Annotated in this window: 58 protein-coding genes and 1 pseudogene (1 of these 59 only partly in view); 35 read left to right on the top strand and 24 right to left on the bottom strand. The window is 71.5% G+C overall.

Annotation, left to right across the window (positions count from 1 at the left end; all coding sequences use genetic code 11):
• Positions 1–153: the end of a hypothetical protein gene (locus EV186_RS35215; protein ID WP_243754477.1), read on the top strand. 384 nt of this gene lie to the left of the window's left edge; only the last 153 of its 537 coding nucleotides appear in the window; its start codon lies off the left edge, out of view; it ends in the stop codon at positions 151–153.
• Positions 154–210: 57 nt separating this feature from the next.
• On the opposite strand, the gene EV186_RS35210 is transcribed toward EV186_RS35215, so the two are convergent.
• Both EV186_RS35210 and EV186_RS35205 read right to left on the bottom strand, forming a co-directional pair.
• Positions 211–1,158 (bottom strand): pirin family protein, encoded by a 948-nt coding sequence (locus tag EV186_RS35210; RefSeq protein WP_133853862.1) that lies wholly within the window; start codon positions 1,156–1,158, stop codon positions 211–213.
• Positions 1,159–1,188: 30 nt separating this feature from the next.
• On the bottom strand, positions 1,189–2,121 hold the full coding sequence (locus tag EV186_RS35205) for a hypothetical protein (protein WP_133853861.1): 933 nt from the start codon (positions 2,119–2,121) through the stop codon (positions 1,189–1,191).
• Between the two features lie 62 nt (positions 2,122–2,183).
• Between EV186_RS35205 and EV186_RS35200 the strand changes: the two genes are divergently transcribed.
• Entirely contained in the window at positions 2,184–2,543 is a 360-nt protein-coding gene (locus EV186_RS35200) for a VOC family protein (RefSeq protein ID WP_133853860.1), read from the top strand.
• A gap of 46 nt (positions 2,544–2,589) precedes the next feature.
• Here EV186_RS35200 and EV186_RS35195 read toward each other — a convergent pair whose 3' ends face one another.
• Positions 2,590–3,429: an SDR family oxidoreductase gene (locus EV186_RS35195; protein WP_133853859.1), complete on the bottom strand. Its 840-nt coding sequence runs from the start codon at positions 3,427–3,429 to the stop codon at positions 2,590–2,592.
• Positions 3,426–3,614, bottom strand: coding sequence for a hypothetical protein (locus tag EV186_RS35190; RefSeq protein WP_133853858.1), 189 nt, complete (start codon positions 3,612–3,614; stop codon positions 3,426–3,428). Before EV186_RS35190 ends, EV186_RS35195 begins: the two co-directional genes overlap by 4 nt.
• A 145-nt stretch (positions 3,615–3,759) precedes the next feature.
• Here EV186_RS35190 and EV186_RS35185 point away from each other — a divergent pair, with 145 nt between their 5' ends.
• The 3 genes from EV186_RS35185 (at position 3,760) to EV186_RS35175 (ending at position 5,806) form a co-directional block, all read left to right on the top strand.
• Complete coding sequence (locus tag EV186_RS35185) at positions 3,760–4,086, top strand: putative quinol monooxygenase (protein WP_133853857.1); 327 nt, start codon at positions 3,760–3,762, stop codon at positions 4,084–4,086.
• Positions 4,087–4,156: 70 nt separating this feature from the next.
• On the top strand, positions 4,157–5,170 hold the full coding sequence (ligD, locus tag EV186_RS35180; RefSeq protein ID WP_133853856.1) for a non-homologous end-joining DNA ligase: 1,014 nt from the start codon (positions 4,157–4,159) through the stop codon (positions 5,168–5,170).
• Between the two features lie 321 nt (positions 5,171–5,491).
• The gene (locus EV186_RS35175; RefSeq protein WP_133853855.1) at positions 5,492–5,806 is read left to right on the top strand and encodes a hypothetical protein; all 315 of its coding nucleotides are present in this window, start codon (positions 5,492–5,494) and stop codon (positions 5,804–5,806) included.
• On the opposite strand, the gene EV186_RS35170 is transcribed toward EV186_RS35175, so the two are convergent.
• Entirely contained in the window at positions 5,798–6,589 is a 792-nt protein-coding gene (locus EV186_RS35170; RefSeq protein ID WP_166659480.1) for an FHA domain-containing protein, read from the bottom strand. The genes EV186_RS35175 and EV186_RS35170 overlap by 9 nt on opposite strands.
• 83 nt (positions 6,590–6,672) lie before the next feature.
• Between EV186_RS35170 and EV186_RS35165 the strand changes: the two genes are divergently transcribed.
• The 14 genes and pseudogenes from EV186_RS35165 (at position 6,673) to EV186_RS35105 (ending at position 19,799) form a co-directional block, all read left to right on the top strand.
• Entirely contained in the window at positions 6,673–7,152 is a 480-nt protein-coding gene (locus EV186_RS35165) for a DUF3291 domain-containing protein (protein WP_133853854.1), read from the top strand.
• Between the two features lie 38 nt (positions 7,153–7,190).
• Positions 7,191–8,315: a winged helix DNA-binding domain-containing protein gene (locus EV186_RS35160; protein ID WP_133853853.1), complete on the top strand. Its 1,125-nt coding sequence runs from the start codon at positions 7,191–7,193 to the stop codon at positions 8,313–8,315.
• 108 nt (positions 8,316–8,423) lie between these two features.
• Positions 8,424–9,185, top strand: a complete 762-nt coding sequence (locus EV186_RS35155; protein ID WP_133853852.1) for a DeoR/GlpR family DNA-binding transcription regulator — start codon at positions 8,424–8,426, stop codon at positions 9,183–9,185.
• Positions 9,182–10,126 (top strand): 1-phosphofructokinase family hexose kinase, encoded by a 945-nt coding sequence (locus EV186_RS35150; RefSeq protein WP_133853851.1) that lies wholly within the window; start codon positions 9,182–9,184, stop codon positions 10,124–10,126. Before EV186_RS35155 ends, EV186_RS35150 begins: the two co-directional genes overlap by 4 nt.
• 40 nt (positions 10,127–10,166) lie before the next feature.
• Positions 10,167–11,264: a mannitol-specific PTS transporter subunit IIC gene (mtlA, locus tag EV186_RS35145; protein ID WP_133853850.1), complete on the top strand. Its 1,098-nt coding sequence runs from the start codon at positions 10,167–10,169 to the stop codon at positions 11,262–11,264.
• On the top strand, positions 11,261–11,569 hold the full coding sequence (locus tag EV186_RS35140) for a PTS lactose transporter subunit IIB (RefSeq protein ID WP_133853849.1): 309 nt from the start codon (positions 11,261–11,263) through the stop codon (positions 11,567–11,569). Before mtlA ends, EV186_RS35140 begins: the two co-directional genes overlap by 4 nt.
• Positions 11,550–11,762: pseudogene (locus EV186_RS40355) on the top strand (PTS sugar transporter subunit IIA); the annotation flags it as partial. The gene EV186_RS35140 and the pseudogene EV186_RS40355, both read left to right, overlap by 20 nt.
• Before the next feature lie 56 nt (positions 11,763–11,818).
• The gene (locus tag EV186_RS40350; protein WP_243754475.1) at positions 11,819–11,995 is read left to right on the top strand and encodes a PTS sugar transporter subunit IIA; all 177 of its coding nucleotides are present in this window, start codon (positions 11,819–11,821) and stop codon (positions 11,993–11,995) included.
• A 23-nt stretch (positions 11,996–12,018) separates the two neighbouring features.
• Positions 12,019–13,059: a zinc-dependent dehydrogenase gene (locus EV186_RS35130; protein WP_133853848.1), complete on the top strand. Its 1,041-nt coding sequence runs from the start codon at positions 12,019–12,021 to the stop codon at positions 13,057–13,059.
• Between the two features lie 13 nt (positions 13,060–13,072).
• The gene (locus EV186_RS35125; RefSeq protein WP_133853847.1) at positions 13,073–13,387 is read left to right on the top strand and encodes an HPr family phosphocarrier protein; all 315 of its coding nucleotides are present in this window, start codon (positions 13,073–13,075) and stop codon (positions 13,385–13,387) included.
• Positions 13,380–15,026: a phosphoenolpyruvate--protein phosphotransferase gene (gene ptsP, locus EV186_RS35120; protein WP_133853846.1), complete on the top strand. Its 1,647-nt coding sequence runs from the start codon at positions 13,380–13,382 to the stop codon at positions 15,024–15,026. Before EV186_RS35125 ends, ptsP begins: the two co-directional genes overlap by 8 nt.
• 39 nt (positions 15,027–15,065) lie before the next feature.
• Entirely contained in the window at positions 15,066–16,583 is a 1,518-nt protein-coding gene (locus EV186_RS35115) for a carboxylesterase/lipase family protein (protein ID WP_208115942.1), read from the top strand.
• A gap of 97 nt (positions 16,584–16,680) precedes the next feature.
• The gene (locus EV186_RS35110) at positions 16,681–17,415 is read left to right on the top strand and encodes an HAD family hydrolase (RefSeq protein ID WP_133853845.1); all 735 of its coding nucleotides are present in this window, start codon (positions 16,681–16,683) and stop codon (positions 17,413–17,415) included.
• Complete coding sequence (locus tag EV186_RS35105) at positions 17,412–19,799, top strand: glycoside hydrolase family 65 protein (RefSeq protein WP_133853844.1); 2,388 nt, start codon at positions 17,412–17,414, stop codon at positions 19,797–19,799. The genes EV186_RS35110 and EV186_RS35105 overlap by 4 nt, the downstream gene beginning before the upstream one ends.
• 74 nt (positions 19,800–19,873) lie before the next feature.
• Here the strand turns inward: EV186_RS35105 and EV186_RS35100 are convergent, their stop codons facing one another.
• Genes EV186_RS35100 through EV186_RS35065 form a run of 8 tightly spaced genes read right to left on the bottom strand, consistent with a single transcriptional unit; the run spans position 19,874 to position 27,682 of the window.
• On the bottom strand, positions 19,874–20,752 hold the full coding sequence (locus EV186_RS35100; protein ID WP_133853843.1) for an ornithine cyclodeaminase family protein: 879 nt from the start codon (positions 20,750–20,752) through the stop codon (positions 19,874–19,876).
• Complete coding sequence (locus tag EV186_RS35095; RefSeq protein WP_133853842.1) at positions 20,749–21,108, bottom strand: aconitase X swivel domain-containing protein; 360 nt, start codon at positions 21,106–21,108, stop codon at positions 20,749–20,751. Before EV186_RS35095 ends, EV186_RS35100 begins: the two co-directional genes overlap by 4 nt.
• A complete protein-coding gene (locus EV186_RS35090; protein ID WP_133853841.1) occupies positions 21,105–22,319 on the bottom strand; it encodes an aconitase X in 1,215 nt (404 codons plus the stop codon). The genes EV186_RS35095 and EV186_RS35090 overlap by 4 nt, the downstream gene beginning before the upstream one ends.
• A complete protein-coding gene (locus EV186_RS40630) occupies positions 22,316–23,662 on the bottom strand; it encodes an FAD/NAD(P)-dependent oxidoreductase (protein ID WP_133853840.1) in 1,347 nt (448 codons plus the stop codon). Before EV186_RS40630 ends, EV186_RS35090 begins: the two co-directional genes overlap by 4 nt.
• Complete coding sequence (locus EV186_RS35080; protein ID WP_208115941.1) at positions 23,643–23,909, bottom strand: (2Fe-2S)-binding protein; 267 nt, start codon at positions 23,907–23,909, stop codon at positions 23,643–23,645. The genes EV186_RS40630 and EV186_RS35080 overlap by 20 nt, the downstream gene beginning before the upstream one ends.
• Positions 23,906–25,051, bottom strand: coding sequence for an NAD(P)/FAD-dependent oxidoreductase (locus EV186_RS35075; RefSeq protein ID WP_279538354.1), 1,146 nt, complete (start codon positions 25,049–25,051; stop codon positions 23,906–23,908). The genes EV186_RS35080 and EV186_RS35075 overlap by 4 nt, the downstream gene beginning before the upstream one ends.
• Complete coding sequence (locus EV186_RS35070; RefSeq protein WP_243754474.1) at positions 25,048–26,262, bottom strand: metal-dependent hydrolase family protein; 1,215 nt, start codon at positions 26,260–26,262, stop codon at positions 25,048–25,050. Before EV186_RS35070 ends, EV186_RS35075 begins: the two co-directional genes overlap by 4 nt.
• Positions 26,255–27,682 carry an MFS transporter gene (locus EV186_RS35065; protein WP_133853838.1) on the bottom strand — a complete coding sequence of 476 codons (1,428 nt, stop codon included), beginning with the start codon at positions 27,680–27,682 and terminating at the stop codon, positions 26,255–26,257. Before EV186_RS35065 ends, EV186_RS35070 begins: the two co-directional genes overlap by 8 nt.
• Positions 27,683–27,768: 86 nt before the next feature.
• On the opposite strand from EV186_RS35065, the gene EV186_RS35060 reads away from it, so the two are divergent.
• The 3 genes from EV186_RS35060 to EV186_RS35050 are packed head-to-tail and all read left to right on the top strand — an operon-like array spanning position 27,769 to position 30,378.
• Positions 27,769–28,674, top strand: a complete 906-nt coding sequence (locus EV186_RS35060) for a dihydrodipicolinate synthase family protein (protein ID WP_133853837.1) — start codon at positions 27,769–27,771, stop codon at positions 28,672–28,674.
• Positions 28,674–29,675, top strand: a complete 1,002-nt coding sequence (locus EV186_RS35055) for a proline racemase family protein (RefSeq protein WP_133853836.1) — start codon at positions 28,674–28,676, stop codon at positions 29,673–29,675. The genes EV186_RS35060 and EV186_RS35055 overlap by 1 nt, the downstream gene beginning before the upstream one ends.
• Before the next feature lie 28 nt (positions 29,676–29,703).
• Positions 29,704–30,378 carry a GntR family transcriptional regulator gene (locus EV186_RS35050; protein ID WP_133853835.1) on the top strand — a complete coding sequence of 225 codons (675 nt, stop codon included), beginning with the start codon at positions 29,704–29,706 and terminating at the stop codon, positions 30,376–30,378.
• An 89-nt stretch (positions 30,379–30,467) separates the two neighbouring features.
• Here the strand turns inward: EV186_RS35050 and EV186_RS35045 are convergent, their stop codons facing one another.
• Positions 30,468–31,088: a maleylpyruvate isomerase N-terminal domain-containing protein gene (locus EV186_RS35045; protein WP_133853834.1), complete on the bottom strand. Its 621-nt coding sequence runs from the start codon at positions 31,086–31,088 to the stop codon at positions 30,468–30,470.
• Between the two features lie 88 nt (positions 31,089–31,176).
• Between EV186_RS35045 and EV186_RS35040 the strand changes: the two genes are divergently transcribed.
• From EV186_RS35040 to EV186_RS39235, 6 genes are all read left to right on the top strand, one after another.
• On the top strand, positions 31,177–32,382 hold the full coding sequence (locus EV186_RS35040) for a glycoside hydrolase family 88 protein (protein WP_133853833.1): 1,206 nt from the start codon (positions 31,177–31,179) through the stop codon (positions 32,380–32,382).
• 128 nt (positions 32,383–32,510) lie between these two features.
• On the top strand, positions 32,511–34,199 hold the full coding sequence (locus EV186_RS35035) for a hypothetical protein (RefSeq protein ID WP_133853832.1): 1,689 nt from the start codon (positions 32,511–32,513) through the stop codon (positions 34,197–34,199).
• Positions 34,200–34,218: 19 nt separating this feature from the next.
• Entirely contained in the window at positions 34,219–35,067 is an 849-nt protein-coding gene (locus EV186_RS35030; RefSeq protein WP_133853831.1) for a DUF4397 domain-containing protein, read from the top strand.
• Complete coding sequence (locus EV186_RS35025) at positions 35,060–35,680, top strand: class F sortase (RefSeq protein WP_243754473.1); 621 nt, start codon at positions 35,060–35,062, stop codon at positions 35,678–35,680. Before EV186_RS35030 ends, EV186_RS35025 begins: the two co-directional genes overlap by 8 nt.
• An 87-nt stretch (positions 35,681–35,767) precedes the next feature.
• Positions 35,768–36,286: an NUDIX domain-containing protein gene (locus tag EV186_RS35020; RefSeq protein WP_166659479.1), complete on the top strand. Its 519-nt coding sequence runs from the start codon at positions 35,768–35,770 to the stop codon at positions 36,284–36,286.
• 42 nt (positions 36,287–36,328) lie between these two features.
• A complete protein-coding gene (locus tag EV186_RS39235; RefSeq protein WP_166659478.1) occupies positions 36,329–36,466 on the top strand; it encodes a hypothetical protein in 138 nt (45 codons plus the stop codon).
• On the opposite strand, the gene EV186_RS35015 is transcribed toward EV186_RS39235, so the two are convergent.
• On the bottom strand, positions 36,467–38,869 hold the full coding sequence (locus tag EV186_RS35015; protein WP_243754472.1) for a Tex family protein: 2,403 nt from the start codon (positions 38,867–38,869) through the stop codon (positions 36,467–36,469).
• A gap of 315 nt (positions 38,870–39,184) precedes the next feature.
• Between EV186_RS35015 and EV186_RS35010 the strand changes: the two genes are divergently transcribed.
• Positions 39,185–40,636: an amidase gene (locus EV186_RS35010; RefSeq protein WP_133853829.1), complete on the top strand. Its 1,452-nt coding sequence runs from the start codon at positions 39,185–39,187 to the stop codon at positions 40,634–40,636.
• A gap of 196 nt (positions 40,637–40,832) precedes the next feature.
• Here the strand turns inward: EV186_RS35010 and EV186_RS35005 are convergent, their stop codons facing one another.
• Genes EV186_RS35005 through EV186_RS34990 form a run of 4 tightly spaced genes read right to left on the bottom strand, consistent with a single transcriptional unit; the run spans position 40,833 to position 45,290 of the window.
• Entirely contained in the window at positions 40,833–41,189 is a 357-nt protein-coding gene (locus EV186_RS35005; RefSeq protein ID WP_133853976.1) for a DUF3037 domain-containing protein, read from the bottom strand.
• On the bottom strand, positions 41,189–41,965 hold the full coding sequence (locus EV186_RS35000; protein WP_133853828.1) for a HipA family kinase: 777 nt from the start codon (positions 41,963–41,965) through the stop codon (positions 41,189–41,191). The genes EV186_RS35005 and EV186_RS35000 overlap by 1 nt, the downstream gene beginning before the upstream one ends.
• 5 nt (positions 41,966–41,970) lie before the next feature.
• Entirely contained in the window at positions 41,971–44,532 is a 2,562-nt protein-coding gene (locus EV186_RS34995) for an ABC transporter permease (protein ID WP_133853827.1), read from the bottom strand.
• Positions 44,529–45,290: an ABC transporter ATP-binding protein gene (locus tag EV186_RS34990; protein WP_133853975.1), complete on the bottom strand. Its 762-nt coding sequence runs from the start codon at positions 45,288–45,290 to the stop codon at positions 44,529–44,531. The genes EV186_RS34995 and EV186_RS34990 overlap by 4 nt, the downstream gene beginning before the upstream one ends.
• Before the next feature lie 100 nt (positions 45,291–45,390).
• Here EV186_RS34990 and EV186_RS34985 point away from each other — a divergent pair, with 100 nt between their 5' ends.
• From EV186_RS34985 to ribA, 5 genes are read left to right on the top strand one after another with little or no spacing between them, the layout of a single operon-like run.
• Positions 45,391–46,347, top strand: coding sequence for a zinc-dependent alcohol dehydrogenase (locus EV186_RS34985; protein ID WP_243754471.1), 957 nt, complete (start codon positions 45,391–45,393; stop codon positions 46,345–46,347).
• Positions 46,348–46,362: 15 nt separating this feature from the next.
• Positions 46,363–46,761, top strand: coding sequence for a 6-pyruvoyl trahydropterin synthase family protein (locus tag EV186_RS34980; RefSeq protein WP_133853825.1), 399 nt, complete (start codon positions 46,363–46,365; stop codon positions 46,759–46,761).
• A gap of 14 nt (positions 46,762–46,775) precedes the next feature.
• Positions 46,776–47,753, top strand: a complete 978-nt coding sequence (locus tag EV186_RS34975) for a glycosyltransferase family 4 protein (RefSeq protein WP_341816014.1) — start codon at positions 46,776–46,778, stop codon at positions 47,751–47,753.
• A complete protein-coding gene (locus tag EV186_RS34970; protein ID WP_133853823.1) occupies positions 47,741–48,631 on the top strand; it encodes a lysylphosphatidylglycerol synthase transmembrane domain-containing protein in 891 nt (296 codons plus the stop codon). The genes EV186_RS34975 and EV186_RS34970 overlap by 13 nt, the downstream gene beginning before the upstream one ends.
• A complete protein-coding gene (ribA, locus tag EV186_RS34965) occupies positions 48,628–49,218 on the top strand; it encodes a GTP cyclohydrolase II (RefSeq protein ID WP_133853822.1) in 591 nt (196 codons plus the stop codon). The genes EV186_RS34970 and ribA overlap by 4 nt, the downstream gene beginning before the upstream one ends.
• Here ribA and EV186_RS34960 read toward each other — a convergent pair.
• The 5 genes from EV186_RS34960 to EV186_RS34940 are packed head-to-tail and all read right to left on the bottom strand — an operon-like array spanning position 49,209 to position 55,165.
• The gene (locus EV186_RS34960) at positions 49,209–49,904 is read right to left on the bottom strand and encodes a creatininase family protein (protein WP_133853821.1); all 696 of its coding nucleotides are present in this window, start codon (positions 49,902–49,904) and stop codon (positions 49,209–49,211) included. The two genes, ribA and EV186_RS34960, sit on opposite strands and share 10 nt — an antisense overlap.
• Entirely contained in the window at positions 49,901–51,529 is a 1,629-nt protein-coding gene (locus EV186_RS34955; RefSeq protein ID WP_243754469.1) for a class I adenylate-forming enzyme family protein, read from the bottom strand. Before EV186_RS34955 ends, EV186_RS34960 begins: the two co-directional genes overlap by 4 nt.
• On the bottom strand, positions 51,526–52,464 hold the full coding sequence (locus EV186_RS34950) for a winged helix-turn-helix transcriptional regulator (protein WP_208115939.1): 939 nt from the start codon (positions 52,462–52,464) through the stop codon (positions 51,526–51,528). Before EV186_RS34950 ends, EV186_RS34955 begins: the two co-directional genes overlap by 4 nt.
• Positions 52,465–52,468: 4 nt before the next feature.
• Entirely contained in the window at positions 52,469–53,941 is a 1,473-nt protein-coding gene (locus EV186_RS34945) for a carotenoid oxygenase family protein (protein WP_133853820.1), read from the bottom strand.
• A gap of 3 nt (positions 53,942–53,944) precedes the next feature.
• On the bottom strand, positions 53,945–55,165 hold the full coding sequence (locus EV186_RS34940) for an acetyl-CoA acetyltransferase (RefSeq protein ID WP_243754468.1): 1,221 nt from the start codon (positions 55,163–55,165) through the stop codon (positions 53,945–53,947).
• Between the two features lie 268 nt (positions 55,166–55,433).
• Here EV186_RS34940 and EV186_RS34935 point away from each other — a divergent pair, with 268 nt between their 5' ends.
• Positions 55,434–56,480, top strand: a complete 1,047-nt coding sequence (locus tag EV186_RS34935; protein WP_133853819.1) for a hypothetical protein — start codon at positions 55,434–55,436, stop codon at positions 56,478–56,480.
• Positions 56,481–56,568: the final 88 nt, after the last annotated feature.

Raw genomic sequence — 56,568 nt, 5'->3', positions numbered from 1 at the left:
CTACGCCGCATGCTCGATGCCGGGGTGGACAACTACCTCGCCGCCACCGCGGTCCCGCGACTGGCGCGGCAGCTCCACCACGCCGTCGCCCACCACGCGCAACTCACCAGTGGTGCCACACCGGTCGAAATAGCGCCGGCCGAGGAGACCTAGGCGCTGTCCTGTGGATCTCGGCGCGAAGACCGCGACCACGGATCCGCAGGACAGTGCCTAGTCGTGGATCCGGCCGCGGGCACGCAGCCGGGCGTTGGGCAGGGCGGGCGCGGGCAGCGCGGCACCGCCCTCGGCGGCGTCGTAGTGGGCGACGGCGCCGAACCGCTCCCCCGGCGACTCGCGTTCGGCCTCCCACGCCGCGCGGGCCTCGACGATCTCGTCATGCGTGCGGGCCACGAAGTTCCACCACATGACCAGCCGCTCCTCGAACGGCACGCCGCCGATCAGCAACGCCTTGGCCGCGGCCCCGGCCCCCAGCGTCACCGACTTCGTGCCCGGATCGAGGTAGCGCAGGGCGCCGGTGGGCACCTCGATGCCGTCGACTCGCACCGGCTCGCCGAGGGAGAGCACCGCGTGTTCGAAGTCTGGTTCCAGCGGCACCACCGCCGTGCCGCGGGCGGGAATGGCGAACTCGGCGCCGACGAGCGGGGTGTAGACGCGTGCCGGGGACGTGTGCCCGGCCACCGAGCCGGCGAGCACCGTGGTCGTGGCGTCGTCGACGTCGAAGGTCGGCAGGTCCTCGTGGTGCTCGAAGTGCGGTTTCGTCTCGCGGGCTGAGTCGGGCAGCGCGATCCACAGCTGGACGCCGTGCAGCACCGGGCCGTGCCGGCCGGGCGAGTGCTCGGCGTGGGCGATGCCGTGCCCCGCGGTCATGAGGTTGAGCTGGCCCGGCCGGATCAGCACGTCGTTGCCCAGGCTGTCGCGGTGGCGGACCTGACCGTCGACCAGCCAGGTCGCCGTCTGCAACCCGATGTGCGGGTGCGGCGGGACCTGCATGCCCGGCGCCGCGGCCAGCTCGGTCGGGCCGTAGGCATCGGAGAAGCACCACGCGCCGACGGTGCGGCGTTGCTTCCCAGGCAGGCTGCGCCGCACGAGCATGGCCCGCGGCCCGCCCAGCGGGACCTCGCGCGGCAGCATCATCGGGTCGGGTTCGAAGACGCTCATCGACCTCGATGCTAGTACTTCACTGCGCAACTATCCGACTGGAAGCAACCTGCGTGGTCCGATCAGCGCACCGATGCCGATGAGCAGGTAGCCCACCGACGGCCCGTAGGCCCCGAAGTCCAGTTCGGCGACGTTGGTGTCCTTGACCAGGTCCGTCATGGCCCACAGGTGCACGCCGCTCAGCACGATCAGGATCACGCCCGCGATCCGCCGGAACATGGCGATCGCGGTTTTGAGCGTGAACGCGATGAGGACGATCGCGGCCAGCGCGACCACCGCGACGACGATCTCCACGGTGCTGAAGTGCATGGCGGACTTGCTGCCGAAGATCCCCGCCAGCGGCCCGACCCCGTAGCGCACCACCAGGAACACCAACCCGGCGAGCGCCAGCGCGGCCCACAACACCTTGGCGGCAACGGATTCCAGCACGGCGGCGAACGCCAGCAGGATGCCGAGGATGACCGTCGGGTAGCTGAAGAGCACGACGTACCAGTCGCCGAAGGTCTTCGCGCCGCCGGTGTCGCGGTTGGACAACGCCTTCCACAGGTCGTAGAGCTTCGCGGTGCCGCCGGTGCCGCCGGTCGCGGCGATCCACGGCAGCAAGGTGAAGCTGACGATCTGGACGATCGCGCCGAGCACGGAGAGCAGCAGCCCGATTCCGGGCAGCTTGATCCCGCCACCGGACGGTGCCGCCGGCCGGCGGGGCGCCTGCTGGGGCGGTCGCGGTGGCTGCCGCTGGGGTGATTGGCGCTGGGGCTGCTGACGCTGGGGCGGGTAGGGCCGCTGCGGCTGCTGGTACTTCGGGACCTGCTCGTGCGGCGGTCTGGGCGCGTCGTAGCCGTACTGGTCGTCCTGGTATCCGTCCTGGTAGCCGCCCTGCTGGGGCTGCTGGTACGGATCCTGGTAGGGCTGCCGCGGTGGCCGTGCTTGGCGGCGGTACGGGTCGTACGGCGGCTCAGACATGCCCGAAACCGTACAGTCCGGCGCAAGGTTTGCCGTGCAAGCGGCGGCGGTATCCGGTGCGCATGCCGAGCAAGATCATCGCCGTGGCCCTGGACTGCGTGGACACCGACGAGCTCAGCCGCTTCTGGTCCGCGGTGTTCGGCACCGGCGAAGTCAGCCGCTGGGCCGACGCCGACGGCACCGAATACGTGGAGATCGGCACCGGCCTCGGGGCGACGTTGCTCCTGCAGCCGGTGCCAGAGGCCAAGAGGGGCAAGAACCGCCTGCACCTGGACCTGGCTCCGGCCACCGGCGACCAGGACGACGAGGTGCGCCGGCTGGTCGCCCTCGGGGCGACGGTGGTCAGCGACGAGGAACGCCACCGCTGGGTCGTCATGGCCGACCCCGAAGGCAACGAGTTCTGCGTGCTCCCGCCACGATGACGCCACCGATCGAGTGCCGACCGTCCGCACCCAAGCAGTTTGCGTGCTACCGCTCCGTCAGGGCGTGCGCCACGCGCCGTCGGGGCAGGCGCTCGGCGGCTTGCGCGGCCATCAGCATCAGACCACCGTCGACCACGTAGGACGATCCCGTGACGTAACCGGCGGCGGGGCTGGCCAGGAACGCCACGACGGCGGCGACTTCCTTGGCGTGGCCCGGACGCCCGAGCGGGAACCCCGGGCGGTCGCTGTCCTTGGGGTTCGTCTCGTGCTGGCCGGTCATGGGTGTGGCGATCTCGCCCGGCGCGACCGCGTTCACGGTGATGTCGTGCTCGGCGAGTTCCATCGCGAGCACCTTGGTGAACATGCCGAGCCCGGCCTTGGCCGCGCAGTAGGGCGCCGCGCCGACGCGCGGGATGTGCTCGTGCACGCTGGTGATGTTGATGATCCGGCCGCCGCGCCCGCCGGCGATCATGTGCTTGGCAGCGCGCTGCGCGCACAGGAACGCGCCGTCGAGGTCGACCGACAGCACGCCGCGCCAGTCGTCGAAGTCCATGTCCAGCACCGTGGTCGACGAGCCCGTGCCCGCGCAGTTGACCAGCACGTCCAGCCCGCCCAGCTCGTCGGCCAACTCGTCGATGACCGCGGCGCCGGCGGGCAGGTCGGTCAGGTCCAGCTGCCGGACGACGGCCGTGGCACCTGCCTCACGCACCTGCTTGGCGGTGTCCTCGGCGCCGTCCGCGTCGCGGTGGTAGGTGATCCCCACGTCGGCGCCACCGCCGGCGAGGGCCACCGCCGTCGCTGCGCCGATGCCCGAGTCCGAGCCGGTGACGATCGCGCGCAACGGCGCCCCCGCACGCTCCTCGGGCAGCGGCGTGGCGGCACTCACCGCGGTTCCTGGTCGAACGGCTGCTCCGGGGCGAACGGCCGCACGGCGGGGTCGTCGTCGGCGGGCGGCTCGGGGTCGTGCCACTCCTCGGCCCGCGTGGGCCGGTTGGCCTGCATCATCCCTCGCAGCTCGTTCTTGAGGGCGTCATCCTTGCGCGGGCCGTGCTGGTCGCTTTCCCTTGGCATGTCCGGCCTCCTCCCAGGTCGGGTTCCTTTCCGCCGGACGGGCTACCCGACGCCCGGCGTGGCAAACACCGCCGGTGCCCGGAATGCGTCAAAGTGAGACAGTGCAGAGGGGCGCGAGCAGGGCCGATCGGGCTAGGGTCAGCGCATGATCTTCATCGTCGTCAAGTTCACCGCGAAGCCGGAGCACGCCGACCAGTGGCTCGCGCGGGTCGACGAGTTCACGCAGGCCACGCGGGCCGAGCCCGGCAACCTCTTCTTCGAGTGGTCGCGCAGCGTCGACGACCCCAACACATTCGTGCTCGTGGAGGCGTTCGCCGACGGCGACGCCGGTGCCGCCCACGTCCAGTCCGACCACTTCAAGGCGGGCATCGCCACCTTGTCGTCGCTGGTCGCCAGCACCCCGCAGATCGTGAACGTCGAGGCGCCGGGCGACGGCTGGTCGGTCATGGCGGAGGTCCAGCCCACCGCATGAGCGAGCTTGCGAGCGAATCATCGGACACTGCGCCTCTGCGTATGCGGACTCCGAGCTTGCGAGGTGTCGCATGAGCGAGACAGCCGAGCCGGTCACGGTGGACGTGGCGGGCAGACAGATCACCGTGTCCAGCCCGGACAAGGTGTTCTTCACCGAGCGCGGCGAGACCAAGCTCGACCTGGTGCGCTACTACGAGGCGGTCGCCGGGCCGTTGTTGTCGGTGCTCGGCAACCGCCCGCTCATGCTCGAGCGCTACCCGCACGGCGCCGGTGAGAAATCCTTCTTCCAGAAGCGCGTGCCCAAGAACGCGCCGTCGTGGCTGCACACCGCCACGGTCAGCACACCCAACGGCACGTCGTCGGATGCGTTGGTGGCGGCCGACATCGCGCACATCGTGTGGGGTGTGAACCTCGGCTGCCTGGGCTTCCACGCGTGGCCCTACCGCGCCGACAACCTGGAGATCGCCGACGAGCTGCGCATCGACCTCGACCCGTCGCCCGGCATCGGGCTGCCCGAGGTGAAGCAGGCGGCGAAGCTCACCAAGGAACTGCTGGACGAGCTGGGCATCGAGGTCAACGTGAAGACCTCCGGCTCGCGCGGCCTGCACCTGTACGTCTTCCTCGAGCCGCGCTGGGACAGCTACCAGGTGCGCGCGGCCGCGGTGGCGCTCGCGCGGGAACTGGAACGCAGGCACGAGGACCTGATCACCGCGAAGTGGTGGAAGGAGGAACGCGGCGCCCGGGTGTTCGTGGACTTCAACCAGAACGCCCCGCACAAGACCGTTTTCGGCGCGTGGTGCGTGCGCCCGCGGGTGGGTGCGCAGGTGTCGACGCCGATCAGGTGGGACGAGGTCGACGACGTCGAGCCGGACCAGCTGACCATCGCGACCGTGCCCGGGTTGCTCGCCGAGCGCGGCGATCCGTGGGCCGAGGCGGTGGGGCGGCTGCAGACGATCGAGCCGCTGCTGGCGTGGTCGGAGCGCGACATGGCCGCCGGGCTGATGGACGCGCCCTGGCCGCCGGTCTACCCGAAACAGCCCAACGAGCCACCGCGGGTCGCGCCGAGCCGGGCCAAGAAGGCTTGAGCCACATCACACTGCGTAGGGAACACCGGGCCCGAGTTGCACGTTGAGTTGTGTGGTTGCTCCGGCAAGTACCCCGCCGCCGCGTCGATCCGGTCGGATCTTCTCCCCTCGGCCGACGCTGGGTCCGCGGGCGGGTTGGGGGCAATCAACCGTCGGCCGGGTCGATCCTCCCCCAAGTCCGGCCCGGCCGACGGCCTCTTTCGCCGTTCCCCGTTGGCGACAGCGAGTTTCTGAGACCGTGGTGTGGTGGTACGGCTCGCTGTCCTCATCCTGGTACTGGCGGCGCTTCCGGCGGCCGCCTGCGCCCCAATCACGTGCCACATGCCTGCGGATCAAGGCCCTTACGCGCGATTGGACGTGACGGCTTGGCGGGCCGCACACCCGAAGGCGCAGCTCACCGTGTGCCTGGACGCGCACTGCGCCGACCCGACCACCCGGCAGACCGTCGTCGACATCCAGGCCGGCCCGTTCACCCGCCACCCCGAACTGCCGATGACCCTTCACGTGACGGGGCCCGCGCTCGACGTGTCCGCCGTTGTCTGGTTGGCGCAGGTCAAACACGACGGCCCTTGCCCCTACACGGAATGGACCCGTGCGGTGACGCTCGACAAGCAGGGTCGCCTCAGCTCACGCTGACGGTTCGTCGAGCAGCCTCAGGTCCGGTGGCACCAGCGACGTCGAGAGCAGCAGTTCCTTCAACAGGTTGTCGTTCAACGCGTTGCCCACCGGCTCGCCCACCTCTTCGCGGGTCAACCCGGCGACTCCGTTGCGGGACAACCGGTTCCGCACGGCGGCGACCAGGTGCTCGACCTTCTTCACCGTCCAGCCCGCGTCCGGGCGCAGCTCGGCCAGCTGGTCGGCGGCCTGCCGCCAGGCCAGGGGTTGCGCGCGTGCCTCGTGCAGCAGGTAGCGCTGGCCCAGCACGACCAGCACCAGCCGTTCGTCCGGGGTGAGTTTCCAGATCCGGGGCGGTTGCGTCACGTCTTCGTGCCGCGACGACGGCCGCGTGCCGCTCGCTCCCGTCACGTAGATCTCGAGCAGGTGTTCCCGGCCGCGCGAGCCGCGCACGAACAGCGGTGTGTAGCCCTCGCCGAGCGGGACCGGCTCCTCGTTCGGGAACAGCAGCCGCGACTCGGGCATGCGCACCGGCAGCCGCCCGGTGGTGGAAAGCCACCAATGGGCGTCGTGGAAGATCAGCGTTCCGTGGCGGCGGCTGATCTTCGGGTCGTCCTCACCGAGGCACACGTGCACGTCGGGTTTGTTGCGGCCGAAGACGATGGTGCGACCGGCCTTCGGGCTCATCGTCACACCGCCCACAGTGGACAGTGCGTAGAGCGTGCCCGAAGACGTCGACGGCACGCCGTAGGCGAGGCTGTGGTGCTCGGATGGCAGCCGTTTGCCGCCTTCTGGTTCTCTCACCGCCCACCCCCGGGTCCGTGTCGTCGCGTACTGCGACACAGTACCGACGCGCTGCAGGGCAGGCGGACTCCTAGGCTGCCCTCATGGCCGGCCACCAACTCGCGCAGGTGAACGTCGCGCGGCTGCGCCACCCCGTCGACGATCCGCGCCTGCGCCCGTTCTTCGACGCGCTCGCCCGGGTGAACAAGGCCGCCGACGCCGCCCCGGGTTTCGTGTGGCGCCACCAGGACCCGAACGGTCACCTGCGTGGCGGCACGCTGCTCGGCGACGACCGGATGGTGATCAACATGTCGGTGTGGGAGTCCTACCCCGCCATGCACGCGTTCGTGTACCGCGCGATCCACGGCCGGTACCTGCGCCGCCGCGCGGAGTGGTTCGAGCGGGTCGCGCCGCCGTACATCGCGCTGTGGTGGGTGCCCGAAGGCACCAGGCCGACACCGGAAGACGCGTTGACCCGCTGGCGGTACTTGTGCGCGCACGGCCCGACGCCGCAGGTCTTCACGGTGCGGACCCGCTTCGACGAACACGGCCGGCGCGAGCGGGTCACCCCGCCGCCACGCTGACCGGCCCGCGTCCGGACGGTGACGCCTAGGCTTTCGCCATGGCGGCGCTCACCTGGACTGAGGTGGCCGGACGGCGGCAGGCCCGCCACGGTCTTCTCAAGCCGCACGGTGACCTCGCTTCGGCCGCCGCCGCGATGTGCGGAGTGCACGCCCAGGTGATGTCGGCGGCCGAGGTGTCGCTCGGCTTGCGGGTCGCCGGGGTGACACGATCGGACGTGCGCGCGGCGGTGCACGGCTCGCTGGTCAAGACGTTCGGTCCACGGGGCACGGTGCACCTGCTCCCGGCCGCCGACCTTCCACTGTGGACGGCCGCACTCGGGGCCGTGCCGGCCGCGGGTTCGCAGGCGGTGGGCGTGCGGCTGGCGCCCGAGCAGCTCGACGCGGTGGTCGCGGCGATCGGCACCGCCCTGGACGGTGCGGCGTTGACGATCACCGAGCTGGACGCGGTCGTGGTCAGGTCGGTCGGCGCGTGGGCGGGCGAGCGGACGATGCCGGCGTTCGGCGGGTTCTGGCCGCGCTGGCGCCAGGCCGTCGAGGTCGCCGCCCACCGCGGCGTGCTGTGTTTCGGGCCGAACCGAGGTCGCACGATCACCTACACGCGCCCCGCTCCCGGCGACCCGGTGGCGCCGGACGCCGCCGTGACCGAGCTCGTGCGCCGGTACCTGCGGTCGTACGGACCCGCGGCGCCCGAGCACTTCGCGCGGTGGCTGGCCGCGCCCCGCACGTGGGCGAGTGACCGGTTCGCCGAGACCGAGCTGGAACCGGTCACCGTCGAGGGCGTCGCGCTGTGGCAGCTCCCCGGTGACGGCGCGGTGGCCGAACCGGCGGAGTTGTCGCTGCTGCCGTACTTCGACCCGTATGTCGTGGGCGGGCAACCGCGGGAGCTGCTGTTCCCCGGCGCGGCGGCGAAGCGCGCGCTCAACCGCACCGGTCAGGCGGGCAACTTCCCGGTCGTGCTCGCTCACGGCACCGTGGCCGGGGTGTGGCACCTCAAACGCTCGGGCAAGCGGGCGACGGTGACCGTCGAACCGATCGGCCGGTTCCCGGCGCTTCGGCGCGCGGCAGTCGAGCGCGAGGCGGCGAGGATCGCCGCGGTGGTCGAGGCGTCCATCGAGTCCATGGACGTGGTGATCGGCGAGGTCACCGTCGGCCCGCACGCCTGACCAACCAAAGCCACACATTCAGAAGCAAAACCATGGATGAACCCTTGCGTCACCCACAAGTGGCTATTAACCTCACACGAACCAACATTGAAACACAGGTGAAACCACATGTATGCCGAGGAACGCCAGCAGCAGATCCTGGCGCTGGCGCGTGCCGCGGGCCGGGTCGACGTCGCGGCGCTGGCCGCCGAGTTCGACGTCACCTACGAGACCGTCCGCCGTGATCTCACCGCGCTGGAGCGCCACGGCGTGCTGCGCCGGGTCCACGGTGGCGCGATCCCGGTGGAGCGCCTCGGTTTCGAGCCCGAGGTGGCCGCCCGCGACGCGGTGATGACCGCGGAGAAGGAGCGGATCGCGAAGGCGGCGATCGCCGAGGTACCTGCCGAGGGCGCGATCCTGCTCGACGCGGGCACCACCACCGGGCGGCTGGCCGAGCAGTTGCCGACCGACCGCACGCTCACCGTGGTCACGAACTCCCTGCCGATCGCCATGACGCTGTCCGCCCGCACCAACATCACACTGATGCTGGTCGGCGGCCGGTTGCGTGGGCGCACGCTGGCCGGAGTGGACGACTGGGCGTTGCGCGCGCTCGCCGACACCTTCGTCGAGGTGGCGTTCATGGGCACCAACGGCTTGTCCGTGGAGCGCGGCCTGACCACGCCGGACACCTCCGAGGCCATGGTCAAGCGCGCATCGATCGCGGCGGCGCGGCGTGTGGTGCTGCTCGCCGACCACACGAAGGTCGGCAACGACCACTTCGCCCGGTTCGGCGGGCTCGACGACGTGGACACGTTCATCACCGACACCGGGGTGGACAAGCAGGTCGCGGGCGACATCGAGACGGCAGGGCCCCGGGTGGTGATCGTGTGATCGTGACGGTGACGGTCAACCCGAGCCTGGACCGCACGGTCGAGGTGCCCAGCCTGGAGCGCGGCGCGGTGCTGCGTGCCGTGGCCGGGCACCTCGACGCGGGCGGCAAGGGGGTCAACGTCACGCGTGCGCTCACCGCCCACGGTCACGCGTCGGTCGCGGTGCTGCCGGTCGGCGGCCCGGTCGGCCGGCAGCTGGTGGAACTGCTTGTCGCGCAGGACATCCCGGTCGACGCCGTGCCGATCGCCGGGGCCACCCGCAGCAACGTGAGCATCGTCGAGCCGGACGGCACGGTCACCAAGATCAACGAGCCGGGCGCGGCGCTCACCGGCGAAGAACAGGCCTTCCTGCTGGCCGCCATCCGTGCCCGCGCCACGGGCTTGTCGGCGGCGAGCTGGGTGGTCGGCGCGGGCAGCCTGCCCCCGGGCACGCCCACGAGCTACTACGCCGACCTGACCCGCGCGCTGCCCGGCGCCCGGGTCGCGATCGACACCAGTGGGCCCGCCTTGGTCGAGGCGGTCAAGGCCGGGCCCGCGGTGGTCAAACCCAATCGCGAAGAGCTGGCCGAGGCGGCCAGCGGCGACATCGCGACCCTCGGCGACGTCGTGGCCGCGGCGCAGGCGTTGCGCGGTCTGGGCGTGGGCGCGGTGCTGGCCAGCCTCGGCGCGGACGGCGCCGTGCTGGTCGGCGAGCACGGTGTCTGGCACGGCGAAGCGGCGGCGGTGCCGCGCAGCTCGGTCGGCGCGGGCGACGCGTTGCTGGCCGGATTCCTCGCCGCGGACGGACACGGGCCGAGCGCCTTGGCCGAAGGCCTCGCCTGGGCGGCGGCGGCGGTGTCCCTGCCGGGCAGTCGCATGCCGTGCCCGGCCGACCTGCGGCGCGCGGATGTGCGCGTGCACGACACCCCTGATCTCGCTCGGCGCCTTGGCGAGCGCGGCTGATCTCCTCCACTCCACCCCTTGGTCCCCCGGGAGGCGAGCTATGACAACCACCGACACCGTCGAACAGGAGAGTCGCGGCGAGCGGCTTCGTGCGTCGGTGCAACGCTTCGGCGGGCACCTGGCCGGGATGGTGATGCCCAACATCGGCGCGTTCATCGCGTGGGGGCTGATCACGGCGCTGTTCATCCCGAGCGGCTGGATCCCCAACGCGACGCTCAACGAGCTCGTCGACCCGATGAAGCTCTACCTGTTGCCGCTGCTGATCGGCTACACCGGCGGACGCCTGGTACACGGCCAGCGCGGCGCGGTGGCCGGTGCGGTCGCCACGATCGGCATCGTCGTCGGCGCGGACATCCCGATGTTCCTGGGCGCGATGATCATCGGCCCGCTGGCGGCGTTCCTGGTGAAGCTCTTCGACAAGGGCGTCATGCACCGGGTTCGGTCGGGTTTCGAGATGCTGGTCGAGAACTTCAGCCTCGGCATCATCGCCGGGGCCATGGCGATCCTGGGCCGCCTCGTGATCGGCCCGGTGGTCCGGACGCTCACCACCGGGCTGGGCAACGGGGTGCAGTGGCTGATCGACCAGCACCTGCTGCCGATCGCGTCGGTGCTGATCGAACCGGCCAAGGTGCTGTTCCTCAACAACGCCATCAACCACGGCGTGCTGAGCCCGATCGGCGTCGCCCACGCGAGCACCGACGGCAAGGCCATCGAGTTCCTGATGGAACCGAACCCCGGTCCTGGTTTCGGGATCCTGTTGGCCTGCTTGATGTTCGGGCCGCGGCTGATGCGGGCGTCGGTGCCGGGCGCGATGGTGATCCAGTTCCTCGGCGGCATCCACGAGATCTACTTCCCGTACGTGCTGGCCAAGCCGCGGCTCATCCTGGCCGCGATCCTCGGCGGGGCCGCGGGTGTGCTCACGTTCATGCTCACCGACGCGGGCCTGACCGCGCCGCCGTCGCCGGGCAGCATCTTCGCCATCCTCGCGGTGACCCCGAAGGGCGGGTTCGTCGGCGTGATCCTCGGGATCGTGATCGCCGCGGCGGTGTCGTTCGCGGCGTCGGCGGTGCTGCTCGGGTTCGGCCGCGGTGAACGGCAATCCCTCGAAGACCCCCAGGTGGAGGCGACACGAGCATGACCAGCATCGACGGCGCACAGATCAAGAAGATCGTGGTGGCCTGCGACGCGGGGATGGGCAGCAGCGTGCTGCTGACCTCCCAGCTGAAGAAGTCGCTGAAGAAGTACGCGGTGGTCGTGGAGCACAGCGCGGTCAACCACATCCCGGCCGACGCGGATCTCGTGCTCTGCCAGCAGCAACTGGTCACCCGGGCCCGCACCACGGTGCCGGACAAGGTGGTGCTCGGGTTCCAGATGTTCCTGGGCGACCCGGTGTTCGCGAAGGTGGAGAAGGCGATCAAGGACGGTGGGAACCTTGGCGACTGACCCGGTCCTGACCGCCGACTGCGTCCACTTGGGACTGGCCGCGGCGGACAAGGCGGACGCGATCGCCCAGTGCGGCAAGGTGTTGCTGGCCGCGGGTGCGGTCGACGAGCCCTACCTAGCCGCGATGCACGAGCGGGAAACCGTCGTCAGCACCTACATCGGCGAGCAGGTCGCGATCCCGCACGGCACCGACGGCGCACGCGTGCACGTCAAGCAGACCCGCCTCGGTTCCTGCAGTTCCCCGACGGCGTGGACTGGGGCGGCAACGACGTGCGGGTGTGCATCCCGATCGCGTCCAGCGGCGACGAGCACGTCCAGTTGCTCTCCGCGCTGGCCACGGTGCTGCTGGACCCGGAGAAGGCCCGAACCCTGCGGGAGGCGTCCGTTGTGGACGACGTGCTCGCGCTGCTCAACCCCGTTGAATGAACGCTGCCGAGGAGGAGTCCCGCATGAAGGTCGCCCGCTTCTACGCGCCCGGTGACGTCCGGATCGAGGACGCGCCCGAGCCGTCGCCCGCGGCGGACGAGCTGAAGATCAAGGTGCACAACACCTCCACGTGCGGCACGGACGTGAAGATCTACCGCTTCGGCCACCCGAACATCGTGCCGCCGCGGGTGATCGGGCACGAGATCGCGGGCGAGGTGGTCGAGGTCGGCGCGAACGTGACCGGCTGGCAACCCGGCGACCGGGTTCAGGTCATCGCCGCGATCCCGTGCGGGCGTTGCGACGAGTGCAAGCGCGGGTGGATGACGATCTGCCCCAACCAGCTCTCGATGGGCTACAACTTCGAAGGCGGCTTCGCCGAGTACATGGTCGTGCCCGAGAACGTGTTGCGGGTCGACGGGCTGAACCGGATCCCCGACGGCGTTTCCTACGCGGAGGCCTCGGTGGCCGAGCCGCTCGCGTGCGTGCTCAACGGCCAGGAACTCGCCAGCGTCCACGAGGGCGACACGGTCGTGGTGGTCGGCGCGGGCCCGATCGGGTGCCTGCACGTGCGGCTGGCCCGAGCGCGTGGCGCTGCGGCGGTGTACCTGGTCGAGCTGAACCGGGCCCGCCTGGACATGGCGGCCGCGCTGGTCGGGCCGGACGCGGCGATCTGCGGCGCGGAGACCGACGCCGTGGACGAGGTCAAGAAGCTCACCGATGGCCGCGGCGTCGACGTGGTGATCACGGCGGCCGCGTCGGGCAAGGCACAGGAAGAGGCGCTGCAGATGGTCGCGCGGCGCGGGCGGCTGAGCTTCTTCGGCGGGCTGCCCAAGGACAACCCGACGATCACGCTGGATTCCAACGTCGTGCACTACCGCGAGGTGACGATCCTCGGCGCGAACGGGTCGAGCCCGGCGCACAACAAGCGGGCCCTGGAGCTGATCGCGTCAGGCGCGGTGCCGGTCGACGACCTCATCACCCACCGCATGCCGCTGACCGAGGTGCTCGCGGCCATCGACACGGTCGCCAAGGGTGAAGCCATCAAGGTGACCATCGAACCCTGAACGGGAGTAGCGCATGGCGCAACAGCGTGTGATCGTGGGATCCCGCAGCGGCCTGCACGCGCGGCCGGCGGTGCTCGTCGCCGAGGCGGCGGCGCGCCAGCCGGTGCCGGTGTCCATCGGCCGGCCGGGTGGGCCGGTGCTCAACGCGGCGAGCACGCTGGCGTTGATGACCCTGGGTGCGAAAGCGGGTGACGAAGTGGTGCTCAGCGCCGAAGGTGACGAGGGCGAGGCCGCGGTCGCGGCGGTGGCCGCCCTCGTCGAGGCCGACCTCGACGACCCCGGACAGCCCAGCCGGCCCGACAAGCCCGAACAGCCGAGTCATGCCTGAGCGGCTGACCGGCTACCCGGCGAGCCCAGGGGCGGTCACCGGACCGGCAGCACGGCTGGGTGAGCCGCCGAGCCTGCCGGACACGAAACCGGCGGTCACCGATCCGGCCGCTGAGCTGGCCCGGGCACGCGATGCCCTCGCCACCGTGGCCGAGGAGTTGCAGCGCCGGGCCGAGGGCAAGCCGAAGGACGTCGCCGACGTGCTGTTCACCCAGTCGGTGATGGCCAAGGACCCCGGTCTCGACCAGGCCGTCCAAGCGGCGATCAGCGCGGGCACCCCGGCCCCGTGGGCGATCCGCGAGGAGCTGGCCGGCTACCAGGACGCGTTGCGGGCGGCCGGTGGCTACCTGGCCGAACGGGTCGCGGACCTCGACGACATCGGCGACCGGGCCCTGGCGGTCCTGCTGGACGCGCCGATGCCGGGCCTGCCCGATCCCGGCCACCCGTACGTGCTGGTGGCGGGCGACCTGTCCCCCGCCGACACGGCGACGCTGGACCCGGCGAAGGTGCTGGCGATCGTCACCGAGCGGGGCGGCCCGACCAGTCACACGGTGATCCTCGCGCGCTCGCTCGGGCTGCCCGCGATCGTCGCCTGCCCCGCCGCGAAGTCCATTGTGGATGGTCAGGTGCTGGCCGTGGACGCCGTCGCCGGCACGGTCACGGTGGACCCGTCCGCCGACGAGATCGCCCGGCTGCAAGCGGGCGAGCAGGCCCGGGTGGCGGCGCTGAGCACGACGAGCGGGCCGGGTCGCACCCTGGACGGCCACCCGGTGAAGCTGCTGCTCAACGTCGGCGCGGAAGGCGCGGGCTTCGAGCCGGTCGCGGCCGTCGACGCGGAGGGCGTGGGCCTGTTCCGCACGGAGTTCCTGTTCCTGGACGCGGAGACCGCGCCGGGCGTGGAGGAGCAGGAAGCGGTGTACCGGCGGCTGTTCGAGGGGTTCGCCGGTCGCCCCGTGGTGGTGCGCACCCTCGACGCGGGCGCGGACAAGCCGTTGAAGTTCGTGGCCTTCGACGACGAGCCGAACCCGGCGCTGGGCGTGCGCGGCTACCGCACGGCGACGAAGTTCCCGGAGCTGCTGGGCGCGCAGCTGACCGCGATCGCCCGGGCCGCGGCGGCCACCGGCGCGCAGGTCCAGGTGATGGCGCCGATGGTGGCCACGGCGGTCGAAGCGCGGCGGTTCGTCACCGCGGCGCACGAGCACGGGATCGCCTCGGCCGGGGTGATGATCGAGGTGCCGGCCGCGGCGTTGCGGGCCCGGGAGCTGCTGGCCGTGTCCGACTTCGTCAGCATCGGCACCAACGACCTGTCGCAGTACACGTTCGCCGCCGACCGGATGCTGGGTGCGCTCGGCGAACTGCTCGACCCGTGGCAGCCGGCGTTGCTGCAGTTGGTCGCGCTGGTGGCCCACGCGGGCGCGGAGACCGGGAAACCGGTCGGCATCTGCGGTGAGGCGGCGGCCGACCCGGTGCTCGCGCAGGTGTTCGCCGGCATGGGCGTGACGAGCCTGTCGATGGCGCCCCCGGCGGTGGCCGCGGTGCGGGCCGGGTTGCGCACCCGCACCCTGGCCGAGTGCCGGGACGCGGCCGAACGCGTGCTCACGGCCACGACCCCCGAGCAGGCCCGCGCCGTCCTCGGCTAGCCGATTCGCCCGTAGTGGGACGGGCTCGCCGGTCGTAAGGTGACGAACGAGATCACCGACCAGGAGGCGTGCATGGCACCGATCGTCGAGCTGGCGCAGGGCGCGCTCCGCGGCAAGGAAATCCCCGAGGGCGCGGTGTTCCTCGGCGTCCCCTACGCCGCGCCGCCGGTCGGTGCACTGCGGTTCCGCGAGCCCGCGCCGGTCGAGCCGTGGCAGGGCGTGCGGGACGCGACCGACTACAGCGCCACCGCGCCCAAGCCGCCGTACGCCAAGCCGTTCGACCGGCTGCTCGACGACCCGGTGAAGAAGGGCGACGACTACCTCACGGTCAACTTGTGGACGCCGGACCCGGACGCCGCGGGTCTGCCGGTGATGGTCTGGATCCACGGCGGCGCGTTCCGCAACGGCTCGAACATGGTGCCGTGGTACGACGGCGCCGCGTTCGCGCGTGACGGCGTCGTGCTGGTCAGCGTGAACTACCGGCTCGGGGTCGAGGGGTTCGCGTTGTTCCCGGACGCGCCACCCAACCGCGGCATCCTCGACCAGCTCGCGGCGCTGGAATGGGTGCGCGACAACGTGTCCGCGTTCGGTGGCGACCCGGCGCGGGTGACGATCTTCGGTGAGTCCGCGGGCGGGATGAGCGTGACCACCCTGATGTCGTTGCCGCAGGCGCAAGGGCTGTTCCGCGGCGTGATCGCGCAGAGCGGCGCCGGGCACACCGTGGCCAAGGCCGAGGACGCGCGCCTGGTCACCGGTGAGCTGGCCGCGATGCTCGGGGTCGAGCCGACGGCCGCGGCGGTCGCCGAGGTCGACCGCGACCACCTCGTGGACACGCAGGCCGCGCTCGCCATGGAGCTGACCCGCAATCCAGACCCGGGCCGGTGGGGTCCGTCGGTGGTGGCCTCGACGATGGCGTTCCTCCCGGTCCAGGACGGCACCGTCATCGCGCGGCGCCCGGTGGACGCGATCGCCGACGGCGCCGGGGCGGACGTGGCGTTGATGACCGGGACGACCGCGCACGAGTTCCGGTTCTTCCTGCAGCCGGTGGGCCTGATCGACGCGATGAGCGCCGACGGGTTGCGGGCGTGGGTCACCGCGCGCGGCTGGGACCCGGCGATCATCGACGCGTACACGGCCGCGGTGCCCGGCTCGTCGCCCGGCGACGTGCTGGCCGCGTTGCGCACCGACTCGTTCTTCCGGGTGCCCGCGGCGCGGCTGGCCGAGGCCCACAGCGAGGCACCCGCGCCGACCTACCTGTACGAGTTCACGTGGGAGACCCCGTTGGCGGGCATGGGTTCCTGCCACGCGCTGGAGATCCCGTTCGTGTTCGACGGGCTCGCCGGGGCGCAGGGCCGGCCGTTGTACGGGGACGACCTGCCCCAGTCGCTCGCGGACGCGATGCACGGTGCGTGGGTGGCCTTCGCCAAGGACCTGGACCCGGGCTGGACGGCTTTCGATCCGGACAAGCGCACCACGATGGTGTTCGGCCGTCCGGAGACCGGGCCCGTCCAAGATCCGCACGCGGCGCTCGACCCCTTCTGGCAGGGCGTCGTCTGACGCTGTTCGCGCTGGTCAGCGCGGCCGTCGCCGAGCGGGCGGGCAAACCGCAGCCCCCTATGGGGAACCCACCCGATCGGCGGTACCGTGCACACCCATGATCGGGCTGCCTGACGCAATCACGGCCTGCTTGTTCGACCTCGACGGCGTACTCACCGGCACGGCCGTGCTGCATCGCGAGGCGTGGAAGCAGACCTTCGACTCCTTCCTGCGCCAACGCGACGGTGAAGGCTTCCGCGAGTTCACCGACCGCGACTACGCCGAGTACGTGGACGGCCGGCCGCGGGCGGACGGGGTGCGGGAGTTCCTGCGCTCGCGGGGCATCACGCTGCCCGAGGGCACGCCGGACGACCCACCGGACGCCGAGACCGTCAACGGGGTTGGCAACCGCAAGAACGTGTTGCTGCTCAAGGTCATCGATGAGCGGGGCGTGGACCCCTACCCCGGCTCGGTGCGGTACCTGGACGCCGCCCGCGACGCCGGGTTGAAGATCGCGGTGGTCACCTCCTCGGCCAACGGCGAGCAGGTGCTCGACGTCGCCGACCTCAGCAAGTACGTGCAGGCCCGGGTCGACGGCGTGGTCATCCGCCGCGACGGCCTGCGCGGCAAGCCCGCGCCCGACTCGTTCCTGGCCGGGGCCAAAGCGCTGGGTGTGGAACCGGCCAACGCGGCGGTGTTCGAGGACGCCCTGTCCGGTGTGCAGGCGGGCCGGGCCGGCGCGTTCGGTTACGTGGTCGGTGTGAATCGTGCCGACCAAGCCGAGCAACTCCGGGCGCACGGCGCCGATGTAGTGGTCGACGACCTCGCCGAGCTGCTGGAGGACCGATCGTGACGCAGGGACCCCTGGGCTACCAGATCCACCCGTGGGAGCTGCGCTGGCGCGGCTTGTCCATCAGCCAGCTCGAGCGCACCGAGTCGACGTTCGCCCTGTCCAACGGGCACATCGGCATCCGCGGCACGCTCGAGGAGGGTGAGCCGGTCGGGCTGCCCGGCACCTACCTCAACGGCTTCTACGAAAACCACGAGCTGCCCTACGCCGAGGCGGGCTACGGCTACCCGGAGTCCGGGCAGACGGTCGTGAACGTCACCGACGGCAAGATCATCCGGCTGCTGATCGAGGACGAGCCGCTGGACATGCGTTACGGCACGGCCCGCCACCACGAGCGGGTGCTCGACTTCCGGGCGGGCACGCTGTCGCGGGTCACCGAGTGGGAGTCGCCGACCGGGCGCGTGGTGCGGCTCAAGTCGACGCGGCTGGTGTCGTTCACCCAGCGCGCGATCGCCGCGATCCGCTACGAGGTCGAGCCGATCGACGGGCAGTCGATGCAGGTGGTCGCCCAGTCCGACCTGCTGGCCAACGAGCCGATCGAGGCCGACCGCTCCGGTGACCCCCGGGTGGCGGCCGCGTTGCAGGCGCCGCTGGTCGGGCAGTTCGCGCAGGCCGAGGGCTACCGGGCGGTGCTGGTGCACCAGACCCGCAACTCGGGTCTTCGGGTGGCCGCGGCGATGGACCACGAGATCGACGTGCAGGACGGGCTGCGCACCCGCGTGCACGCCGAGGAGGACCTGGGCCGGCTGACCGCCGCGGCCGAGGTCGCCGCCGACGGCAAGCTCGTCATCACCAAGTACCTGGCCTACGGGTGGTCGGCGCAGCGTTCGGCGCCGGCGTTGCGCTCGCAGGTGGAGGCCGCGCTCGCCGGCGCGCACCAGACCGGGTGGGACGCGTTGCTGGCCGAGCAGCGGGAGTACCTGGACAACTTCTGGGCGTCGGCGGACGTGGAGATCGAGGGCGACCCGGAGTTGCAGCAGGCGCTGCGGTTCGCGCTGTTCCACGTGCTGCAGGCCGGGGCCCGCGGTGAGACGCGCGCGATCGCGGGCAAGGGCCTGACCGGCCCCGGCTACGACGGGCACGCCTTCTGGGATACCGAGACGTTCGTGTTGCCGCTGCTGACCTACACGGTGCCCGATTCCGCGCGGGACGCGTTGCGGTGGCGGCACGCGACGTTGCCGCTGGCGCGGGAGCGGGCGATCCAGCTCGGGCAGGCCGGGGCCGCGTTCCCGTGGCGCTCGATCAACGGCGCGGAGTGCTCGGCGTACTGGCCGGCGGGCACGGCGGCGTTCCACGTGTCCGCCGACATCGCCGACGCGGTGGCGCGGTACTACAACGCGACGCTGGACCACGACTTCGACGCCGAGTGCGGCACGGAGATCCTGGTGGAGACCGCGCGGCTGTGGAACTCCCTGGGCCACCACGACCAGCACGGCGGGTTCCGCATCGACGGGGTCACCGGGCCCGACGAGTATTCGGCCATTGTGGACAACAACGTCTACACGAACCTGATGGCGCAACGGAACCTGCGGGAGGCGGCCGACGCGTGCGACCGCAACCCGGACCGCGCGAAGGCGTTGGACGTCACCGCGGACGAGGTCGCGTCCTGGCGTTCGGCGGCGGACAAGATGCTGATCCCCTACGACGACGACCTCGGGGTGCACCCGCAGGCGGAGGGCTTCACCGAGCACCTGGACTGGGACTTCGCCGGCACCCCGGAGGAGAAGTACCCGCTGCTGCTGCACTTCCCGTACTTCGACATCTACCGCAAGCAGGTGGTCAAGCAGGCCGACCTGGTGCTGGCGATGTTCCTGCGCGGGGACGCGTTCACCCCGGAGCAGAAGCTGCGCAACTTCGACTACTACGAGGCCCGCACCGTGCGGGACTCGTCGCTCTCGGCGTGCACGCAGGCGGTGCTGGCCGCGGAGGTCGGGCACCTGGACCTGGCGTACGACTACCTCGCCGAGGCGGCCCTCACCGACCTGCACGACCTGCACAACAACGTCCGCAACGGCCTGCACATGGCGTCGCTGGCCGGTGCCTGGTCCTCGGCGGTGTCCGGGTTCGGCGGCATGCGCGACTACGGCGGCACGATCTCGTTCGCGCCCCGGCTGCCGGCGGCGTTGTCGGGCATGACGTTCCGGATGGTCTACCGGGGCACGCACTTCAAGGTCTCGGTCTCGCGCACGGAGGCGACCTACGAGTTGCTGTCGGGTGCGGAGCTGGAGACCACGCACCACGGCGAGAAGCTGACGATCAGCGAGAAGCCGGTGTCGCTGGCCATCCCGGAGCTCGAGGACCGGACCCCGCCGCGGCAGCCCCCGGGCCGCGAACCGGCGCGCCGGGTTCCGTTGGACGGCAACACGGAGGCCAACACCCCTCGATGAGGGTGACCTGATCGCGTTTCGTGCCAAGGCCTCGCTCTCCTCGACCGTTCGGGGAGAGCGAGGCCCTTCGTTTGTCAGGCTGATTCGTGGACGTGGGCGGCGAGCACCAGGTCCTCCCACGCCATGCCCACGCTCTTGAACACGGTCGCGTCCGGGCAGCCGTCGCGCACGAGGGTCGCGAGGTCCACCAGGTCGTCTTCGCCGAGGCCGGCCTGGATGACGTCGCCCGCTTCGCGCAGGGCGGCCGAGCGTGCCTCCACGACGACCGGTCCCCTGGTCATCGTGGCGCGGTCGAGTTCGGCGGCGTCGGGTTCGTGGGAGCCGACGGCGACCACGACGGCTTGCGCGGGCAGCGCGGAGCCGTCGAAGAGCGGGGTCCGGGCGGTGGTCGCGCACACGACGAGGTCGGCGTCCGCGACGTCGTCCGGTGCGCCGTTGCGCGCGGCGAGGCCCTGTTCCTTGCACCACGACACGAGCGCCTGCCGCCGGTCGGGGTCGCGGCCCACGACGATCACCTCGCTCACCGGGCGGATCGCGTGCAGCGCGGTGACGTGCCGGTAGGCCTGCGGGCCCGCGCCGAACACCACGAGCCGCGCCGCGCCGGGTGGGGCCAGGGCGTCCACGGCGAGCGCGGACACGGCCGCGGTGCGGATCGCGGTGAGCGCGATGCCGTCGAGGATGCGCAGTGGCGCCAGGGTTTTCGCGTCCAGCAGCAGGTAGTGGCCTTGGATGCGGGGCAGGTCCACGTTGCCGGGGGCGACGGAGACGACCTTGACCCCGGCGTGGCGGCCCCACTCGGCGGGCATCACCAGCAGGTGCCCGGCCGACAGCGGCGCGGTCGTGCGGGGTGGTCCGGCTTCCGGGTCGAGGCCCGCTTCCAGCGCGGACCGCAGGGCGGTGATCGCGTCGAGCACCGGCAGCGCGGCGGTGACCTCGTTGGCGGTCAAGATCATATGGTCACCACACCCTCCGGTCGCGGCTCGTCCGGGTCGAGCAGCAGGACCGGCAGCGACACGGCGTAGAGCTGCTCGGCCACGATGGCGCCGAGCAGGATGATCGGGTCGCGCTCGGTCAGGACGATCGCGGCGGGCGCGGTGCCCAGGCGCAGTTGCTCGGCGAGCACCGAGGACGACGAACTCGAGCCGCGGCTGGCCGGCATCACCACCACGCGCCCGGCGAGCAGCATGCCGTGTTGCGGGTGGTGCGGGTCGCGGATGTGCCCGGTGAGGTCGGTGCCGCCCCAGAACGACAGCGGCGCGTCGAGCTTGGCGACTTCGCCGGTCCCCCGGCCGGGGTGCAGCACCTTCATCGCGGCTGCCCTTCGTAGGCGGTGCGCACGCACTCCGCCAGCGTGCCGAACACGACGTCCACGCCGAGGTTCACCGGCGCGTACCACGCCCACTTGCCGGAGTTGGTCATCACCACCCGCGCCTTCGGGTCCACAATGGACGACACATAGGTGCAGGTGTCGGTGATCAGGGTGATCCCCGCGGCGGCGCAGGCCGAGGCGTCGTCGGCGGCCTGGTCGAGCACGGCCCGGCTCGTCGACACGTAGAACGGCACCTTCGGGTCAGAGCGGCCGCGCACCAGCGCGGCCAGCGCGGCGAATTCCGACGCGGAGAAATGCGGTGTGCCGACGCTGACGGCGTCCACGGGCGCGTCCTCGACGGTGGTCAGGGCCCGCCGCGCACCACCGAAGTCGGTGGGCGACACCGTGATCACCGGGAGGCCACGAACCTCGGTGGCTTCGGGGGTCACGCCGGCGATGTGGAACAACGCGACCCCGCCGGCCGAGGCCGCCGTCGCGGCGAACGCCTTGAGGTCGTCCTCGGTGGGCACCGCGGTCAGTCCGGTCAGCGCCGGCACCCCGGTGGTGCGCGAGCCGGTGAGGTAGCCGAGCACCGCCCAGCCGGACGTGTCGTCGAACAACTCCGGCGGCAGCTCGCGGCAGTCGAGGACCACGGTGGCGCGCCGGGCCTCGTCGCGGTGCAGCCCGGCGTAGGGGACGCGGGCGGTGATCGCGGCGCAGATGTCGATGAAGTCGCCGTAGCGGTCGGTGCGCGCGCCCAGCACCGAGTTGACGAACGCGATCGCGTTGGACTCCGCGAAGGCCACGTGCTCGCCGAACTCCGGCCGCCTGGCCAGTTGGTAGGGCGCGCACGTCCAGGTTGGCGCGCAGCCCATGGTCCGGTAGGCGGCCATCAACGCGCGGGCGTTGGTGGTGGTGTCGGTGTCGCGGGCGAGACCCCGATGGATTTCCGGGTGCAGCAGGTCGAGTGAGCCGACGTTGAGCGTGGTGGGCACGGCGACCCGGGCGCCGAGGTCGACCAGTCGGGTCGCGAAGTCCAGGTTCACCTGCCCGTTGTAGAGGCATCCGTCGACGTGGGCGGCGGTGATCTCCTGCAGCCTCGGCGCGCCGAGGCCCTCGGCGAGCCGGTGCACGATCCGCATGGCGAACGCGACCGCGGGGCCGGCGTCCCCGGCCAGCATGGCCTGCTCGTCGGCGGTGAGCGTGGTCATCCGGCGAGCTCGCCCAGCGTCACCGGCTGCGCGACCGGCCGGGCGGCCAGGCCCCGCAGGTCGGCTTCGATGAGGGTGCGGCCGAGCCGGTCGGCGACCACGCACGCCGTGGCGAACCCGCACACGCGGCCTTGGCACAGCCCCATTCCGGGCCGGGCGAGCAGTTTCACCGTCCGCGGGTCGGTGGCGCCGAGGTCGTCGACGGCGGCCGTGACCGCGCGGTGGCGCACTTCCTCGCACCGGCACACCACGGTGTCCGCGCCGACGCGATCCAGCCAGCCACGGCGCAGCGGGAACGCCTGGTGCAGGGCCCCGGCAAAGCGGCGCTGCGCGCGGCGCCGGCGCAGGAGCCGCGATCCGGCGCTGACCCCGGCGGCGTGCCGCCCGGCGATCAACCCTTCGGTGACCGCGAGCGCGGACCCGCCGACCCCGCACACCTCTCCGGCGAGGAACACACCCTCCACAGTGGACATCTGACGGTCGTCGGCGGTGGCGACGAGGCTGCCGTCGGCGTCGAGCCGGGTCGCACAACCCAGCTGCAGCGGCAGTTCCAGCTGCGGCGTGAACCCGTAGCCGACGGCGAGCGCGTCGCAGGCCACGTCGCGTTCGGTGCCGGGCACGACCTGCCAGTTGGCGTCGACCTTCGCGACGGTCACGCCGCTCAACTCGCCGGTGCCGTGGGCGGCGATCACCATGGTCCGGGTCCGGTATCGCCTGCCCACCACGCGCAGGTAGCCCGCGCCTTCGCCCAGCTTGCCCAGCGCACCGGCCACGGCCAGCGGGTGGCGTGCGAACCCGGCGGGCGTTCCGGCCTCGAAGACCCCCGCCACGCCGGCGCCCGCGTCGAGCAGTCCGGCAGCCACGGCCAGCAGGAACGGCCCGGTCCCGGCCACGACGATCCGCTTTCCCGCGAGCACACCGTGCCCCTTGAGCAGCGCCTGCACGCCGCCCGCGGTGTAGACGCCGGGCAGGGTCCAGCCGGGGAACGGCAGTTGCCGGTCGTGGGCGCCGGGCGCGAGCACCAGCCGTCGCGCCCGAACAGGGTCACGGCCGGTGGCGTGCACGGTGAAGCCGGGCTCGATGTGCCAGACCGCGTGCTCGGCGAGGTGGTCGACCTCGCGTATCCGGGCCCGCAGCCGGGTGAACTCGGCCCAGTCGTGGTGGTGTGTTCCGTCGTCGCCGGTGCGGTGGCGCCAGTACTGGCCACCCGGGCGTGGACCTGAATCCACCAACGCTACTGACACGCCGGTGTCGGCCGCGGCAGCCGCGGCGGCAAGTCCCGCGGGGCCGGCGCCGATCACCGCCACGTCGTACTCGTTGCGCTCAGCACTCGAGTTCGGCACGGCCCGCTCCTTCTTGCGTGGTGACCCGCATGTCCTCGGCGGCTTCGACGAGGCAGGCCCTGCGGTTGGCGGCGCCGTCCACGGTGACCAGGCAGTCGTGGCAGATGCCGATGCCGCAGAAGATCCCACGGGGCGCGGCGTCGATGCGGGTGCGCCGCCACGACCGGTGCCCGGCGGCGATCAACGCGGCGCCGATGGACTGCCCGGGTTCGGCGGGGATCGCCTTGCCGTCGAAGGTGAACCTCACGCCGGGGCCTCCTCGAATCGGTGCGGCCGGAACGGGGTCAGGTCCAGGTCCGGTTCTTTGCCGGTGAGCACCTGCGCGATGAGGTGCCCGGTGCCGGCGGCGAGCCCGATGCCCGCCCCCTCGTGGCCGCAGGCGTGCACCAGTCCCGGCACGCGTGGGTCGGGACCGAGCACCGGCAGGTGGTCCGGGCAGTAGGGCCGGAACCCCAGGTAGCTGCGCAGCAAGGCCACGTCGGCGAGGAACGGGAAGACCTCGATGGCCTGCGCGGCCAGCTTGCGCACGACCGGCAGCGACATCGACCGGTCGAACCCGACGCGTTCACGGCTGGCGCCGATCAGCACCGTGCCGGCCTTGGTGCCCTCCACGACGACGGAGGTCTCGAGCCCGGCGTCGCTGCTGGCCACGTTGGCGACGTACTCGGCGGTGTAGACCTTGTGCCGGATCGTCCGGGGCAGCGGCTCGGTGACGAGGATGAATCCCTTGCGCGGCAACACCGGCACGGGGGCGCCGGCGAGCTCGGACACCTGCCCGGCCCACGTCCCCGCGGCGTTGACGACGTGCTCGGCGTGCACGATCCCGGCGCTGGTCGCCACGCCGCGCTCGACGAACCCGGTGACCTCGGTGCCGGTGCGCACGGTCCCGCCCAGGTCCCGCACCGCACGCAGCAGCCGCGCGGTGGCGAGCATGGGCTGCACCTGCGCGTCCTGCGGGTAGTACGCGCCGGAGCGCGCGTCCGGCGACAGGTTCGGTTCCCGCTCCCGCAGTTGTGCGCTGGAGACGTCCTGGGCGTCGATGCCCGCGGCGCGCTGCGACGCGGTGAAGGCGGTGAGCCCGGCGCCGGTGTCGTCGGACATGGCGACCACGACACCACCCTTGGCCTGGTACTCCAGGCTGTCCGCCCCCAGCTCATCGGCGAGCTCCTGCCACCGCCGGATGGACAGCAACGCCAGATCCAGCTCAGGCCCGGGTTCCTTGTCCGACACCAGGATGTTGCCCTCGCACGCGGACGTGGTGCCGCCGGCGACCGCGTCGCGTTCGAGCACCGTGACCCGCAACCCGGCGGCGGCGCAGTGGTAGGCGGTCATCGCCCCGACCATCCCGGCGCCGATGACGATCACGTCGGACACGTCGGAGCGGGTCACGCCACCAGCCGCCCGTCCTTGACCACGGCGGCGATGGCGCGGCCCGGGTCGGCGAGGAGCTCGACGTCGGCGAGCGGGTTGCCGCGCGCGAGCACGACGTCGCCGACCGCGCCGGGCGCGAAGACGCCGAGGTCGTCGCGGCGCAACAGTTCCGCCGCGATGGTGGTGGCGCCACGCAGTACCGCTTCGGGGCGCTGCACCTTGGCCCGCAGCCGGAACTCGTCGCACTGGCGCCGGTGCATGGCGCCGAGCAGGTCGGTGCCGAACGCGATCTTCACCCCGGCCCGGTCGGCGAGTTCCAGTGCACGCAGGCCGCCGTCGAGGACCTGGTCGACCTTGGCCAGCTGGTCGGCGGCGATGTCCAGCTCGGCGCCGGCCTCGACCTGCGCGACGTAGGTGATCAGCGTCGGCACGTAGAACGCGTCGTGGGCCAGGAACAGCTCGATGGAGGTCTCGTCGAGCAGGTTGCCGTGCTCGATGCTGCGGAATCCCAGCGCCAGGCCGCGGTTGACCGCGGCGGCGGTGTAGGCGTGCCCGGCGCAGTAGAGGCCGGCGCGCGCGGCCTCGTCGACGATGGCGCGTAGTTCTTCGTCGGAGAACTGCAGCGAGTCGATGCGGTCGGTCGGGCTGGCGCACCCGCCGGAGATCATGACCTTCAGGTGGTGCGCGCCGCGGCGGATCTCGTCGCGTGCCGCGGCGCGCACCCCCGCCACGCCGTCGGCGATGCGGCCGAGCACGGGCCGGGTGTAGGCGGGGTCGTGCATGTCACGGCCGCGCGGGCGGCCGTCGCCGTGGCCGCCGGTCTGCGACAACGCCTTGCCGCAGAAGAAGATCCGTGGCCCGGCGAAGATCCCTTCGTCGACCGCGGCGGCCAGCCCGAAGTCCGCGCCACCGACGTCGCGGACGGTGGTGAACCCGCGCTCGAGCATCCCGCGCAGGATCTGCGACGCGCGCGCCGCCACGTAGGCCGGTGATTCGTCCACGATGGACCCGAGGTCCGCGGTCATCGCGTTGACGTGCACGTGGCAGTCGATCAGGCCGGGCAGCGCGAACAGCCCGGTCCCGTCGAATTCGGCGTCGTCGAGGCCGGCGGTGTCGTCCGCTTCGAGCGCGGCGATCCGTCCGTCGCGCAAGGTGATGCGCCGGTCGCGCTCGACCCGCGCGGTCGCGGGGTGGACGACGTCGACGTGCCGGAGAACCAGGTCAGCCACGCGTGCTCCTCTCCACACCGATCGTGTCCCGGCCGATCTGTTCCAGCGACCGGCCGTTGGTGCGCTGGCCGAAGACCGCGACCACAACGGCGCCCAGCACCAACAACACCAGCAACATGGCGAAGACGCCACCGAAACCGACGCTCGAGTAGGAGAACCCGATCAGCAGCGGCGCGATCACCCCGCCGACCCGGCCGAGCGCGGAAGCGACGCCGAGGCCGGTGGTCCTGATGGCCGTCGGGTAGATCTCGGAGGTGTAGGTGTACTCGAGCGCGGCGTTGCCGTTCATGAAGAACGACAGGACCATGCCCCACACCAGGATCTCGGTGCTGGACCCGGCGTTGGCCAGCGCCCAGGCGGCGACCGCGCCGCCGGAGAGGTAGAGCACGATCGTCCACTTGCGTTCCAGCCGTTCGCTGATGAACGCCGCCGAGTAGTAGCCAGGGATTTGCGCCAGGTAGATCAGGATCGAGAACGCGAAGCTCTTGGAGATGTCGAAGCCGCGGTTGACCAGCAGCGACGGGATCCAGGTGAAGAAGCCGTAGTAGGTGAAGATCGCGACGAACCAGTAGACCCAGGTGGTGAACGTGGTGCGCCGCAGCCCGCCTTGGAACAGCGCCTTGAGGTTGTCCAGGATGCGCCCGTGCGGCACCGGCGCCTCGGTCTCGGCCGGCACGGAGCTCGCCGGCGGCAGCGGCTTGTCGGTCGAGGCGCGCACCGAGTCCTCGACGTCGCGCACGATCTTCTCGGCTTCCGCCGTACGCCCTTGGACGTGCAGGTAACGCGGTGATTCGGGCAGCGAGCGCCGCCACCACAGCAGCATGACGATCGGCACGGCGGTGATCAGCTGCACCCAGCGCCAGCCGTCGGGGCTCGACCGCACGATGAAGTAGCCGAGCAGGCTCGCGAAGACGAACCCGAAGGCGAAGAACCCGGCGAGCGAGCCGATGTAGCGCCCGCGCACCCGGGTCGGCACGAACTCCGAGAGGTATGGCGCGATGATCGCGCTCTCCGCGCCGGTGCCGACGCCGGCGATCACCCGGGCCACGAACAGCACCCAGAACGTGGGCGCGAACGCGGCCACGACGCTGGCGACGCAGTACAGGCCCAGCGCGCTGACCATGACCTTCTTGCGGCCGATGCGGTCGCCGAGCACGCCGGCGAAGAACGCGCCGAACAGGAATCCGATCAGCAGGCTGCTGCCCAGCACGCCGGTTTCCAGCGAGGACAGGTGCCACTGCTTGGTGACGGGCGGCATGATGAACGCGACGATCGCGCCGTCCATCGCGTCGAAGGTGTACCCGAGGCCGCCCGCGGCGAGCAGCCGGTAGTGGAAACGCGACACCGGTAACCGGTCGAGCCGGGCGGCAAGCTCGGCCGAGGAGAAGGTGGTTCCTCTGACCTCAGCGACATCGTCCATGCAGTGCAATGTCACACACCACAACGCTGCCAGTCAATCCAATGCCATGTAATATTGCACTCGCCCTGACGTTCTGGAGGATTTCAATGACGACCCCCGCTTGGCACGGTGTTCTTGTCGCCACCGCGCTCCCCCTGCGCAGTGACGACCGAACTGATGACCTGGCGGCCGACTTCGACGGCTACGCCGAGCACGTGCGGTGGCTGGCCGCGAACGGCTGCGACGGCGTCGTCCCCAACGGCTCGCTCGGCGAGTACCAGACCCTCACCCCCGACGAACGCGCCCGCGTGGTCACCACCGCGATCGAAGCGGCGCCCGCCGGCTTCACGGTCATGCCCGGCGTCGCCGCCTACGGCGCGGCCGAGGCTCGCCGGTGGGCCGAACAGGCCGCCGAAGCGGGGGCACCGGTGGTGATGTTGTTGCCGCCCAACGCCTACCGCGCCGACCGCCGCGCCGTGATCGGGCACTACCGCGAGGTCGCGAAGGCCGGGCTGCCGGTCGTGGCCTACAACAACCCGTTCGACACCAAGGTCGACCTCGTGCCCGACCTGCTGGCCGAACTGCACGGCGAGGGCCTGATCGTCGCGGTGAAGGAGTTCTCCGGCGACGTGCGGCGCCTCTACCGGATCACCGAGGCGGCGCCCGGCCTGGACGTGCTCGCCGGCAGCGACGACGTGGCCCTGGAACTGGCCATCGCCGGGTCGCCGGGCTGGGTGTCGGGCTATCCGAACGCGTTCCCCGACGCGTGCGTGCGGCTGTGGAAGGCCGCTCGTGACGGTGACCTGGCGACCGCGTTGCCGCTCTACCGCACGTTGCACCCGTTGCTGCGCTGGGACTCCCAGACGGAGTTCGTGCAGGCCATCAAGCTCAGCATGGACATCGTCGGCCGCTACGGTGGTCCTGCGCGCCCGCCCCGCGTCCCGCTCACCGACGAGCACGAGGCGATCGTGCGGCAGGCGACGGAGAAGGCCTTGGCGGAGGGGCTGTCCTGATGCGTAGTTCCCGGGTCATCCACGTGGTCGACTCGCACACCGAGGGCATGCCGACCCGCGTGGTCACCGGCGGCATCGGCACCGTGCCGGGCGCGACCATGTTCGACAAGCGCCGCTACTTCATGGCCAACCTCGACCACCTGCGGCGGTTCCTGATGAACGAACCGCACGGCCACCCGGCGATGAGCGGGGCGATCCTGCAGCCGCCGACCCGCCCCGACGCCGACTACGGGGTGCTGTTCATCGAGGTGTCCGGGTGCCTGCCCATGTGCGGGCACGGCACGATCGGCGTGGCGACCGTCCTGGTCGAGACCGGCATGGTCGCGGTGACCGAGCCCGTCACCACCATCCGCCTGGACACCCCCGCCGGGTTGGTGACCGCGTCCGTGCGGGTGGAGGACGGCGCGGCGAAGGCGGTCACCCTGGCCAACGTGCCGTCGTTCGCGCTGGCGCTGGACCAGACCGTGCGGGTCGAGCCGTGGGGCGACGTGCCCTACGACATGGCCTTCGGCGGCAACTTCTACGCGATCGTCGAACTGGACAAGCTCGGGATCCCGTTCGAGCGGACCGGGAAGCAGCGCCTGCTCGACGCCGGGATGTCCATCATGGAGGCGATCAACGAGCAGGCCAAGCCCGTGCACCCCGCCCACCCGGAGGTCACCGGCTGCCACCACGTGTACCTGGCCGCGCCCGGCTCCACGGCGAAGCACTCGCGCCACGCCATGGTGATCCACCCCGGCTGGTTCGACCGCTCCCCCTGCGGCACCGGCACCAGCGCGCGCATGGCGCAACTCCACGCCCGCGGCGAACTCGGCCTGCACGAGGACTTCGACAACGAGTCGCTGCTGGGCACGCACTTCACCGGGCGGCTCATCGAGCAGGGCACGCTCGGCGACCTGACCACCGTCACGCCGACCATCACCGGCAGTGCGTGGGTCACCGGCATCGGACAACACTTCCTCGACCCCAGCGATCCCTTCCCCGAAGGCTTCGAGCTGTGACGTACGGTGACGCTCGGAGGAAGATCGCATGACTGTGGAAGACCGGCCGCACCTGCCGTCGTTGCGTGCCCGGCGCAACCTGCGCGAGGAACTGGTCGAGACACTGCGGGGCGCGGTGATCTCCGGGGAGCTGCGCCCGGGCGTGGTGTACTCGGCGCCGAGCCTGGCCGAACAGTTCGGTGTCTCGGCGACCCCGGTCCGCGAGGCCATGCTCGACCTGGTCCGCGAAGGACTCGTGGAAACCATGCGCAACAAGGGTTTCCGCGTCACCGAACTGTCCGACAAGGAACTGGACGACCTCACCGCGCTGCGCGCGCTGATCGAGATCCCGACCGTCGCGGAACTCACCCGGCGCGGGGTCGCGGCCGCGGACATCGACCGGCTGCGCCCGCTCGCCGCCGGGATCGAGGACGCCGCCCGCCGCGGTGACCTGGTCGCCCACGTGACCATCGACATGGAGTTCCACCTGGGCCTGCTGAGCCTGGCCGGCAACCCGTACCTGGTCGACACGGTCCGGTCGCTGCGGTCGCGCTCCCGCATCTACGGCCTGCGCTCGCTGGCCGAACGCGACCAGCTCGTCCCGTCCTCGCACGAGCACTCGGAACTGCTCGACCTGATCCAGGCCGGCGACGCGGCGGGCGCGGAAGACCTGATGCGCCGCCACATCGGCCACGTGCGCGGCATCTGGGCCGCTCAGGACTGACCGAGTTCGTCCCATCTGCCGGAGCCGGGCGGCCCGCACAGCAGGATCAGCCGGCTCACGACGGTTCGGACACGTGCTCGACGTACGGTCTAGAAAGCCGTGAACGTCTCGGGCGCGCGTTCGGCGCGGCTGAGCCCACGCAGCACCGCGACCGGGCCGTGGCGCATGATCGCCAACCGGGACAACAGGTCCACCACCGCCTCGGTCGCGGACAGCGGCAGCTCCGGCGTCTCGACGGACACGCTCACCGCGAGGTCGTCGCTGTGCACGGCCAGCTCCATCAGCCGGGTCAGCAGCAGGTCGGACACGGTGACCGCCGACCGCATCCAGCGTGTCTTCACCGGGCGGTCGAGGTCGCCGAACAGGGCGGGCAACTCGGCGATCGCCGCGTCCATCCGGTCGGCCACCGCGTCGGCGCCACCCTCGGCCAGCCGCTCCGACCCCTCGCGGATCATGACGTTGATGTCGGCGTCCAGGTCGGCGCCGATCCACTCCACCTGCCCGTAGAGCACCGGCACCAGCGGTTCGGTCGGCGCCGGCGCCGTCAACGCATCCGGGATCGACACGACCTGGTTCGACAGGTGGCCCACGAGTCCCGACACGCGGAACTCCGCCAACGCGCTCATCTCGTCCCACGCCTTCGCCACGGCCGGGTCGCGCACCAGCCGCACCGCGGCCCGCGCGGCCGCCAAGTAGTCATCGGTGATCACGACCGCGAACCTACCACCCCGCTGAACAATTGTTCACGAACCTGAATGTTCTGGTCAAAAAATTGCGCATCCGGTAGAACCGGTAGACATGGAACTTTCTCGGCGCAGGATGCTGACCACCACCGGTCTCGCGGTCGCGGCGAGCGCGGCCGCCCCCACCCCCGCGCAGGCCAAACCGTTGCGAGGCAGGATGAAACTCACGGACGCGGCCGACTACGCCGTCGCCAAGCTGCGCGCCGTCGCGCCCCGGGTCACCGCGTTTCCGGTCGGCACCAAATTCGAGAAGTGGACCTATTCGCAAAACGGTGACTGGGTCGGCGGTTTTTGGCTGGGTCTGTTGTGGCTGGCCTGGCTGCACAGCGGCGACCCGCAATTCCGTACCCTCGCCGAGGCCGCCGCCGCCAAGCTCGCGCCCCGGCGCACCGACACCAGCACCCACGACGTCGGGTTCCTGTTCACCCCGTCGTGGATCACCGGCTACCGGCTCACCGGCGACCCGAAGTGGCGCGACGGCGCCATCGACGCCGCCGACTCGCTCATCCAGCGCTACAACCCACGCGGCAAGTTCATCCGGGCCTGGGGCGCGCTGACCTCCAGCACCGACGCCGGGCGCACCATCATGGACACGATCATGAACCTGGACCTGCTGGTCTTCGCCACCCAGCAGACCGGCGACCTCAAGTACCAGGACATCGCCATCGCGCACGCCCGCACCCAGCAGACCTACTTCCCGCGCCCGGACGGCTCGACCCCGCACGTGTTCGACTTCGACCCCGACACCGGCGCGCCGATCGGGCCCGGCACCGTGCAGGGCTACAGCCCGGCCTCCTGCTGGTCGCGCGGACAGGCCTGGGGCGTCTACGGGTTCACCATGCTGTCCCGCCGCACCGGCGACACCACCTTCCTGGCCACCGCCCGCAAGCTCGCCGACTTCGCCCTCGCCGCCTTGAGCCCCGACCACATCCCCGTCTGGGACTACCTCGCCCCGCAGGCACCGAACGACGTCAAGGACGCCTCCGCCGGCGCGATCATGGCCTGCGGCCTGCTGGACCTCGCCACCGCGACCGGCGAGCAGCACTACCACGAGGCGGGCACCGCCATCCTCGACGCGCTCGCCGGCACGTGCCTGACCACACGTTCCGCCCGTGCCGAGGCGATCGTCGCCCGCTGCACCCGCAACCGCCCGGCCGAGGACGGGGTCGAGATCTCCCTGCCCTACGCCGACTACTACCTGCTGGAAGGCCTGACCCGCCTGCTGCGCCCCGCCGACGCGAACCGGGTGCTCGGCTTCTGACGCACGTGTAACGGCGCACCGACCGGCGACGACCTGCCGCTAGAGGGCCCACGAAGGTTCCGAGGGGGTGCGCCGATGTCCGGTGAGCGCACTGCCTTACCCACGCCCAATCCGCCGGAGTGCGTGACGTGACCGCCCGGCGAGCCGGCCTGGTCCCCACCCTCGGGTGGGTGCTGGTCGCGCTCGCCGGGGCGGCCGTCGTCGTCCGAGTCGCCATCGCCACCTGGGTCCTGCCCGCCGCCACCGCCGAGTCCCAGCTGGTCGACGCCGCGTATGCGGGCGGCACCGGCGGCCCGGCCGTGCCGGTCGACGGCCCACTGCTCACCACCAGCCTGCAACTGCGCCTGTACACGACCGTGAGCTGGGCGTTCGACCGCCACGCGGACACGCTCACCTCGGCCCGCGAGATGTCCGTCGCTGCCACCGCCGCCGCGGTACTCGGCCTCATCGCGTTCGCGGCGATCCTGCGGGTGCCGTCGCCGCTGATCGCGCTCTCCGTCGCCGCCCTCGCGATCACCGGGCCGGTCGTCACGCTGCTCGCCACCGTCGGCCCCGCCGTGACCGCCGCCGGCTGGTTCGCCCTCGCCATGGCCGCGGGCGCCGCCGCCCTGCTGCGCCGCGACACCCGGTGGATCACCGCGGGCGCGGTCGCCTTGCTCGGCGCCGCCGTCACGATGCCGGGCCTGCTCGTCCCCGTGCTGTTCGGCACGGCCGCTGCCCTCAGCACCACCACCCGGCCGCGCGCGCCGTGGCGGATCGTGACGGCGCTGGGCTGCGCGGTCCTGGCCCTCGCGATCACCGTGTTGGTGGGCCGCATGCGGACCGCGCCCCTGCTCGACGCGTCCGAACGCCTGCTCATGCTGACCGCCGTCGTCGTGCTCGCCGCCCTCGCCGCGACGGTCACCTTGGTGCGGACCTGGGCCATCGGGACCGGCGTGGCCGCACTGGCCGCCATGGCCACCGGCGCCACCGCCGAACTCCTGCTGCCCGCGCTCGTCGTGGCCGCGCTCGGCCTGCTCGCCGTCACCCTCGACAAGGCGCGCGGCGCCCAGCGCTCCCACCGCGTCTACGCCGGTGCCGCCGCCACCGTCGCGCTCGGCGGGTGCGCGGCCGGGTTCTTCGACCAGCCACCGAGCGGGCCACGCCCGGACCACGCCGCGCTCGCCGACTGGATACGCACCGAGGCGGCCCCCGCCATCTCGCTCGCCGCCATGCCCGGGGTGTGGGCCGACCTGGACCGCGACCTCACCGCGTCCGGCCGCTCACCCGGCAGCGTCCGGCGGATCGACCCATCCGATGACGGCGACGGGGACGGCTTGCTGGCCGGCCTCGGGCCGGTCCCGCAACACGCCGGGATGCAGGTCGCCGAGTTCGGCGCGGGCCCGACGGCCGTGACCGTGCTCGCCACCGGCACCCAGGCCGACTACCTGGCCTCGTTCAGCCGCCCCTCGGCCGGCCGCGAGCTCGCCGGCAACGACCGGCTCCAGACCACCGGACCCGTGCGGGACGCCCTGCGCGCGGGACGCGTCGACGTGCGCGCCATGGCGTTGCTCGCCGGGCTCTGCCTCGACCACACGATCACCGTCGCCACCACCACCAACCCCGCACCGGAACACGGTTACGCCCTGCCCGACCGCATTCTCGTCCTGTCCGTTGTGGACGGACACCCCGTGACCGATCCCGCCGCCGCAGCCACGGTCGTCGACTGGATGCGAGCACAGCAACCGCCGTACGCACCGAGCACCATCCGGGTCACCCGGGCCGGCGTGGTGCTCGACTGGCGGATCCCCGCCCGCATCGACAACTTCCCCTCCTAGCAACGAAAGACGGTCCACCATGACAACTCGAAGATCGACCGCGGCGATCGCCGCCCTGCTCCTGGCCGGCTCCATCGCGTTCCTCGGCGCACCTGCCGCGAACGCGGCGAACGTCGCTGCGCCGACCTCCTACGTGCGGCTCGCACACCTCTCCCCGGACACCCCCGCCGTCGATGTCACCGTGACCGCGTTCGGCAAGCCCGCCAGCGCGCAGACCATCAAGGGCGTCAAGTACGGCGACATGTCCGGCTACCAGCGCGTCGCGACCGGCACCTACTCGATCGCGATGCGCCCCGCCGGCGCCGACCCGAAAACCCCGCCGGTCATCTCGGCCACCCTGCACGCCACCCAGGGCCACGCCTACACCGTCGCCGGGCTCGGCAAGTTCGCCTCGCTGGCCCTGCGTGTGCTCGACGACGACATCGCGCTGCCACCCGCAGGCCAGGCCAAGATGCGCGTGGTCAACGCCGCCCCGACCGCCGGACGCCTCACCATCCAGCGCGACAGCACCCCCGTGATCACCGACGCCGCGTTCGGGCAGGCCAGCCCGTACTCGCTGGTGCAGGCCGGCGAGGGCAAGCTCACCGTGCGCCCGCAGTCCGCGCCCGACACCAGCCTGCCGGTCACCCTGGCCGCCGGCGGCGTCTACACCGTGCTGGTCCTCGAACACGACAACACCCTCTCCGCCCAGGTCCGGCTGGATGCCAAGGGCGCTCAGGTGGTGCCGAACGGGCCGGTCGAGACCGGGTACGGCGGCACGGCTTCGGTCAGCGGGCCGACCAGCACCTCGACCCTGAATCTCATTGTGCTACTCGGGGTGGTCATCGCCGCCTGCGCCGGATTGCTGCGCTCCGTTCGCCGTGCGTGACGTGCTGCGGCTGGCGTTCGTGGTCGCCGTCGCGGCGGCGACCACGGGCGGCGCCGCCATGCCGCAAACCGCGCCGGGAAACGTCGCGGCACCATCCGTGGTAGCAGCACCGGTCGTGGCAGCACCAGCACAGCCCACCTGGACGCTCACCCCGGCGACCGAGGCAAGCATCGCGCGGCCCGTGCGGCTGCGCGTGCCCGCCATCGGCGTCGACACCCGCATCACCGGCATCACCGTCAACATCGCCGGCCAGCTCATCCCGCCACCCACCACCGACGTGGTCGGCTGGTACACCGGCGGGCCCGCCCCCGGCGACACCGGACCGGCCCTGCTCGCCGGGCACGTCGACTCCCGCGCGGGCCCTGGGGTGTTCTTCCACCTCGCCGACCTGCACACCGGCGACCGCATCGCCGTCGACCGCGCCGACCACACCACCGCCCGCTTCCACGTCGTGTCCGTGACCCGCGTCCGCAAGTCGGCCTTCCCCACCGGCGGCGTGTACGCACCCGAACCCATACCGCTGCTGCGCCTGATCACCTGCGGCGGCACCTTCGACCATGCCGCCCGCAGCTACCGGGACAACGTCATCGTCGAAGCGGCACCCGACCCCTAAATCGACCCCTGTTGCACACTCCACTCGTGTACGGATCGAGCCGCCGGTGCTGCCATGGAGGTGAACACTTCCCCCTGGAGGCGCCCGATGAACAAGAACGGAGTCGCCTTACGCGACGACAAAGCCGCGTTACGCGCCCAAGAATCCGCCGTTCGAGTGCTGTGCGTCGACCCCCGCGGACGCATCCTGCTACTGCGGTGGACCGATCCGGACGGAACCGTCTACTGGGAACCACCCGGCGGCGTCATCGGCGCCGGCGAGTCCACAGTGGAAGCCGCCGGTCGCGGCCTCACCCAGCACACCGGCGTCACCGCACGCGCCATCACCGGACGCCACATCCTCGTCCGCCGCGACCTCACCTGGTTCGGCGAACCCATCACCGTGATCGAACCGTTCTACCTCGCCCGCGTCGGCGAGACCCCCGTCATCGACCACTCCCGGCCCGCCTTCGCACGCCGCGCCACCGGCTCACGGTGCACCGGCCACAAGTGGCTCTGGCCCGACGAACTGTCCACAATGCAAGATCACGTAGAACCCGCTGACCTGCGATCCGTAACGTTGCGCCTCGGAATTGGTACGTCATGGACGACGAGGACGCGACTCTAGGACCCACCGTCCGTCCTCGCACACACGAGAGAGGACGAGACCATGCCAACCCAACAAGCGGCGCCGGTCGCCGCCGACGACGTCTGGGACACCGCACCGAGCCTGGAAACCTGGCGTCGTGCGGCCGAGACCATCGCCGACGGCGACCCGGACGAACACTGCGTCCGCGGCCTGGACTGACTACTTGCCGTAACCCGCTTTGCGTAGCGCGTCGGCCAGCGAGCCGCTCGGCTGCGCCGCAGCACCAGCGTTACCCCGGCGCCCACCACCAGCGCCACCACGACCGTTCCCGCGGCCACCATCGCGCTTGCGGTCCCCCTGGCGGTCACCCTGGCGCGGTCCGCGATCACCATCGCCGCCGCGCCGGCGCCCGTCGGACGCCGCTGCCTCATCCTCCAGACGCAGCGTGAGACCGATCCGCTTGCGCGGGATGTCCACGTCCAGCACCTTCACCCGGACGATGTCCCCCGGCTTCGCCACGTCCCGCGGGTCCTTCACGAACGTCCTCGACATCGCCGACACGTGCACGAGCCCGTCCTGGTGCACCCCGATGTCCACGAACGCACCGAACGCGGCCACGTTCGTCACCACGCCCTCGAGCACCATCCCCGGCTTCAGATCCGCCAGCGTCTCCACACCCTCGGCGAACGTCGCCGTCTTGAACGCCGGCCGCGGGTCCCGGCCCGGCTTCTCCAACTCCGCCAGGATGTCGGTCACCGTCGGCAACCCGAACTGCTCATCCACGAAATCCTGCGGCCGCAACGCCGACAGCTTCGTCGACTGACCGATCAACTCCTTGAGCGACGTCCCCGTCGACGACAGGATCCGCCGCACCACCGGGTACGCCTCCGGGTGCACGCTGGAGGAATCCAGCGGATCGTCCCCACCCGGGATGCGCAGGAAGCCCGCACACTGCTCGAACGCCTTCGGCCCCAAGCGCGGCACCGACTTCAACTGCTCCCGCGACCGGAACGGGCCGTTGCCGTCACGGTGCTGCACGATGTTCTCCGCCAGCCCCGTCGTGATGCCCGAAACCCGGGTCAGCAACGGCGCCGACGCCGTGTTCACGTCCACCCCGACCGCGTTCACACAGTCCTCGACCACCGCGTCCAGCGACCGCGACAGGCTCGCCTCGGTCAGATCGTGCTGGTACTGCCCCACCCCGATCGACTTCGGATCGATCTTCACCAGCTCCGCCAGCGGATCCTGCAGCCGCCGCGCGATCGACACCGCGCCCCGCAACGACACGTCCATCCCCGGCAGCTCCTGCGAGGCGTACGCCGACGCCGAGTACACCGACGCACCCGCCTCCGACACGACCACCTTCGTCAGCTTCAACTCCGGGAACTTCGCGATCAGCTCACCGGCCAGCTTGTCGGTCTCCCGCGACGCCGTACCGTTGCCGATCGCGATCAACTCCACCCCGAACCGCCCGGCCAACGCCGCCAGCGCCGCGATCGACTCGTCCCACCGCCTCGCCGGCGCGTGCGGGTAGATCGTCTCCGTCGCCACGCACTTGCCGGTCCCGTCGACCACCGCCACCTTCACGCCAGTGCGCAGGCCCGGGTCCAGCCCCATCGTCGGGCGCGTGCCCGCGGGCGCGGCCAGCAGCAGGTCACGCAGGTTGCCCGCGAACACCTTCACCGCGTCGTCCTCGGCGTGCTGGCGCAGCCGCGCCCGCAGGTCGATGCCCAGGTGCAGCAACACACGCGTGCGCCACGTCCAGCGCACCGTGTCGTTCAGCCACTTGTCCGCCGGCCGGCCCAGATCCTTGATCCCGAACCGGGCCGCGATCGACACCTCGTAGTCCGTGCGCTGGCTCGGCACCGCGTCGGCGTCCTGCTCGTCGGGCGCCATGGTGAGGTCGAGGATCTCCTCCTTCTCCCCGCGGAACATCGCCAGGATCCGGTGCGACGGCAGCTTCGGGAACGGCTCGGCGAAGTCGAAGTAGTCGGCGAACTTCGCGCCCTCGGTCTCCTTGCCCGCCCGGACCTTCGAGACGAGCCGGCCGCGGTTCCACATCCGCTCACGCAGCTCACCGATCAGGTCCGCGTCCTCGGAGAACCGCTCGACGAGGATCGAACGCGCACCGTCGAGCGCCGCCTGCGCGTCCGCGACCCCCTTCTCCGCGTCCACGAACGCGGCCGCGGCCGCCTCCGGGTTCACCGTCGGGTCGTTCAGCAGGCCGTCGGCCAACGGCTCCAGACCGGCCTCGCGGGCGATCTGCGCCTTCGTGCGGCGCTTCGGCTTGAACGGGAGGTAGATGTCCTCCAGGCGCGCCTTCGACTCGGCCGACATGATCTGCGCCTTCAGCGCGTCGTCCAGCTTGCCCTGCGACTCGACCGACTCGAGCACCGCGATCCGGCGCTCCTCCAGCTCACGCAGGTAACGCAGGCGCTCCTCGAGCGTGCGCAGCTGCGTGTCGTCGAGGGTCCCGGTGGCCTCCTTGCGGTACCGGGCGATGAACGGAACGGTCGCGCCGCCGTCGAGCAGGTCGACCGCGGCCGCCACCTGGTTCTCCCGTACGCCGAGCTCGTCGGCGATCCTCCGGTTGACCGGCGGCAAGGTGGGCGTGACGGACACAGGCAAACTCCTGGCTGAGACGGCTGAACAGGCCGCACCACCCTAGTCGCCCAGCCCCGCCACCCGATGAAGGTCTCCCCTGTCCTTAGCCGTCTTTTCGCCCAGCGGTCGGCGACCGCCTGGACGGCGAAACTATCGGACATCTATATAGCTAATAGCTAATTTTTGGCAGCAGGGGAGAATTGAGGCTGGGCGCCGTGCTCGGAGGTGGAGCCATTTTGGGGGCTGGAAAGCAACCTGATGGGTTGAGATGTCCATCCCGTTGTCCGAATCGGGATTTTATGGCTGTTTCAGGACGCGGATACGGTCCGATTCATGGAATGGAACTTTGCGACGGCCGAGGAACTCGGGGCGGCTTTGCGTGCCGGAGAAGTGACCTCGGCGGAACTGATCGACGAGGCGATCGCCCGTATCGAGCGGGACGACAAGGCGATCAACGCGATCTGCGTTCGGGACTTCGACCGTGCGCGGACGGCCGCGCGCCGCGCCGACCAGGCCCGCGCACGTGGTGAAGATCGGCCGCTGCTCGGCATCCCAATGACGGTCAAGGAGTCCTACAACATGACCGGGCTGCCCACGACCTGGGGCATGCCGCAGTACCGGGACTACGTGCCGGCCGAGGACGCCGTGCAGGTCGCACGGCTCAAGGCCGCGGGCGCGGTGGTGCTCGGCAAGACCAACGTGCCCTTGGGGTTGCAAGACATCCAGAGCTTCAACAAGCTCTACGGCACCACCAACAACCCGTGGGATCACGAACGCACGCCGGGCGGATCCTCCGGCGGATCAGCGGCGGCCCTGGCGTCCGGATTCGGTGCGCTGTCCATCGGCTCCGACCTCGCCGGCTCGCTGCGCACCCCCGCGCATTTCTGCGGCATCTATGCCCACAAGCCAACCCTCGGGCTGGTCGCGAACCGCGGCATGGTCGCGCCGGCCGAGCCGGCATTGCCGGTCGACCTCGACATGGCTGTCGTCGGCCCGATGGCGCGCTCTCCCCGCGACCTCATGCTCTTGCTCGACGTCATGGCCGGGCCGGACCCGCTGACGCTCGGCAAGGCCTACCACGTGAACCTGCCACCCGCGCGTCACAAGCGGCTCGGTGACTTCCGGGTCCTGGTCCTCGAGCAGCACCCGTTCATTCCGACCGGGTCCGCGGTGCGGGCGGGCGTGAACCGGGTGGCCGACGCGCTTGCCGACGCCGGCGCGCGCGTCGAACGGCACAGTCCGCTGCTGCCTGACCTGGCCGAAGCCGCGACGCTCTACACGCGGTTCCAGTTCTCCGGCTCCGTCGCGCGTTTCCCCGTCGAGACGGACGAGCAGCTGCGGACCCGTGCCGCCCGCCTGAGCGCTGACGATCAGAGTCTCGACGCGGCGCGGCTGCGCGGCATGGTGTTGAGCCACCGCGACTGGCTGGAGGTGAACAACCGCCGCGAACTCCACCGCCACGGCTGGCGGCAGCTGTTCACCGAGTTCGACGCGGTGGTCTGCCCGATCACGCCGACGCCTGCCTTCCCGCACGACCACAGTCGCAATCCGTTGGCACGGCGCATCGACATCGACGGCGTCGAGCACCCGTACTTCGACCAGTACGTCTGGGCCGGCCTGGCCACCATGCCCGGCCTGCCCGCCACCGCCGTACCGACGGGCCTGTCCCCCGACGGCCTGCCGGTGGGCGTGCAGCTCATCGGTCCGATGTACGAGGACCGCACCCCGCTGCGGCTGGCCGAACTGCTCGAGCAGCGGATCGGCGGCTTCCAGGCACCGAAGTAGCGCTTCGGCCACCTGATCGGGTTCGCATCAGACGCGGGGCCCCGCGTCTGATGCGAACCACTCCCCTGCCTTGGCGCTTTTGGGTGGGCGTGGATGGCGAGGCGCGGCTCCGGCGGACATATTGGACATCTATATAGTTACTAGAAGATAGTTGTGTAATGGGAGAGGCCGGAGGGAGGCGGTCCGCGATGGGCGGTCAGTCGACGAGGCGGCTCAGGAGGCGGTCGAGCTCCGCGGCGGGGTCGGCCGTCAGTCCTGTGTGGACGGGACCGGGTTGGACGATGGTGCTGCGCGGGGCCGTGAGCCAGCGGAACCGCTCCCCTGGCTTGAGCTTGTCGCTGGTGCCGCACAAATGGGCCCAGCCGTTGAGGGCTTGCGCGACCGCGGCGACGTCGATGTCCGGCGCGAGGGCCAGCAGGCGCGCCTCGTGCAGGCGGGTGCGCGCGCCCAGGAAGTCCTTCTGCTGGCAGTAGAGCAGCACACCCGCGTTGATCAGCTCGCCGCGTTCGATGGACGGCACGATCCGGATCACCGCGTACTCGAAGGGATCCATCACGCGGCCACCGCCTTGGGCAGCCACGCCACGCGGTCGGTCAGCCGCTCGCTCAGGTGCGCCACGTATGCCGCCCGCTCCCCCGCCGGCCCGTCGAACGCCGGGTCGGTCAGCCACTCGTCCGGCACCAGGTCCACAACGGACGAAAGAACCGCCGGTGTGACGAGGTCGGCCAGCCGGGTATCGACGGCGGGCAACGTGGTCGCCTGCGCGAGCAACACGTGGTCCGAGGCGTCGTACGCTCGGTGCACGCCCGCGGCCGCGCGCGGCCAGTTGTGGTGGAAGTACAGCGACGCACCGTGGTCGATGGCCCACAGCTCGCCGTGCCACATCAGCAGGTTCGGGTTGCGCCAGCTGCGGTCGACGTTCTGGGTGAACGCGTCGAGCCACAACACCGTCGACGCCTCGTCCGGCGCGATCTGGTGGGCGTACGGGTCGAAACCGATGGCACCGGGCAGGAAGTCGACGCCGAGGTTGATGCCGCCGCTGGCACGCAACAGGTCCTGCACTTCCTCGTCCGGCTCGGCTCGTCCGATCACCGGGTCGATCGCCAGACGCACCAGCCGCGGCACCCGCAGCCCGATGCGCCGGCCGAGTTCCCCGGTGATCACCTCCGCGGCCAGTGCCTTCACGCCCTGCCCGGCGCCGACGAACTTGGCGACGTACGTGCCGAGGTCGTCGGCCTCGACCACGCCGGGCAACGACCCGCCTTCACGCAACGGCGCCACGTAACGGATGGCGGTGACCTCGGGCAACACGTCCCGAACCCTACCCATCCGCCTCACTCGTCCGCGGCGACGGCCTCCGCCGGACGGCCCCGTGTCGCCAGCCACGCCGGCAGCAGCGTCCCGAGGTAGACCAGGGCGACGGCCGCGCCGACCACGCCGAGGTAGATCCCGAACGGCCCCGACGGGATGGGCGAGTCGTTGACCAGCAGGCTGAACGGCACCAGCGTGGTCATCGACACGAGCGTGCCCAGCACGAGCCCGACCAGGGCGACCAGCCCGGCCTCCACGGCCATCATCCGCAGCACCTGGCCGCGGTGCACGCCGGTGAGCCGCTGCAGGCCGAACTCGCGCCGCCGCCGGGCCGTGCCCATCACCTGCGTGTTCACCACGGCGATGACGGTGTAGAGCGTGATCATGCCGACCATCAGGTAGTTGACCCAGGCGCCGACCTGCTGCTGGTCCAGGTTCGCGGCGAGCATCGCGTCCCGGTTGCCGACCGCCACCCCGGGACGGCCGGCGACCGCCTGCCGCAACGCACCGGCCAAGGCCGCCTGGTCGACGCCGGGCTTCGCGCGGACCAGGATCTGGTTGGCCAGGCCGCTGGTCGTGTGCTGGGCGAGCAGGTCGGCGGGCAGCAGGAACGAGTCGAAGCCTGGCTTGGTGTCCAGCAGCGCCACGACGGTCAGGCCGGCCACCGCGCCATCGCCGAGCCGCACCGACATCTTGTCGCCGACGTGCAGACCGAGATCGCCCGCCCGGCCGGTCGGCAGGGCGATGGTGTTGCCGCTGAGCTTGTCCAGCGCCCCGCTCCGCACGGTCGCCGCCACGGTCTGTGCCGCCGCGGCGCCAGTGACGCCCTGGACCGGCGTGCCGTCCTCGGCGTCCGATCCGTCGTCGAACGGTTGCTGCACCCACACCTTGCTGGTGATCAGTTCCGACGCGCCCGCCACCTGCGGCAGCTTGGCGATGGCGGGAAGCACGTCCGGCGCGAGGCCGCCGGTGCCCGACGTGACGACGGCGTCCGCCCGCAGCGACTCGGTGAAGGCGCGCTGCTGCGCGTCCACCTGGGTGGTCTGCAGGTAGATCATGCCGGTGGCGATCCCGCTGGCCAGCATGATCGGCGTGACGGCCGCCGCGACCCGCACGGTGTTGGCCCGCGCGTTGGCGGTCGCCAGGTAGCCGGGGATGCCGGTGACCAGCCGCAGCGGCCAGCGCACGATCGCGACCATCACCCGGGTGACGCCGGGTGAGATCATGGCCAGGCCCAGCGCCCACACCAGCACGGTCGGACCCGCGGTGCTCGCGGCGATCGGCCCGTCGAACACGGTCAACGTCACGATCATCAGGGCGGTGCCGCCACCGAAGGCCAGGACGGCGAGGACCAGCCGGACTGGTCCGAGCCACCGCCGCGGCACGGCGGCCTCGCTCAGCGCCTCGGTCGGCCGGGTCGTGGCCGCCTTGCGCCCGGCGACCAGCGCGCCGAGCACCGCGATCAGCAGCGCGGCACCGGCCGCCACCACCATCGGGACCCAGCCCTGCCGGTACTCCATGACCCGCGGCACGATGCCGTGCTCGGCCAGCTGCCCGAAGAGCCAGCGCCCGAGGGCGTTGCCGGGCAGGCAACCCAGCGCACCGGCGATCAGGGCGATCACGGCGGCCTCCCCCACCACCATCCGGCGCAGCTGCCGCGGGGTCGCGCCGACGGCACGCAGCAAGGCCAGTTCCCGTTGCCGCTGCTGCAAGGACAGGGCCAAGGTCGCCACCACGACGAAGATCGCGACCATCACCGACATGCCGCCGGAGACGGCGGACAGGACGATCAGGTTCTCGCTGTCGAGGGAGAGTTCGGGGAACTCCAGCAGCGCGCGGTCCGCGCCGGTGCGCGCGACCAGGCCCGGCGCGACCGCCGAAACCTTGTCCGCCAACGCGTTCGCGTCCGTGCCGGGCGCCGCGAGCACCCCCACCGCGTCGATGCGGCCCGGGTGCCCGGACAGGGTCGCGGCGGTGGCGTCGTCGAAGAACACCGCGCCGTCCCGCGTCGGGGCCGGTGCGGTGGCGACGCCGGTGAGCTTGTAGGAATGCATGACGCCACCGACCACAATGGACACCGGCGAGCCGATCGGCACGCCCGCCGCCAGACTTGGGTCGAGCACGACCTCGCCGGGACCGCGGGGTGCGGTGCCGTTCAGCGTGAACGGCGCGAGCGCGGCTGAGGACCAGCCATGGCCGTAGACGGCACCGTCGCGCAGCGGGCGGTCGTCGCGCACGGGCACCGCCGCGAACGACACATCCGCGACCGCGGCCGCCACCCCCGGCACCGCGGCGACCTTCGACACCACGCCCGCGTCCAGCCGGACGCGCTCCGGCAGGGTCGCGGACCGGAACTTCTCCTTGTCGTCCTCGTCGGGGTCGTTCTTGGCCACTTCGAGGTCCTGGTTCCCGGTGACCACCACGGCCGCCGCCGCGAGCCGCTGGGGCTGGGCCGAGGCGTGGATCCCGGACTCCATCAGCCCGCCACAGGCGAGCACCGCGGCAGCGCCGAAGAAGATCGCCACGAACGTGCCGATCATGCCGCCCGTGCGCCGCCGCAGCGTGCGCAGTGCCAACGCGATCATCGGGTCGCCCCCGCCGGCTCTGCCGCCCACGCGCCCAGGTGCGTCATCCGTTCCGCGACGGCGTCGGCGGTGGGCTGGCGCAGCTCCCCGACCAGCTTGCCGTCGGCGAGGAAGAGCACGCGGTCGGCGTAGGACGCGGCGACCGGGTCGTGGGTCACCATCACCACGGTCTGCCCGGCCTGCCGGACGGTCTCGCGCAGCAGCCGCAGCACCTCGCGCGAGGTGCGGGTGTCCAGCGCGCCGGTGGGCTCGTCGGCGAAGATCACGGCCGGCTGGGTGATCAGCGCGCGGGCGATGGCCACGCGCTGTTGCTGCCCGCCGGAGAGCTCGCCGGGCCGGTGGTTCACCCGATCGGCCAGCCCAACCCGGGCGAGCGCGGCATCGACCGCCGGGCGCGGGACGCGCTTGCCGGCCAGGCGCAGCGGCAGCGTCACGTTCTGCCGCACCGTCAGGGCCGGCAGCAGGTTGAACCCCTGGAACACGAAGCCGATCCGGTCCCGGCGCAGCGCGGTCAGCTTCTTCTCCCGCAGCTGGACCAGCTCCTGGCCGTCGAGGACCACGGAGCCGCTGGTCGGCCGGTCGAGCCCGGCCGCACAGTGCAACAGCGTGCTCTTGCCGGATCCCGAAGGCCCCATCACCGCGGTGAACGTGCCGACCGGGAACTCGACGCTGACCCCGTCGAGCGCCACGACCCCGCGCCCGCCCCTGCCGTACACCTTGCGGACCCCGTCGAGCCGGACCGCCGCATCGCTACTCATCACGCATTCGACGCTAGGCAGCACAAGGCCACGTGCCGAGGGTGCTGGATGCCGAACGATGGTGGGTCTAACCCCACCCTCGCCGTGGTATCCGTGGAGAGTGGACGACGAAGCGTTCTGGGTGCGGGCCCCTGGCCAGGGCGAACTACGACCGGTGCGGCTGCCCGACCCCGGGCCGGACGACGTGGTGGTGCGCACGCTCTACTCGGCGGTCAGCCGGGGCACCGAGTCACTGGTCTTCCACGGCAAGGTGCCACCCAGCCAGCACGCCGACATGCGGGCGCCGTTCCAGGAGGGCGAGTTCCCGGCACCGGTCAAGTACGGCTACCTCAACGTCGGCGTCGTGGAGCACGGCGAGCTGCGCGGGCACACGGTGTTCTGCCTCTACCCGCACCAGACCCGCTACGTGGTCCCGGCGAGCGCTGTGACCCTCGTTCCCGACGAGGTCCCGGCCGAGCGCGCCGTGCTGGCGGGCACGGTCGAGACCGCCGTGAACGCCGTGTGGGACGCGGGCCCGATGCTCGGCGACCGGGTGGCCGTGGTGGGGGCGGGGATGATCGGGGCGAGCATCGCGGCGGTGCTGGCCGGCTTCCCCGCCATCCGGGTGCAGCTGGTGGACGTCGATCCGTCGCGAGCCGACCTGGCCGCGGCGCTGGGCGTCGAGTTCGTGACGCCGGATCAGGCCCGCGGCGGCTGCGACTTCGTGGTGCACGCGAGCGCCACCGAAGCGGGGCTGCGGCGCTCGCTCGAGCTGCTCGGCCCGGACGGCGTCGTGCACGAGCTGAGCTGGTACGGCGACCGGCCCGTGCGGGTGCCGCTCGGCGAGTGGTTCCACTCCCGGCGCCTGGCCGTGCGGGCCAGCCAGGTGGGGGCCATCGCGGCCAACCGGCGCGGGCGCCGCGGTCACGCTGAGCGTCTTGCCCTGGCCATGGAGCTGCTCGCCGATGATCGCTTCGACGCGTTGGTCGCCAAGGAGTGCCGGTTCGCCGACCTGCCGAAACTATTCTCCGGTGAACTACCCGCGCTCGCCACGCGTGTTATCTACGACCACAGGTGAGCGAGGAGCAAACGGATGTTCAGCATCACGGTCCGTGACCACGTCATGATCGCGCACAGCTTTCGCGGCGACGTCTTCGGCCCCGCGCAGCGACTGCACGGCGCCACCTACGTGGTGGACGCCGAGTTCCACCGCGCCGAACTGGACGCCGACAACGTGGTGGTGGACATCGGGCTCGCGACGGACCAGCTGAGCGCCGTGCTCGCCGACCTGAACTACCGCAACCTCGACGAGGAGCCGGCGTTCAGCGGGATCAACACCACCACCGAGTACCTGGCGAAGGTGATCGCCGACCGGCTGGCCGACCGGATCCACGGCGGCGCGCTGGGCGAAAGCGCCCGCGGGATCGCCGAACTCGTGGTGACGTTGAAGGAATCCCACGTGGCTTCCGCGACCTACCGGCGCACGCTGTGACTCCCGTATTCGTTGTGCCGGCCGATGTCGACGACCGGGCGTATGCCAGCGGTGGCAACACCTACGACCGCCGGATCGCGCAGGCCGCGGGCCTGCCGCTGGTCCGGGTCGATGGCTCGGAGGACTTGGCTCGGGCGTTGGCCGAGCTGCCGGACGGCGCATCGGCCGTGCTCGACGGTCTGGTGGCCTGCCCGGCGCCGGAAGTCGTTGTGCCCCAAGCAACTCGCTTGCGACTGGTGGTGTTGCTGCACCTGCAGCTGGCCGACGAGACCGGCTTGGCGCCGGAGGTGGCGGCCGACCTGGACCGGCGGGAACACGAGGCCTTGCACGCCGTCGACGCCGTCGTGGCGACCAGCGCGTGGGCGCGGCGGCGGGCGATCGAGCACCACGGGCTCGCGCCGGACAAGGTGCGGGTGGTCGAGCCGGGCGTCGACCCGGCTCCGCTGGCACCGGCCGGGCCCGGGAACCGGTTGCTGTGCGTGGGATCGCTGACCCCACGCAAGGGCCAGGACCTGCTCGCGGCCGCGCTGACGGAACTGGCCGAGCTCGACTGGTCGTGCACCTGTGTCGGTTCGCTGCACCGCGATCCCGGCTTCGTGGCGCGGCTGCGCGTGCCCGCCGGTATGACCATCGCCGGCGCGCTGTCCGATGCCGAGCTGAACGCACGCTACGACACGGCGGACCTGCTCGTGCTGCCCTCGCGCGGCGAGACATACGGGATGGTGATCACCGAGGCGCTGGCCCGCGGGATCCCGGTGCTGGCCACCGCCGTGGACGCGTTGCCGGACACCGTGGGCGCGTCCGGGTTGCTCGTCGCACCGGACGACGTCGCCGCGTTGCGTGACGCGCTGCGCGCCTGGCTGACCGACCCGGAATTGCGTGCCCGATTGCGTGCGGCGGCACGGTCGCGCCGGGACCGGCTCTCGGGGTGGGACGAGCCATCGCGCCTGCTCCGGGCCGTGCTGACCGGGGAGCCGACATGGTCGCGATAGCCGCACCGGCACCGGCCCCACCGGCCGTCCGAATCCCGGCCGGTGCCCGGATCTGGCCGTGGGTTCGTGTGCTCGGTGGTGCCGCCATCCTCGGCATCGCCGCCTGGAAACTGGGCACCGGTTCCATTGTGGACGGACTGCGGGCCGTCAACGTCCTGTCGGTGGCGGCCGCGCTGCTGATCGGCTTCGGCACGACCGTGCTGTGCGCGCTGCGCTGGCGGATCGTGGCCGAACGTCTGGGCACCCGGTTCCCGTTGCGCCCCGCCGTCGGCCACTACTACCGGGCGCAGCTGTTGAACAACGTGCTGCCGGCCGGCGTGCTCGGCGACGTGCACCGCGCTGTGACCCACGGCGTGCCCGCGGTGGTCGTGGAGCGTTCCGCCGGCCAGCTCGTCGTCGTGGTCGCAGCCATGGGCGCCATCGCCACGGGGCCGGCCCTGGGTGGTCTCACCGGCTGCCTGCTGATCGGCGTCGGCGTCATGGCGGCGGCACTGGTCGTCGGCTGGCTCCTGCTCCGCAAGGAGCGGCGAAGCGCCCTCGGCGGGGTCTTGCCGCCCGTGCTGGGGCTTTCCGCGGCGGCGCTCGCCGGGCACCTCACGTTGTTCGTGATCGCCGCGCACGCGACCGGGGTCACCGCTTCGGTCGGCCAGCTGGCGCCGCTGCTGATCATCGCCCTGCTCGCCATGGGGCTGCCGCTCAACGTCGCCGGCTGGGGACCCCGCGAGGGAGCGACGGCCGTCCTGTTCGGCGCGGCCGGGCTCGGGTCGGGGGCGGGCCTGAGCACCTCGGTCGCCTACGGCGTGCTCAGCCTTATCGCGAGCCTGCCCGGCCTCCTGGTGCTGCGGCGCAAGACCCGGTCATCGAGGGCTGGGTCATGACGACGAGGCGCGGCGTGGAGATCCGGTTGCCCACCCGCTACGGCGAGTTCCGGGTGATCGGCTACCTCGACGGCTCCGGGCACGAGCACCTGGCCCTGATCCACGGCGACCTGACGGCCCAGCCCGTGCTGACCCGGCTGCACTCGGAATGCCTGACCGGCGACGCATTCGGTTCACTGCGGTGCGAGTGCGGTGACCAGCTCACCGCCGCGTTGGCCGCGATCGCCGCCGCGCCCGACGGGATCCTGATCTACCTGCGGGGCCACGAGGGCCGGGGCATCGGACTGCTGGCCAAGCTGCAGGCCATGCGGTTGCAGGAGGAAGGGCTCGACACCGTCGAGGCGAATCTGGCGCTGGGCCTGCCGGTCGACGCCCGCGACTACCGGGTCGCCGCCGACATCCTGCACGACCTCGGCGTCTGCTCCGTGCGCCTGCTGTCGAACAACCCGGCGAAGCTGAACTCCCTGCGCGACAACGGGATCCACGTGGCCGACCGGGTGCCGCTGCTGGTCGAGCCGAACGCCGAGAACCTGCCCTACCTGCTCACCAAGCGCGAGCGGATGGACCACTGGCTGCCTCACCTCTGAAACGCGGCCAGCACCTCGGCGAACGCGGCGACCAGGCTCGCCAACGCGGCCGCGCCCTTGGCCGCCGATGCCAGGGACGGCCGCCCGACCACGCCGGACTCGGTGTAGGCGGCCATTCCGAGCGTGAGCAGCAGGTTGCGGTCCGGCGCGAGGTGGTCGTGCTCGGCGTACTGCGGGTCGACCAGTTCCGGCCGCGCGTGCAGCAGCAGCGACGTTTCCAGCTCCCCCGCGTGCATGTCGAGGTCCGGCCCCGTCTCGACGCCACCCTCGGCCCGCGCCCGCAGCCAGTCGACCTCGGTCGGGAACAACGCCATGGCCCCGCGGCTTTCCTGCACCACGTTGCCCAGCACGTAGTTGCCGCCGTGGCCGTTGACCAGGACCAGCTTGTCCACACCGGACTCACGCAGCGACGCGGCGATGTCGGTGACCACGGCCGCCAGCGTGGTCGCCGAGATGCTGACCGTGCCCGGCCAGCCGGCGTGCTCGTGCGAGCAGGAGATGGTGATCGGTGGCAGGCGCAGCACCGGGTAGGCCGCGGCGATCGCGTCGGCGACCGCACACGCCACCACCGTGTCGGTGGCCAGCGGCAGGATCGCGCCGTGTTGCTCGAAGCTGCCGATCGGCAACACGGCGACAGCGGGGCGCACGGCTGCCACCTCGGTGCTCGTGGTCGAGGGCAGGATCACGCGAACCGTGCCCGCAGCTCGCGCTTGGCCACCTTGCCGGTCGGGTTGCGCGGCAGCTCGGCCACGACTTCCAGGCGTTCGGGCAGCTTGAACGAGGCGACCCCGGCCTCGCGCAGGTAAGCCACCACCATGTCGAGGGTGAGCGTCGCGAACGCCTCGGGCACCACGACCGCGCAGACCCGTTCGGTCAGGATGGGGTCCGGGTAGCCGATGACCGCGACGTCGGCGATCGACGGCATCGCGCCGAGCATGCCTTCCAGCTCGGCGGCTGAGATGTTCATGCCGCCGCGGTTCACGATGTCGTTCGCCCGGTCCACGTACCGGAGGAACTCCCCCGCCTGTCCGGCGATCTCGAACACGTCGCCGGTGCGGAGGTATCCCTTGTCGTCGAACGGGTCCGGCACCTTGCCGGGTTCGCCGTGGTATCCGGCGAACACGGTGGGGCCCTTCAGCCGCAGCTCGCCCGGCACGCCCGGCTCGGTGATGTCCGCACCGCTGCGCAGGTCGACCAGCCGCAGCGACGTGCTGTCCGCGACCGGCGACGTCCACGTGAAGCCCGGCACGCCGTAGCGCGGGAAGTACGACGCCCGTTGCACGGGGTCCGGCACGTCGACCGGGCTGGTGACCAGTGCCGTGCCTTCGTTGGAGCCGAAGAAGTTCACCACGCCGATGCCGTGCGTCTCCTGCCAGCCACGCACCATGTCCGGTGGCAGCGGGGCCGCGCCCGAGCCGATCAGCCGCAGCGACGAGATGTCCACATCGGACAGGATTTCGGGCTTGGCCAGCAACAGGCTGAGCAACGCCGGCGGCGCGACGGTGTACGTGATCCGCTCGGTCATCACCTGGCGCAGGAACGTCGGCAGGTCGAACGGGTGGTGTTGCACGAGCACCGCGCCGGTCAGCAACCACGGCAGGAACACCCCGGAGATCCCCGCCATGTTGACCATGGGGAACGGGTTGAGCAGCACGTCGCCCCGGCTCACCTGGGCGGAGCCCGCCGTGCCCCGGCCGATGGCCAGCCAGTCGTAGGCACAGCGCGGCACCCCCTTCGGGGCGCCTTCGGTGCCGGATGTCCAGCACAGCGTCACCGGGTCGTTCGGGTCGACCGGGTGCGACCTGACCCCCTCGCCCGTGTCCGGCCGATCGTCGACGGTCCACACGGGAATGTCGAGGACCTCGGCCGCTTCCACGGCGTGGGCCCGCTTACCGATCCGGCGGGTCGTGACGAACCCGACCGCGCCGGCGGACGCGGTGAGCCCGCGCTGCTCGTAGGCGCGGAACTGCACGGGCAGCGGGCACACCACCACGCCGAGCCGCCACGCCGCGAAGTACACCGCGACGAGCTCGACGGTGTTCGGCAACTGCACGGCCAGCACGTCGCCGGCGCCCAGGCCGCGCCGCACCAGCCCGGTGGCCAGTCGGTCCACCTCGGCCGCCAGCTCGGTCCAGGTCAGCCGCAGCGGTTCCGTGCCGACCAGGTCCAGCTTGTTCGCCGGGTCGACGACCGCGAGGGCGTCCGCGCGCTCGGCCACCCGGGCCCGGAACAGATCGTCCATCGTGTCCGGGGTCCACCAGCCACGGGCGGTGTAGTCGGCGACCCGCTCCGGCGGGTGCAGGCCGGTCACCGGCTGCCCACCGCGGCGGGCGACAGCTCGCGGATGTCGGCACCGGCCAGGGCCTGGTCGCACTGGTCGCAGTGCAGGGACGCGGCGAACTCGTGGTCGTCGCGGTGGATCAACGTCAAGGCAGGCCCTTCCGGTGAGACGAACCACTGCGCACCCCAGCGCAGGCAGCAGGCGATGACGCCGAAGAAGTCGCGGCCCTGCTCGGTCAGGAAGTATCCGCCGTCAGGTCCGGCGGCCAGCGCCCCCGACTCGGTGAACGTCCGCAGTCGCTGGGACACGACGGGTGCGGGTGCGCCGGTCAGCTTGCGCAACTCGCCGAAGCGGTGGGTACCCAGCATGATCGCGCCGATCAGCGAGACCGCCCACCGGTTGCCGATCAACGCCAGCGTCGCGGCGAAGTCGCCGCTGCCCGAGGCCGCCCCACGCCGGCGGGTCGGCACCTTCGGCACCGAGCGCCGCCACGACCAGCTCGGCCCGAACCGCCCGCACACGTCGTCCAGGTTCGCCGGTGCACCGCACGTGCCGCAGTGCAGCCGCGGGTCGGCGATCTCCCCGCACGCCGCGTGGCGCATCAACGGCAGGTGCTCGGCCTGGCCGGGCACCCAGCGCCGCTCCCACGCCCAGATGCCGATCAGCACCGGCCAGAGCCCCGCGCCGCGCTGGGTCACCACGTACTCGTAGCGGCGCGGGGCCGTTGTGTACTCCTCGGCACGCAGCAAGCCGTAGCCGGTCAGCATGCGCAGCCGGGCGGCCAGCATCGCATCGGAGATGGGCAGCCGCTCCCGCAGCTCGCCGTAGCGTTGCGGGCGCCCGGACAGCGCCTGGCGCATGATCAGCAGCGTCCACTCGTCGGCGGTGATGCCGACCGCGTACGCGACCGCGTTGTCCCCGCCCGGTTCCAGCAGGCTCGGCTGGTCCGGTGGATGGATCACCACCGTGTCACCATCCCGGCAGTTCCGCGCTCGACGCCCACGTCGCGTGGGTACCACTCGACACCCGTTCCGGGAGCCGGATCCGTGCGACCGGCCCGTCGGCGATGTTCGCCGCGTCGAACACCAGGCATTCGGAAAGGTCGCGGTTCACGTCCGTGGTGATCGTGATCAGGTAACCGTCGTCCTCGTCCACGCCACCCGGTCGCGGCGCCATCGCGGTCTCGCTGCCGAACACGCCTGGACCGTAGCGGTAGCGCTGCTCGGTTCCGGTCAGCACGTCGTGGCGCACGATGCCGTCGAACAGGAACCAACCCGGTTCACCTGAGCTGGCGTAGGTGTAGCGGTGGCCGCGGCCGCCGACGTTCGGGTTGATCATGCCGAACTCGGTGAGCGAGCCGGAGAGCTGCTCCTCACGGACCTCGCCGGTCACCAGGTTCAGCCGCCAGCGGTGCAGGCGGGTCTGCATGCCGTCGATGGAGAGCATCCGGAACATCCGCGCGTAGCGCTGGTCGCCCGGGAAATGCGCCTCACGTCCTTCCGGATCGCCCTGGAAGAACCCGTCGAGCACGATCTCGTCGCCGTCCTCGTAGGCGTTCACCCAGTGCAGGACATACGTGGCCGCGGCCTCGAACCACCGGATCTCGCTGCCGTCGCCGTGCCGCGGCAGCACGCCGAGCCGCATCGGCAGCTCCGGGTGGAACCGGACGGCGTGCACGCCGCCGGCCAGCAGTTCGGGCTCCCAGAACAGCGGGCAGTCGTTGAGGATCGCGTAGTTCTCGGTGAACGCCATGTCGTGCGGCAGGCGGGGGCCAGGCAGGTCGATCCCGGTGTAGTGCACCAGGCGGGAGTCCGCGTCCACCACGCCGTAGTTCAGGTACGGCGTTTCCTTGCTGTAGTTGAAGAACAGCAGCTCACCGGTGTGCCCGTCGACCTTGGTGTGCGCGGAGACGCCGCAGCTCGGCGCCCACGGAGACTTGCCGAGCGTGTCGAGGGTGAGCGGGTCGAGCCGGTAGAGCTCACCGCACTGGTAGAAGCTGGTCAGCGCCTGCCCCGCGTGCACGACCACGTCGGTGGACGAGGCGTCCTTCATCCGGCCCCGCGCGCCCCAGCCGTCCTCGCGCAACGCGTGCTCGGGGTGTTCGGCCAGCCCGGCCCACAGCGACTTGCCCGCGTCCTGCTCGGCCAGGAACCCGTCGGTGCGGACGAACTTGTTGCGGTAGAACGCCTTCCCGTCCCGGAAGCCGACCACGTGCACCATGCCGTCGCCGTCGAACGGGTGGTAGGCCTCGAACGCCGGGTGCACCGGGTTCTCGGTGTTGCGCAGGTAGACGCCGGCGAGGTCCGCGGGCAGCTCGCCGACCACCTCGAGGTTCTCGGCCGCGCGCTCCACCCGCTGCGGGCGCCACGGCCCGCTGCGGTACGGGTGGTCGTCGTCCTCGGGCAGCGTGCTGAGCACGTGCCCGAGCACCTCCACGTCCATGCCTCAGCCCTCCCCCACGCCGACGACCAGGCAGACCGTGGTCGTCGCGCTGCCGCCGATGTTGAGCAGCGCGAACCGGTTCGCGCCCGGCACCTGGTAGGACCCGGCCCCGCCGACCACCTGCTTGTGCACGTCCAGCAGCATCCGCACGCCGGTGGCGCCGACCGGGTGACCGCCGCCGATCAGGCCGCCACCCGGGTTGACCGGCGTCCGGCCGTCGCGGGCCAGCGCCCCCTCGGCGACCGCCTGCCAGCTCGCGCCCGGCTCGGTGAGGCCGAAGTGGTCGAGCGCCAGGTACTCCGACATGGCGAAGCAGTCGTGCACCTCGATGCCGTCGAGGGCGTCCACGCCGATGCCCGCCCGCCGGTAGGCGTCCTCGATGGCGGCCCGCACGTGCGGCAACACGTAGGGCTCGTCCTTGCTGCGTTCGAGCTTGCGGCGCAAGGACAACCCGGCCGTGCGGTGGCCCCAGCCCTCGATGGTCGAGATGTCGGCGGCCGCCTCGGGGTGCGCCCGCAGGTAGCGGTCGGACACCAGGACCACGCCGGCCGCGCCGTCGGTCATCTGGCTGCAGTCGTTGCGCCGCACCCGGCCCTCGACCACCGGGTTGGCGTCGTCGTCGCTGGTGAACGCGGTGTCGTCGAAGGTCCACGACCGCGTCTGCGCGTTCGGGTTGTCGCGGGCGTTGCGGTGGTTGAGCTCGGCAATGGCGTGCAGGTAGGTGTCGTCGAGGCCGAAGCGGCGGTCGTACTCGTCGGCGAGCTCGGCGAACATCGCCGGCCAGAGGAACCGCGCCTGGTCGCCCTCGTGTCCCACCCACGCGGCCGCGCCGAGGATGTGCGCGGCCTCGTCGCCGGGCACCGTCTTCTCCAGCTCGGCGCCCAGCACCAGTGCGCAGTCGTAGCGGCCGGCCTCCAGGTCGGCCATGGCGGCGAGCACCGCGACGCTGCCGGACGCGCAGGCCGCCTCGTGCCTGCTCGCCGGGACGCCCCACAGCTCCTCGCAGACCGTGGCCGCCATCGCGCCCAGCTGACCTTGGCCGCAGAAGAGCTCGCCGAAGGCGTTGCCGACGTGGATCACCTCGATGTCCGAGGCCTGGATCGCGGCACACGCGAGGGTGCCGCGCACTGTCTGGCGCACCAGGTCCGAGAAGTCGTCGCCCGCTCGGGACCAGTTGTGCGCGAAGTCCGTCTGGTAGCCGCCAAGGACGTGTACCGTGCCCACGGGTCGCAGAGTACAGACAACAGAGTGAGCAGGCCAGACGGCATAACGGTGGGTTCGCCGCGCCTTCTCTGACCGCCACCCGTCTTGCCGCGGGCAGCCTCCCGTCACCTTCGAGCGACCTCGTTGCCCACCAGGACAGCTTTTCCTGACCGTGGAACCGGCCGGAACAGCGCTGATCGAGTGGCCTGGATCGAGAAGCCTGGATGCCACTGGCGACCCCGCAACTTCGCCACCGCCCCGGTCCGCTGACCACCGGAGGGACGTGTCCATGGACAGCCAAGTCACGGAACTGCTCGTCGAGTTCACCACCCGGCTCACCGAGTGGAACGAAGAAGTCGACGACCCGGAGCGGTTCTTCGCCGTCGTCCACGCCAACGCCGATGCCGAAGCCGCGGAACTCCAGTCCGCCTTCGACCGGGAGGGATTCGGGCGCGCGGGCGAGGTGCTGATCACCTGCGTCGACGAGACGGGACAGAGCGATCTGCTCGGCAAGGTGGCCGGGGAAAGCCTCGACGAACTGGTCCCGGAGTTCAAGCAACTCGACGAGGCCGCTCGCTCGGCCGGTGATGCGAGCGAGGAAGTCGCCGGCTCTTCGGGAGAAGCCGAGTTGTGGCAGCAGGCGGTCGACCAGTTCGGACCGCAGTGGGTGAACTGGGACGGCACCGAAGAAACCTGGGCCCAATACCGCGACTGGTTCTACCAGGTCACCAACGCCGTCAACCCGGACCTCTACGCCGTCGCCTACCAGCACCTCGACCCGCTCAACGCGGACGATCCGGCGACCCGGATCGCCAAACTCAAGGAATTCGGCTTCGACGTCAGTGGCATCCAAGCCACCGCGCCCGAAGCCGCCGCGGCGCCGCCCGACGAAGCCGAACTGTGGCAGCAGGCAGTCGACCAATTCGGCCCGCAGTGGGTGAACTGGGACGGCACCGAAGAAACCTGGGGCCAATACCGCGACTGGTTCTACCAGGTCACCAACACGGTCAACCCAGACCTCTACGCCATCGCCTACCAGCACCTCGACCCGCTCAACGCGGACGACCCGGCAACCCGGATCGCCAAACTCAAAGAATTCGGCTTCGACGTCAGCGGCACCGAATCCGCCACGGGCCTGCTCGACGAGGAAAAGGTGGCCGAGCTCCACCAGGAAGTCAGCACGATCGTCGAGGAGGCATTGCCGGACGGGGCGGCCCAATACGTCACCCGGGAGCGGATCGACGCCCTGGTCAGCGAATTCCCCGAAGCAGCCAACCTCGACCCGGACCAGCTGCGGGCGGTCATCAAGGACGCATGGGAACTGGCGAACGCCTGAGAGACATCCCAGGAGCTGAAATGTCAAGCCGCAACGTTCTCGGCGTGATGCGACCAGGCGGTCGCCTCGTCGTAGAGGGTGCCGGTTG

The organism is Labedaea rhizosphaerae (assembly GCF_004362825.1).
GTDB classification, from domain to species: domain Bacteria; phylum Actinomycetota; class Actinomycetes; order Mycobacteriales; family Pseudonocardiaceae; genus Labedaea; species Labedaea rhizosphaerae.
Note: the sequence above shows the minus strand (reverse complement) of the source record. Positions and strands in the feature narration are given on the sequence as shown.

Coding starts and splice junctions, on each gene's coding strand:
- EV186_RS34935 (WP_133853819.1), top strand. CDS start 55,434: ATGGACAGCCAAGTCACGGAACTGCTCGTCGAGTTCACCACCCGGCTC.
- EV186_RS35165 (WP_133853854.1), top strand. CDS start 6,673: ATGGCCGGCCACCAACTCGCGCAGGTGAACGTCGCGCGGCTGCGCCAC.
- EV186_RS35155 (WP_133853852.1), top strand. CDS start 8,424: ATGTATGCCGAGGAACGCCAGCAGCAGATCCTGGCGCTGGCGCGTGCC.
- ribA (WP_133853822.1), top strand. CDS start 48,628: ATGACGACGAGGCGCGGCGTGGAGATCCGGTTGCCCACCCGCTACGGC.
- EV186_RS35090 (WP_133853841.1), bottom strand. CDS start 22,319: ATGACCACGCTCACCGCCGACGAGCAGGCCATGCTGGCCGGGGACGCC.
- ptsP (WP_133853846.1), top strand. CDS start 13,380: ATGCCTGAGCGGCTGACCGGCTACCCGGCGAGCCCAGGGGCGGTCACC.
- EV186_RS35040 (WP_133853833.1), top strand. CDS start 31,177: ATGGAACTTTCTCGGCGCAGGATGCTGACCACCACCGGTCTCGCGGTC.
- EV186_RS35205 (WP_133853861.1), bottom strand. CDS start 2,121: ATGTCTGAGCCGCCGTACGACCCGTACCGCCGCCAAGCACGGCCACCG.
- EV186_RS35160 (WP_133853853.1), top strand. CDS start 7,191: ATGGCGGCGCTCACCTGGACTGAGGTGGCCGGACGGCGGCAGGCCCGC.
- EV186_RS35065 (WP_133853838.1), bottom strand. CDS start 27,682: ATGGACGATGTCGCTGAGGTCAGAGGAACCACCTTCTCCTCGGCCGAG.
- EV186_RS35055 (WP_133853836.1), top strand. CDS start 28,674: ATGCGTAGTTCCCGGGTCATCCACGTGGTCGACTCGCACACCGAGGGC.
- EV186_RS35095 (WP_133853842.1), bottom strand. CDS start 21,108: ATGAAGGTGCTGCACCCCGGCCGGGGGACCGGCGAAGTCGCCAAGCTC.
- EV186_RS35005 (WP_133853976.1), bottom strand. CDS start 41,189: ATGGATCCCTTCGAGTACGCGGTGATCCGGATCGTGCCGTCCATCGAA.
- EV186_RS35060 (WP_133853837.1), top strand. CDS start 27,769: ATGACGACCCCCGCTTGGCACGGTGTTCTTGTCGCCACCGCGCTCCCC.
- EV186_RS34995 (WP_133853827.1), bottom strand. CDS start 44,532: ATGATCGCGTTGGCACTGCGCACGCTGCGGCGGCGCACGGGCGGCATG.
- EV186_RS35020 (WP_166659479.1), top strand. CDS start 35,768: ATGAACAAGAACGGAGTCGCCTTACGCGACGACAAAGCCGCGTTACGC.
- EV186_RS35200 (WP_133853860.1), top strand. CDS start 2,184: ATGCCGAGCAAGATCATCGCCGTGGCCCTGGACTGCGTGGACACCGAC.
- EV186_RS34980 (WP_133853825.1), top strand. CDS start 46,363: ATGTTCAGCATCACGGTCCGTGACCACGTCATGATCGCGCACAGCTTT.
- EV186_RS34990 (WP_133853975.1), bottom strand. CDS start 45,290: ATGAGTAGCGATGCGGCGGTCCGGCTCGACGGGGTCCGCAAGGTGTAC.
- EV186_RS34970 (WP_133853823.1), top strand. CDS start 47,741: ATGGTCGCGATAGCCGCACCGGCACCGGCCCCACCGGCCGTCCGAATC.
- EV186_RS35100 (WP_133853843.1), bottom strand. CDS start 20,752: ATGATCTTGACCGCCAACGAGGTCACCGCCGCGCTGCCGGTGCTCGAC.
- EV186_RS35190 (WP_133853858.1), bottom strand. CDS start 3,614: ATGCCAAGGGAAAGCGACCAGCACGGCCCGCGCAAGGATGACGCCCTC.
- EV186_RS35175 (WP_133853855.1), top strand. CDS start 5,492: ATGCCTGCGGATCAAGGCCCTTACGCGCGATTGGACGTGACGGCTTGG.
- EV186_RS35185 (WP_133853857.1), top strand. CDS start 3,760: ATGATCTTCATCGTCGTCAAGTTCACCGCGAAGCCGGAGCACGCCGAC.
- EV186_RS35210 (WP_133853862.1), bottom strand. CDS start 1,158: ATGAGCGTCTTCGAACCCGACCCGATGATGCTGCCGCGCGAGGTCCCG.
- EV186_RS35050 (WP_133853835.1), top strand. CDS start 29,704: ATGACTGTGGAAGACCGGCCGCACCTGCCGTCGTTGCGTGCCCGGCGC.
- EV186_RS35030 (WP_133853831.1), top strand. CDS start 34,219: ATGACAACTCGAAGATCGACCGCGGCGATCGCCGCCCTGCTCCTGGCC.
- EV186_RS34945 (WP_133853820.1), bottom strand. CDS start 53,941: ATGGACGTGGAGGTGCTCGGGCACGTGCTCAGCACGCTGCCCGAGGAC.
- EV186_RS35110 (WP_133853845.1), top strand. CDS start 16,681: ATGATCGGGCTGCCTGACGCAATCACGGCCTGCTTGTTCGACCTCGAC.
- EV186_RS35125 (WP_133853847.1), top strand. CDS start 13,073: ATGGCGCAACAGCGTGTGATCGTGGGATCCCGCAGCGGCCTGCACGCG.
- EV186_RS35140 (WP_133853849.1), top strand. CDS start 11,261: ATGACCAGCATCGACGGCGCACAGATCAAGAAGATCGTGGTGGCCTGC.
- EV186_RS35130 (WP_133853848.1), top strand. CDS start 12,019: ATGAAGGTCGCCCGCTTCTACGCGCCCGGTGACGTCCGGATCGAGGAC.
- ligD (WP_133853856.1), top strand. CDS start 4,157: ATGAGCGAGACAGCCGAGCCGGTCACGGTGGACGTGGCGGGCAGACAG.
- EV186_RS39235 (WP_166659478.1), top strand. CDS start 36,329: ATGCCAACCCAACAAGCGGCGCCGGTCGCCGCCGACGACGTCTGGGAC.
- EV186_RS35000 (WP_133853828.1), bottom strand. CDS start 41,965: ATGGGTAGGGTTCGGGACGTGTTGCCCGAGGTCACCGCCATCCGTTAC.
- EV186_RS35010 (WP_133853829.1), top strand. CDS start 39,185: ATGGAATGGAACTTTGCGACGGCCGAGGAACTCGGGGCGGCTTTGCGT.
- mtlA (WP_133853850.1), top strand. CDS start 10,167: ATGACAACCACCGACACCGTCGAACAGGAGAGTCGCGGCGAGCGGCTT.